53 protein-coding genes and 2 tRNA genes are annotated in these 53051 nt (G+C 34.2%); 1 reads left to right on the plus strand and 54 read right to left on the minus strand.

The window, feature by feature from the left end; genetic code table 11:
• Window positions 1–299 precede the first annotated feature (299 nt).
• The 45 genes from lysS to metG all read right to left on the minus strand — a co-directional run bounded on the left by lysS (window position 300) and on the right by metG (window position 44781).
• Entirely contained in the window at window positions 300–1781 is a 1482-nt protein-coding gene (gene lysS, locus COE53_RS09465) for a lysine--tRNA ligase (RefSeq protein WP_098947888.1), read from the minus strand.
• A gap of 131 nt (window positions 1782–1912) precedes the next feature.
• Window positions 1913–2911, minus strand: coding sequence for a tRNA dihydrouridine synthase DusB (gene dusB, locus COE53_RS09470; protein ID WP_069033979.1), 999 nt, complete (start codon window positions 2909–2911; stop codon window positions 1913–1915).
• 30 nt (window positions 2912–2941) lie between these two features.
• Window positions 2942–3142 (minus strand): helix-turn-helix domain-containing protein, encoded by a 201-nt coding sequence (locus tag COE53_RS09475; protein WP_056474403.1) that lies wholly within the window; start codon window positions 3140–3142, stop codon window positions 2942–2944.
• Window positions 3094–3591 carry a 2-amino-4-hydroxy-6-hydroxymethyldihydropteridine diphosphokinase gene (gene folK, locus COE53_RS09480; protein WP_091024811.1) on the minus strand — a complete coding sequence of 166 codons (498 nt, stop codon included), beginning with the start codon at window positions 3589–3591 and terminating at the stop codon, window positions 3094–3096. Before folK ends, COE53_RS09475 begins: the two co-directional genes overlap by 49 nt.
• The gene (gene folB / locus COE53_RS09485) at window positions 3588–3950 is read right to left on the minus strand and encodes a dihydroneopterin aldolase (RefSeq protein ID WP_069033977.1); all 363 of its coding nucleotides are present in this window, start codon (window positions 3948–3950) and stop codon (window positions 3588–3590) included. The genes folK and folB overlap by 4 nt, the downstream gene beginning before the upstream one ends.
• Window positions 3943–4716 carry a dihydropteroate synthase gene (gene folP / locus COE53_RS09490; RefSeq protein ID WP_084006901.1) on the minus strand — a complete coding sequence of 258 codons (774 nt, stop codon included), beginning with the start codon at window positions 4714–4716 and terminating at the stop codon, window positions 3943–3945. The genes folB and folP overlap by 8 nt, the downstream gene beginning before the upstream one ends.
• A 65-nt stretch (window positions 4717–4781) precedes the next feature.
• A complete protein-coding gene (pabC, locus tag COE53_RS09495) occupies window positions 4782–5654 on the minus strand; it encodes an aminodeoxychorismate lyase (protein ID WP_098947890.1) in 873 nt (290 codons plus the stop codon).
• On the minus strand, window positions 5651–6238 hold the full coding sequence (gene pabA, locus COE53_RS09500) for an aminodeoxychorismate/anthranilate synthase component II (RefSeq protein WP_069033974.1): 588 nt from the start codon (window positions 6236–6238) through the stop codon (window positions 5651–5653). Before pabA ends, pabC begins: the two co-directional genes overlap by 4 nt.
• The gene (locus COE53_RS09505; protein WP_069033973.1) at window positions 6235–7665 is read right to left on the minus strand and encodes an anthranilate synthase component I family protein; all 1431 of its coding nucleotides are present in this window, start codon (window positions 7663–7665) and stop codon (window positions 6235–6237) included. The genes pabA and COE53_RS09505 overlap by 4 nt, the downstream gene beginning before the upstream one ends.
• A 145-nt stretch (window positions 7666–7810) precedes the next feature.
• Window positions 7811–8731 carry a cysteine synthase A gene (gene cysK, locus COE53_RS09510; RefSeq protein ID WP_069033972.1) on the minus strand — a complete coding sequence of 307 codons (921 nt, stop codon included), beginning with the start codon at window positions 8729–8731 and terminating at the stop codon, window positions 7811–7813.
• Window positions 8732–8885: 154 nt separating this feature from the next.
• A complete protein-coding gene (gene hslO, locus COE53_RS09515; RefSeq protein ID WP_098947892.1) occupies window positions 8886–9761 on the minus strand; it encodes an Hsp33 family molecular chaperone HslO in 876 nt (291 codons plus the stop codon).
• A 13-nt stretch (window positions 9762–9774) separates the two neighbouring features.
• Complete coding sequence (locus COE53_RS09520; protein WP_056474433.1) at window positions 9775–10539, minus strand: type III pantothenate kinase; 765 nt, start codon at window positions 10537–10539, stop codon at window positions 9775–9777.
• Between the two features lie 257 nt (window positions 10540–10796).
• A complete protein-coding gene (gene ftsH / locus COE53_RS09525; RefSeq protein ID WP_069033970.1) occupies window positions 10797–12713 on the minus strand; it encodes an ATP-dependent zinc metalloprotease FtsH in 1917 nt (638 codons plus the stop codon).
• An 81-nt stretch (window positions 12714–12794) separates the two neighbouring features.
• Window positions 12795–13334 (minus strand): hypoxanthine phosphoribosyltransferase, encoded by a 540-nt coding sequence (hpt, locus tag COE53_RS09530; RefSeq protein WP_069033969.1) that lies wholly within the window; start codon window positions 13332–13334, stop codon window positions 12795–12797.
• Window positions 13335–13343: 9 nt separating this feature from the next.
• Window positions 13344–14732 (minus strand): tRNA lysidine(34) synthetase TilS, encoded by a 1389-nt coding sequence (gene tilS / locus COE53_RS09535; protein WP_069033968.1) that lies wholly within the window; start codon window positions 14730–14732, stop codon window positions 13344–13346.
• Window positions 14733–14803: 71 nt separating this feature from the next.
• Entirely contained in the window at window positions 14804–15925 is a 1122-nt protein-coding gene (locus tag COE53_RS09540; protein WP_069033967.1) for a protein kinase domain-containing protein, read from the minus strand.
• A complete protein-coding gene (locus COE53_RS09545; RefSeq protein WP_069033966.1) occupies window positions 15894–16628 on the minus strand; it encodes a VWA domain-containing protein in 735 nt (244 codons plus the stop codon). Before COE53_RS09545 ends, COE53_RS09540 begins: the two co-directional genes overlap by 32 nt.
• A gap of 79 nt (window positions 16629–16707) precedes the next feature.
• Window positions 16708–19182, minus strand: coding sequence for a stage II sporulation protein E (spoIIE, locus tag COE53_RS09550; RefSeq protein ID WP_069033965.1), 2475 nt, complete (start codon window positions 19180–19182; stop codon window positions 16708–16710).
• 330 nt (window positions 19183–19512) lie between these two features.
• A tRNA-Glu gene (locus COE53_RS09555) sits at window positions 19513–19584 on the minus strand.
• Window positions 19585–19595: 11 nt separating this feature from the next.
• Window positions 19596–19672 (minus strand) — tRNA-Met (locus tag COE53_RS09560).
• 154 nt (window positions 19673–19826) lie between these two features.
• Complete coding sequence (locus COE53_RS09565; protein ID WP_056474447.1) at window positions 19827–20297, minus strand: S1 domain-containing RNA-binding protein; 471 nt, start codon at window positions 20295–20297, stop codon at window positions 19827–19829.
• Between the two features lie 85 nt (window positions 20298–20382).
• The gene (locus COE53_RS09570) at window positions 20383–20760 is read right to left on the minus strand and encodes an FtsB family cell division protein (RefSeq protein WP_098947894.1); all 378 of its coding nucleotides are present in this window, start codon (window positions 20758–20760) and stop codon (window positions 20383–20385) included.
• Window positions 20761–21372 (minus strand): spore cortex biosynthesis protein YabQ, encoded by a 612-nt coding sequence (gene yabQ / locus COE53_RS09575; RefSeq protein ID WP_069033963.1) that lies wholly within the window; start codon window positions 21370–21372, stop codon window positions 20761–20763.
• Complete coding sequence (gene yabP / locus COE53_RS09580) at window positions 21369–21674, minus strand: sporulation protein YabP (RefSeq protein ID WP_056474457.1); 306 nt, start codon at window positions 21672–21674, stop codon at window positions 21369–21371. The genes yabQ and yabP overlap by 4 nt, the downstream gene beginning before the upstream one ends.
• Window positions 21675–21764: 90 nt before the next feature.
• Entirely contained in the window at window positions 21765–22034 is a 270-nt protein-coding gene (locus COE53_RS09585; RefSeq protein ID WP_056474461.1) for an RNA-binding S4 domain-containing protein, read from the minus strand.
• A gap of 34 nt (window positions 22035–22068) precedes the next feature.
• Window positions 22069–23523, minus strand: coding sequence for a bifunctional methyltransferase/pyrophosphohydrolase YabN (yabN, locus tag COE53_RS09590; RefSeq protein ID WP_098947896.1), 1455 nt, complete (start codon window positions 23521–23523; stop codon window positions 22069–22071).
• A gap of 18 nt (window positions 23524–23541) precedes the next feature.
• Window positions 23542–25131: a putative polysaccharide biosynthesis protein gene (locus COE53_RS09595; RefSeq protein WP_098947898.1), complete on the minus strand. Its 1590-nt coding sequence runs from the start codon at window positions 25129–25131 to the stop codon at window positions 23542–23544.
• 216 nt (window positions 25132–25347) lie between these two features.
• Complete coding sequence (spoVT, locus tag COE53_RS09600) at window positions 25348–25884, minus strand: stage V sporulation protein T (protein WP_069033960.1); 537 nt, start codon at window positions 25882–25884, stop codon at window positions 25348–25350.
• Between the two features lie 232 nt (window positions 25885–26116).
• Window positions 26117–29647, minus strand: coding sequence for a transcription-repair coupling factor (gene mfd, locus COE53_RS09605; RefSeq protein WP_098947900.1), 3531 nt, complete (start codon window positions 29645–29647; stop codon window positions 26117–26119).
• Between the two features lie 175 nt (window positions 29648–29822).
• On the minus strand, window positions 29823–30068 hold the full coding sequence (locus COE53_RS24475; protein ID WP_082459580.1) for an anti-sigma-F factor Fin: 246 nt from the start codon (window positions 30066–30068) through the stop codon (window positions 29823–29825).
• Window positions 30069–30145: 77 nt separating this feature from the next.
• The gene (pth, locus tag COE53_RS09615) at window positions 30146–30709 is read right to left on the minus strand and encodes an aminoacyl-tRNA hydrolase (protein ID WP_069033958.1); all 564 of its coding nucleotides are present in this window, start codon (window positions 30707–30709) and stop codon (window positions 30146–30148) included.
• A 103-nt stretch (window positions 30710–30812) separates the two neighbouring features.
• Window positions 30813–31766 carry a ribose-phosphate diphosphokinase gene (locus COE53_RS09620; protein WP_069033957.1) on the minus strand — a complete coding sequence of 318 codons (954 nt, stop codon included), beginning with the start codon at window positions 31764–31766 and terminating at the stop codon, window positions 30813–30815.
• Between the two features lie 44 nt (window positions 31767–31810).
• Window positions 31811–33169, minus strand: a complete 1359-nt coding sequence (gene glmU, locus COE53_RS09625) for a bifunctional UDP-N-acetylglucosamine diphosphorylase/glucosamine-1-phosphate N-acetyltransferase GlmU (protein WP_069033956.1) — start codon at window positions 33167–33169, stop codon at window positions 31811–31813.
• 141 nt (window positions 33170–33310) lie between these two features.
• On the minus strand, window positions 33311–33601 hold the full coding sequence (gene spoVG, locus COE53_RS09630) for a septation regulator SpoVG (RefSeq protein WP_056474486.1): 291 nt from the start codon (window positions 33599–33601) through the stop codon (window positions 33311–33313).
• Between the two features lie 845 nt (window positions 33602–34446).
• Window positions 34447–34818: a RidA family protein gene (locus COE53_RS09635; RefSeq protein WP_056474488.1), complete on the minus strand. Its 372-nt coding sequence runs from the start codon at window positions 34816–34818 to the stop codon at window positions 34447–34449.
• 51 nt (window positions 34819–34869) lie between these two features.
• Window positions 34870–35712 (minus strand): pur operon repressor, encoded by an 843-nt coding sequence (gene purR / locus COE53_RS09640; protein ID WP_056474490.1) that lies wholly within the window; start codon window positions 35710–35712, stop codon window positions 34870–34872.
• A 53-nt stretch (window positions 35713–35765) separates the two neighbouring features.
• Window positions 35766–36635 carry a 4-(cytidine 5'-diphospho)-2-C-methyl-D-erythritol kinase gene (ispE, locus tag COE53_RS09645; RefSeq protein WP_069033954.1) on the minus strand — a complete coding sequence of 290 codons (870 nt, stop codon included), beginning with the start codon at window positions 36633–36635 and terminating at the stop codon, window positions 35766–35768.
• A gap of 183 nt (window positions 36636–36818) precedes the next feature.
• Window positions 36819–36977 carry a small, acid-soluble spore protein, alpha/beta type gene (locus COE53_RS09650; RefSeq protein WP_069033981.1) on the minus strand — a complete coding sequence of 53 codons (159 nt, stop codon included), beginning with the start codon at window positions 36975–36977 and terminating at the stop codon, window positions 36819–36821.
• Between the two features lie 119 nt (window positions 36978–37096).
• Entirely contained in the window at window positions 37097–37366 is a 270-nt protein-coding gene (gene veg, locus COE53_RS09655) for a biofilm formation stimulator Veg (RefSeq protein ID WP_069033953.1), read from the minus strand.
• A 204-nt stretch (window positions 37367–37570) separates the two neighbouring features.
• Window positions 37571–38449, minus strand: a complete 879-nt coding sequence (gene yabG / locus COE53_RS09660; RefSeq protein WP_069033952.1) for a sporulation peptidase YabG — start codon at window positions 38447–38449, stop codon at window positions 37571–37573.
• A 189-nt stretch (window positions 38450–38638) separates the two neighbouring features.
• Entirely contained in the window at window positions 38639–39520 is an 882-nt protein-coding gene (gene rsmA / locus COE53_RS09665) for a 16S rRNA (adenine(1518)-N(6)/adenine(1519)-N(6))-dimethyltransferase RsmA (protein ID WP_069033951.1), read from the minus strand.
• Window positions 39520–40074, minus strand: a complete 555-nt coding sequence (rnmV, locus tag COE53_RS09670) for a ribonuclease M5 (protein ID WP_056474503.1) — start codon at window positions 40072–40074, stop codon at window positions 39520–39522. Before rnmV ends, rsmA begins: the two co-directional genes overlap by 1 nt.
• Before the next feature lie 140 nt (window positions 40075–40214).
• On the minus strand, window positions 40215–41423 hold the full coding sequence (locus COE53_RS09675) for a resuscitation-promoting factor (protein WP_069033949.1): 1209 nt from the start codon (window positions 41421–41423) through the stop codon (window positions 40215–40217).
• A 186-nt stretch (window positions 41424–41609) separates the two neighbouring features.
• A complete protein-coding gene (locus tag COE53_RS09680) occupies window positions 41610–42380 on the minus strand; it encodes a TatD family hydrolase (RefSeq protein WP_069033948.1) in 771 nt (256 codons plus the stop codon).
• Window positions 42381–42804: 424 nt separating this feature from the next.
• The gene (gene metG / locus COE53_RS09685) at window positions 42805–44781 is read right to left on the minus strand and encodes a methionine--tRNA ligase (protein WP_069033947.1); all 1977 of its coding nucleotides are present in this window, start codon (window positions 44779–44781) and stop codon (window positions 42805–42807) included.
• Between the two features lie 302 nt (window positions 44782–45083).
• On the opposite strand from metG, the gene COE53_RS09690 reads away from it, so the two are divergent.
• Window positions 45084–45368: a transition state genes transcriptional regulator AbrB gene (locus COE53_RS09690; protein ID WP_069033946.1), complete on the plus strand. Its 285-nt coding sequence runs from the start codon at window positions 45084–45086 to the stop codon at window positions 45366–45368.
• 106 nt (window positions 45369–45474) lie between these two features.
• On the opposite strand, the gene rsmI is transcribed toward COE53_RS09690, so the two are convergent.
• The 9 genes from rsmI to COE53_RS09735 all read right to left on the minus strand — a co-directional run bounded on the left by rsmI (window position 45475) and on the right by COE53_RS09735 (window position 52532).
• A complete protein-coding gene (rsmI, locus tag COE53_RS09695; RefSeq protein ID WP_091024816.1) occupies window positions 45475–46350 on the minus strand; it encodes a 16S rRNA (cytidine(1402)-2'-O)-methyltransferase in 876 nt (291 codons plus the stop codon).
• A complete protein-coding gene (locus COE53_RS09700) occupies window positions 46346–46612 on the minus strand; it encodes a GIY-YIG nuclease family protein (RefSeq protein WP_069033944.1) in 267 nt (88 codons plus the stop codon). The genes rsmI and COE53_RS09700 overlap by 5 nt, the downstream gene beginning before the upstream one ends.
• Window positions 46599–47339 carry a tRNA1(Val) (adenine(37)-N6)-methyltransferase gene (locus COE53_RS09705; protein WP_069033943.1) on the minus strand — a complete coding sequence of 247 codons (741 nt, stop codon included), beginning with the start codon at window positions 47337–47339 and terminating at the stop codon, window positions 46599–46601. Before COE53_RS09705 ends, COE53_RS09700 begins: the two co-directional genes overlap by 14 nt.
• A gap of 189 nt (window positions 47340–47528) precedes the next feature.
• On the minus strand, window positions 47529–47888 hold the full coding sequence (yabA, locus tag COE53_RS09710; RefSeq protein ID WP_069033942.1) for a DNA replication initiation control protein YabA: 360 nt from the start codon (window positions 47886–47888) through the stop codon (window positions 47529–47531).
• Window positions 47889–47900: 12 nt separating this feature from the next.
• Window positions 47901–48728, minus strand: coding sequence for a PSP1 domain-containing protein (locus tag COE53_RS09715; RefSeq protein WP_069033941.1), 828 nt, complete (start codon window positions 48726–48728; stop codon window positions 47901–47903).
• A gap of 3 nt (window positions 48729–48731) precedes the next feature.
• Window positions 48732–49727 (minus strand): DNA polymerase III subunit delta', encoded by a 996-nt coding sequence (holB, locus tag COE53_RS09720; protein WP_069033940.1) that lies wholly within the window; start codon window positions 49725–49727, stop codon window positions 48732–48734.
• Between the two features lie 211 nt (window positions 49728–49938).
• Window positions 49939–50571 (minus strand): dTMP kinase, encoded by a 633-nt coding sequence (gene tmk / locus COE53_RS09725; protein WP_069033939.1) that lies wholly within the window; start codon window positions 50569–50571, stop codon window positions 49939–49941.
• Window positions 50572–50583: 12 nt separating this feature from the next.
• Window positions 50584–52002, minus strand: a complete 1419-nt coding sequence (locus COE53_RS09730) for an aminotransferase class I/II-fold pyridoxal phosphate-dependent enzyme (RefSeq protein ID WP_069033938.1) — start codon at window positions 52000–52002, stop codon at window positions 50584–50586.
• Window positions 52003–52343: 341 nt separating this feature from the next.
• The gene (locus tag COE53_RS09735) at window positions 52344–52532 is read right to left on the minus strand and encodes a sigma factor G inhibitor Gin (protein WP_248267553.1); all 189 of its coding nucleotides are present in this window, start codon (window positions 52530–52532) and stop codon (window positions 52344–52346) included.
• Window positions 52533–53051: the final 519 nt, after the last annotated feature.

Below are 53051 nucleotides of genomic sequence, written 5' to 3' on the forward strand. Positions count from 1 at the left end.
GTTTAGTTTTCAAAGTTCACCTTGTCGCTCTGAAGCGACTTAAACATCTTAACATTTTCTATTGAATGTTGTCAATGTTTTTTCAAAAGTTTTTTTCGTTGTCATTTCGTATTAATGTGACAACGTTTAATAATATAACACCTATAAAAACAAAATACAATACCTAATTTTAAATTCTTTTTATTCAGATAGTTTCTACCAGATTCCAATAAATAAATGATGTCCTTATTCCTTTAAAAAGATACATCCAATCATAAAAAAACTGGCTAAAAGTATTCCTTTAGCCAGTTAGTTAAATCTTATTTATGTCTCATTAATGGGAACAATAGAACGTCACGGATTGAAGGAGAATTAGTTAACAACATAACTAATCGATCAATACCTATTCCAAGACCACCTGTTGGTGGCATACCATGTTCTAATGCTTCGATATAATCATCATCCATCATATGTGCTTCGTCATTACCAAGCTCACGTTCTTTAAGCTGTGCTTCAAAACGCTCTTTTTGGTCAATTGGATCATTTAACTCTGTAAATGCGTTAGCGTGTTCACGTGCCACGATAAATAACTCAAAACGATCAGTAAAACGTGGATCGTCAGCATTCTTTTTCGCAAGCGGTGAAATTTCTACAGGGTGACCATAAATAAATGTAGGTTGAATTAATGTTTCTTCAACTTTTTGTTCGAAGAATTCGTTAATAATATGACCAACAGACATATTCTCATTAACTTCAACATTATGTTCTTTAGCATATTGTCTTGCTTGCTCAACTGACATCTCTGGCCAGAAATCTACTCCACAAGCTTCTTTAATCGCATCTACCATGTGAAGTCTAGTCCATTTTGGCTCTAGGTTTACTGTGTACTCACCGTAAGGAATCGTAGTAGTACCTAAAACTTCTTTAGCGATATGAGCAATTAGATTTTCAGTAAGTTCCATAATATCAGCATAATCAGCATAAGCTTCATATAATTCAATCATCGTAAACTCTGGGTTATGACGAGTAGAAATACCTTCATTACGGAATACGCGACCAATTTCATAAACTTTTTCAAGTCCACCTACAATAAGTCGTTTTAAATGTAGCTCAATTGCAATGCGCATATATAATTCCATATCAAGCGCGTTATGATGAGTGATAAACGGTCTTGCTGAAGCTCCACCTGCAATAGCATGTAGCATAGGAGTTTCAACTTCTAAATAACCTTGGCTATCTAAATAACGTCTCATAGATTGGATAATTTTACTGCGAGCAATAAATGTTTGTCGGCTATCCATATTCATTAAATCTAAATATCTTTGACGGTAACGTTGTTCAACATCTTGTAAACCATGGAATTTATCAGGAAGTGGTAATAACGCTTTTGAAAGGAATGTATATTCTTTCACTTTAATAGATAATTCCCCTACATTCGTTTTAAATACCACACCAGTAACACCTACAATGTCACCTAAATCAGTAATATCAAAGATTTCATATTGTTCTTCGCCTACAGCATCTTTACGAACATAGATTTGAACATGTCCATTTAAATCTTGAACATGTGCAAACCCAGCTTTACCTTTACCACGTTTAGTCATTACTCGACCTGCAAATGAAACAACAATCGCTTTTTCTTCTAGTTCTTCTTTAGAAAACTGGTCAAATTGTGCTAATAAATCATTTGAAGAATGTGTGCGCACAAACTTTTTACCGAATGGATCGATACCTTTTCCTTCAAGTGTTTTTAATTTCTCCCTACGTATAAGGGCTTGATCATTTAATTCTTCGTGACTCATTTTCTCAACTCCACGTAATTATTCAAATATTTAAATACAATATGATTTTAATAGAAAAACTGCCAGTATTTCGATCTGGCAGTTTTGTTTACTATAACTTATTATATTTTGTCAAGCGAAACCTGTCAAACTTACAAAGCTTGAGTTGCTTTCATTTTTTCTTCTACTTCATTAACGTATGTTGTTAATACTTCAACCATTTGAGCACGAGTACTAACTTCGTTAATTTGATCTCGAACTAATGCAGTGCCTTTCAAACCTTTTAAATACCAAGCTGTATGTTTTCTCATTTCCATTACAGCTACATGTTCATTTTTTAGATCAATTAATCGGTCTAAATGCAATAAACATACATCAATTTTTTCACGAGCTTCTGGCTCAGGCATTAATACACCAGATTCTAAGTATTTAACTGTACGATAAATCATCCACGGATTTCCTAATGCAGCACGACCGATCATTACGCCATCACAGCCTGTTTCATCTAACATACGCTTAGCATCTTGAGGAGTCTCCACATCACCATTACCAATTACCGGTATAGAAACCTGATTTTTAACTTCTTTAATCCAGCTCCAATCAGATTTCCCTTCATACATTTGATAACGAGTTCGTCCATGGATCGCAACTGCTTTTCCACCCGCTGCTTCAACTGCTTTTGCATTATCTACTACATATATGTGATCGTCATCCCATCCAAGACGCATTTTAACTGTAACTGGTTTACTGACATTCTGTGCTACAGCATATACCATTTCATGAATTTTATTTGGGTCTAAAAGCCATTTAGCTCCTGCGTCTACTTTTGTAATCTTAGGAACAGGGCACCCCATATTAATATCAATAATATCTGCATTCGTATTTTCGTCAACGTACTTAGCAGCTTCAACTAATGTTGATTTTTCACCACCAAAAATTTGTAAGCTTAATGGCTTTTCACGTTCATCCATATAAAGCATATCTAATGTTCTTTTATTGTTGTGAAGAATAGCTTTATCACTTACCATCTCTGCACATACTAAACCTGCACCGAATTCTTTTACTGTCAAACGGAAAGCTGAGTTACATACTCCAGCCATCGGTGCTAATACGACGGGATTTTTCATCTCGATGTCACCAATTTTTAGCACATCCCATCCTCCTTCTATTACAATAAAACTTTATATTGATAATTCCTCTACACTTACTTTTAATTGTTTTGCACAATCATGCAAAAACTGTTCAGTTGGCATACGATTCCCTCGCTCAACTTCGCCTAACACCGAAACAGAAACTCCAAGGTTTTTTGCAAAGCCTTCTTGGGTAAAACCTTTTAATTTTCTAAAAGCCCTAATCCGTCTACCCCACTTTTCAGCTTCCATAATCGAACTCCTTTATCCTCTAAAAATTTAGTTTCAACCTTAATTGATTGGTTAATTTCTTTTAAGGGGATTAATACAAAGCTTCTTTCAAACATTCTCGGGTGCGGTATTCTTAGGTGCTCAACTTCTATATCTTCGTGATTATAGAGTAAAATGTCAAGGTCTATTGTTCTTGGACCCCAACGTAATTCCCTTTTTCTACCAAGGTTTTGTTCGATCCCTTGTGTAACATCAAGTAATTGAAGTGGTGTTAAATTGGTAGAAATTTTAATAACGAGATTTAAAAATGGATCTTGGTCTACGTATCCAACTGGGTCTGTTTCATAGATAGAAGAGATTTGTTCTACTTGAATATCTGGATGATTCACTAATTCCCTAATAGCCTTTGTAAGAAAACCTTCTCGGTCGCCTATATTCGTTCCTAAACTTAAATATGATTCATTTTTCATATGCGACCTCTTGTTATTTCAACCGCTACAAAATCATAATGTCCTGGTATTGGTGGATCTGGTTTTATGACTTTTACAGTACATTGTTGAATTAAATCATATGTATTTAATATTTGTTTAGCAATCCCTTCAGCCACTGATTCCACTAAGTCATACGACTGACCTTGAACTACTTCTTCGCATGTTTTAAATAAGTCTGCGTAACTTACTGAATACGCCAAATCATCTGTTTCTCCTGCTTTTTTTGTATCTAATTCGACAATTAAATCAACATTAAATCGTTGCCCTAATGTTTTCTCCTCTTTAAATACACCATGGTATCCATAAAATCTCATACCTGTTACATATATTTTATCCATTATTTACTCCAATCTTTAACATAGCATCCATCATTTTAGCCATACGGGAAATCGCTAACACGTCATGTACTCGTACAATTTCGCAGCCTTTCGTAATACCTAAACAGACTGTAGCCCCTGTACCTTCCATTCGCTCATGTACTTCAGTACCAAGAACCTCCCCTATAAACCTTTTTCTAGAAGTACCAAGTAACACTGGATAGTCCAGTGCTTTAATCTGCTCCATTTGGTTTAACACTTCCAAATTCTGCCCAGCTGATTTTGCAAAACCAACACCCGGATCCAAAATAATCATTTCATCCTTTACACCTGCACGTTTTGCAATATTAATACTTTCAACTAAATCACAGACAAGATCACTCATTAAACTATAATAGTTTTCATCTGTTCGATTGTGCATTAAACAAATTGGAACATTGTACGCAGCAGCCACTTCAGCAATTTTAGGGTCTTTCTTTGCTCCCCAAACATCATTAATGATTGTAGCTCCTGCTTCAACAGCTTGTTTTGCCACTTCAGATTTATATGTATCAATGGAAATTGGGACATCAATTTCTTTAGATAGTGCTTTAATAATCGGAACAACTCTTCTTAACTCTTCGTCTTCATCAACTATGGCAGCTCCAGGTCTTGTCGATTCCCCACCTATATCAATAATTTTTGCTCCATCAGCAATTAACTTCTTTGCATGTTGTATCGCTAATTCAATTTCATTGTATCGACCACCATCAGAAAATGAGTCTGGGGTTACGTTTAAAATCCCCATTACTATTGTTTCATCCTGAATAGGTAATGCGTAATTTCCACAAATCAAAGGTTTTGTTGCTCTTCTCACACTTGTTCACTTCTTTCCATTTCATTCATGCTTAATAAGGATTGTCGGTGAATTCTATAATCCTTTTGCAAATCCTTTATTACGCTACTTTCACTAACATTAAAGCTCCGCTCGCCAATTACTGTAACGGGAATAATTTCTTGGATTGAATTTGAAATAAATATTTCATCCGCTTTTAACAGCTCTTGCTCTGTGTAGAAACCCTCTTCAACTGTAATCCCTTTTAATTTTGCCCAATGAATCACGAACTGTCTCGTTATCCCATTCAAGATTCCCGTATCAACGTGTGGTGTATATAATCGATTTTGATTAATAAAGAAGAGATTTGAAACGATACCTTCTGAAAGAAACCCATCTTTGTTTAAAAAGATTCCTTCTATACTTGGTAAGTTACCGATCTCTTTTTTCCCGATAATATTATTTAAATAATGATGAGACTTTAATCGTTCTTTTCCTTCAGGAGAGTTTCGAGGGGTATTAAGTATTACCCCTTCTTTCTCTAAGATATTACTTTCATGCATAGGTTTAATGAAAATAATGGTATTTGGATTCGAATACTGCCCAGTGTATAAACCTATTTCACCTACACCTGCTGAAACATTCAAACGTATATACGCATCTTGCAACCCATTTAATTCAATTAACTTATTTAAAATCGTTTGTATTTCCTCATCTAGCAAATTCCACTCGATATTCAGGTTCAATAACGACTTTCTTAAACGCATTAAATGATCAAATAATAAAAATGGATGCCCATTATAGATCCGAAATGTTTCAAATACTCCTAAGCCATATAAAAAGCCATGATCAAATGGAGATATTTTCACTTCATGATCGTTCAAGAATTCTCCATTAAAATATAGTTTCATACTGTACTCCTAGATGGTTTATATGCTTGTAAAAAGTTTCTAAGCATTTCTTTACCGAATTGTGACATAATCGATTCCGGATGAAATTGCACTCCTTCAATCGGTAATGTCTTATGTTTTAAAGCCATAATTTCTCCCTCATTCGTCCAAGCTGTAATTTCAAGCTCCTCAGGGAAAGTTTCTTTTTTAACAATTAAAGAGTGATATCGTGTAACATCAATTGGTGATGGTAGATCATTAAATAATCCTAAACCTTCATGTGTAATTGCAGATGTTTTTCCGTGCATTAAGCGTTCTGCACGTATTACGTCACCTCCAAACACTTGAGCGATTGATTGGTGTCCTAAGCATACGCCTAAAATTGGGATTTTCCCAGCAAAGTGTTCAATTGCTTTTAAACTGATTCCTGCTTCGTTTGGTGTACAAGGACCTGGTGAAATCATCAAATAAGATGGGGCTAATGCTTCGATTTCTTCTAAAGTAATTTCATCATTTCGTTTAACAATTAACTCTTCACCTAATTCGCCTAAATATTGAACTAGATTATAGGTAAATGAATCATAATTATCAATCATTAATATCATTTTACATTCCCACCCAACTGTGCTTTTTCTTCACTTACTTTCTTAGCTGTCCATAAAGCTTGAGCTTTCTTAAGGCTTTCTAAATACTCATGTTTTGGATTAGAATCAATAACAATGCCAGCACCGGCTTGTACAAATGCTTGCTGGTCTTTTGTAATCATTGTTCGAATCGTAATGTTTAACTCCATATCTCCAGTGAAGCTAATCCATCCAACAGAACCTGTATAAATGCCACGCTTGGTCGGCTCTAGTTCTTCAATAATTTCCATCGTACGGATTTTTGGAGCTCCTGTTATTGTTCCCCCGGGAAATACTGCTTTTAACAAGTCAAATGAATCTTTACCCTTTTGTAGCTCACCTCTAACATTTGAAACAAGGTGCATTACATGTGAATACTTTTCGATCACTAATAGTTCGTCCACTTCAACAGTTCCATATTCGCATACTCTTCCTAAATCATTGCGCTCTAGATCAACTAACATAATATGCTCAGCTTGTTCTTTTTCATTTGAACGTAGTTCTTCCATCAATTGTTGTTCTTCTTCAACTGTTTTACCACGTGACCTCGTACCTGCTATTGGTCTTGTCCAAACTTCTTGATCACGTTTTGCTACTAACAGTTCTGGTGAGCAACTAACAATTTGAAACTCGTCAAAATCTAAATAGGACATATATGGTGATGGATTTATTTCTCTAAGCTGCTCATATATATACAGTGGATCTGTTACAAGCGTCTCAGATTGTAGCACGGATAAATTCACCTGGAATACATCCCCCGCACTGATATATTCTTTAACATTACCAACAGCATCTGTAAATTTTTGTTCAGACATATAAATTGTTTTTTCAATCTCCTCGGTAGAAGTTCTTCTAGATAAATCGATTTGCTCTATTTCACTAATGAAGAACTCTTCTAAAGAGTCTATTCGTTCTTGTGCCTTATCAGCATTATTCATTTCATCTATTACAATAAAATATAATTGATTTTCTTGATGGTCAAAAACAACCACTTCATGGAAGATTAATAAATAAACATCTGGAATATTGTAAACATCCTCAGCCATCTTTGGTAGGTCTTCGATATAATGGTTACAGTCATATGTGAAATAACCGATTGCTCCACACTGAAATGGTGGTAGGTCATCTCTTTTTTCCGCTGTGTATTTAGTTAGATATTCCTTTGCTAAATCTATTGGATTTCCTACATATTCTACTATTTCGGAGCATCCTTCAATTCCTACTTCGACCGTTAATTTATTATCCTTCCCATATAACTTTGCAACTGGATTAGATGCCATAATTGAATATCTTCCGTCACGACCACTTTCAAGAAGTACGGCATTCTTTTTCTCTTTTGCCGTTTCTACAAAGTATTTAAAGAAAGGTGTAGTATAATTGATAACTTTTGAAAAGATTTCATAATTCATGTGAATATCCCCCTCTGATAGCGCTTCTTTTTTCATTTTACACAAAAAGTAAGAAGTATACATCAAAGCATTTTATGGAAAAACAAAAAACCCCTCTGCAGCTAGCAAAGGGGTTTTAAATTTATCATTTAATCAACCAAAAAAATTACTCAAATTGGAATAATGCTGTACTTAAATAACGCTCTCCATTACTTGGAATGATCGCAAGTACTTTCTTACCTTTTCCAAGTTTTTTTGCAACTTGTAATGCAGCACTAATCGCAGCACCAGAAGAGATACCTACAAGTATACCTTCTTCTTTTGCTACTTTTCTAGCTGTTTCCATTGCATCATCATTTTTGATTTGTACGATTTCATCATAAATATCCGTGTTCAATGTTTCAGGTATAAAACCTGCTCCAATGCCTTGGATTTTATGCGGACCTGGTTTACCACCTGATAAAACTGGAGAGTCTTCAGGTTCAACTGCGACAATATTAATGCCAGGGTAAGCTTCTCTTAAAACAGCTCCTGCACCAGAGATTGTTCCTCCTGTACCTACTCCTGAAATAAATGCGTCAAGTTGGTCTCCCATTTGTTCAACAATTTCAGGACCAGTTGTTAAACGGTGAACTTCAGGATTTGCAATATTATTAAACTGTTGTGGAACGAAATATCCGTTTTCTTTTGCTAATTCATCAGCTTTACGAATTGCTCCTCCCATTCCTTCAGGACCTGGAGTTAGAACTAATTCTGCGCCATATGCACGTAATAAGTTTCGTCTCTCAATACTCATTGTTTCTGGCATTACTAGAATTGATTTATAGCCTTTAGCAGCAGCTACCATTGCTAATCCAATACCAGTATTTCCACTAGTTGGTTCAATAATTGTATCACCTGGTTTTATTAAACCTTTTTTCTCCGAATCCTCGATCATCGCAAGTGCAATACGATCTTTAACACTGCTACCAGGATTCATAAACTCTAGTTTTAAGTAAATTTCCGCGCTGTCCTCGTCTACTAATCTGTTAAGTTTTACAATTGGAGTTCTACCGATTAATTCGTAAACTGAATTTGCAACTTTCATTTCATCCACTCCTAATTCCAAGTATATTGACCTGTTTAATATACATTATGTAAAAAACAAAAGAATCTGTCAATTACTTTCTCCTATACATAACTTGTATGAAATTCATAATAAATTATGAAAAGAAAGCTCGACAAATTCCTTCAATTTTCACCTACAATTTGTTAATTAACTCTTTTAATTGTTCATCAGAATAATGATAAGGTTGATTACAGAAATGACATGTTACTTCTGCTTCTCCATCCTCTTCTAAGATTAATTCCAATTCTTGTTTACCAATACTTAAAAGAGCACCCTCAATTCTCTCTCTTGAGCATTGACATTGGAATTTTACATCCATCGTTTCTAAAACTTTAACTTCTTCTTTACCTAACACTTCATATAAAATTTCTTCTGGAGTCAGGCCTTCTTCAATTAGTTTAGAAACTGGTTTAATCGTTTTTAAACGATTTTCAATTTGTGTAATACATTCTTCACTAGCGCCAGGTAAGATTTGAATAATAAATCCTCCACTTGCTAAAATCGAATGATCTGGGTTTACTAACACACCGACACCTACAGATGAAGGTGTTTGTTCAGATACAGCAAAATAGTAAGTAAAGTCTTCACCAAGTTCACCTGATACAATAGGTACTGAGCCTGTGAAAGGTTCTCTCATACCAATATCTTTAACAACTGAGATTGTACCTACAGTACCAACAGCTTTTGCTACATCAATTTTTCCATGTTTGTTAAGTTCAGTTTGTACATGTGGATTTTGTACATATCCTCGTACTTCACCTTTTGCATTACTATCGACTAAAATATGGCCAATTGGGCCATTACCTTCAACCTTTAAAGTTAATTTCTCTTCGCCTTTTAACATAGCACCCATCATTGTAGCAGCTGTGAGTGTACGACCTAATGCAGCAGAAGCGTTTGACCAAGTGTCATGACGTTCTTGAGCTTCTTTTACAATATTTGTTGATCTAACGGTATATGCACGGACTTCACCGTTAAAAGCTAATGCTTTTACTAAATAATCTTTCATGATGTACCCCTTTTTAAGAATTTCGTTTATAAATTAAATGTAGACCCTTTAGTGTTAAATATGGATCCATGACATCAATGATATCCGATTCCTTAGATATTAATGATGCAAGTCCACCAGTTGCTATAACAGTAGGTTCTACCTTTGCTTGAGCTTTCATTCGTTTTACAATACCTTCAACTTGACCTACATAACCATATAGGATTCCAACCTGCATTGCTTCTACAGTTGTACGACCAACAATATTAGAAGGTCTTGAAAGCTCTATGCGAGGCAACTTTGAGGCCTTTGTATAGAGTGCCTCTGTTGAAATATTGATACCTGGAGCAATTGCTCCACCGATATAATTTTTATTTTCATCTATATAACAATATGTAGTAGCTGTTCCGAAATCTACAATTATCAGCGGGCTTCCGTATTGTGCAATTCCAGCAACCGCATTAACAATTCGGTCTGCGCCAACTTCTTTCGGATTATCATATTTTATGTTTAAACCTGTTTTTATACCAGGACCAACGATTAGTGGCTTTTGTTTAAAGTATTTTGTTGCCATTCTTTCCAGTGAGAACATAATCGGTGGGACAACTGATGAAATAATGACTGCATGAAACTCATCAAACCCAATACCTGCATATTCAAGTAATGAACCAATGACCATACCGTACTCATCTTCTGTTTTATAACGATTCGTCTCAATTCTCCAATGATGTATTAACTCATCTTCTTGGTAAACACCTAAAACAGTATTTGTATTTCCTACATCGATTACAAACAACATATAATCCACCGTCTCTCCATTTCAAAAATAAAACTTTTATTTTATATTTTTTGTCTCAAGTACATTTTTTAATCACTATAAAAATAATGATAACACAAGTTGATAGTAGTTTAAAAATAGATGCTTTCTACTGTGGTCATGGGTTCCTATTGGTTTGTTAAAACGCTTCAATGAAACGATATCCCCGTGGTCGTGGTCAACTTTACTTTTCACCAATAAACAAAAGAAAGAGTGTCTAGAAAGACACTCTTAATTTTTTATTCAGTGATTTTAGGCTCAGTTGGTTCATCATTCTTTTTAGAAATGTTGACTTTAACCTCATCTTTTGAAGATGGAGATGTAGGAAGTGTACCTTGTTCCCAAAGACTCTTAATTCCTTTTGCATCTAAAGTTTCCACTTCTAATAATGTGTTAGCAAGCAAGTCTAATTTATCGCGATGCGTCTTAATAATATCAGTTGCTTTTGCATAACAGTCTTTAATGATTGTTTGAATCTCAACGTCGATTTCATAAGCAATTTTATCACTATAATTTTGTTCATTATTAAAGTCTCTACCAAGGAATACATTTCCTCCTTGAGATTGACCAAATTGCAATGGACCTAGTTTATCGCTCATACCGAACTCAGTAACCATACGACGAGCAATACCAGTTGCACGTTGGAAGTCATTATGAGCTCCTGTACTTACTTCACCAAATACCACTTCTTCTGCAACACGTCCACCAAGTAGACCTGTAATTTTATCAAGTAATTCTGGTTTTGTCATAAAGTAACGATCTTCTTTTGGAAGCATTACTGCATAACCACCAGCTTGACCACGAGGTACAATTGTTACTTTATGAACCATTTCAGCCTCGTCTAACACTTGGCCAATAACCGTATGTCCAGCTTCATGGAATGCAACAATTTTTCGCTCTTTTTCAGATATAACTTTATTTTTCTTAGCAGGTCCCGCAATTACACGGTCAGTTGCTTCGTCAATATCAAGCATATCAATTTTCTTTTTATCACGACGAGCCGCAACTAATGCCGCTTCGTTTAATAAGTTTTCTAAATCTGCACCAGAGAAACCAGGAGTTCTTTGAGCAATAGCTTTTAAGTCTACCTCTGGTGACAATGGTTTATTTCTTGAATGAACTTTTAATACCGCTTCACGTCCTATTACATCTGGACGGTCTACTGTAATCTGTCTATCAAATCGACCTGGACGTAATAACGCTGGGTCAAGAACATCTGCACGGTTTGTTGCAGCGATGATGATAATACCTTCGTTAGCACCAAAACCATCCATTTCAACAAGTAACTGGTTTAATGTTTGTTCACGCTCATCGTGACCTCCACCTAATCCAGCACCACGCTGACGACCTACAGCATCGATTTCATCAATAAATATGATACAAGGAGCGTTTTTCTTCGCATTTTCAAATAAATCACGAACACGAGAAGCACCGACCCCTACAAACATTTCAACGAAATCAGAACCACTGATTGAGAAGAATGGAACTCCAGCTTCTCCTGCAACAGCTCTTGCTAATAATGTTTTACCTGTTCCTGGAGGTCCTACTAATAGTACCCCTTTAGGAATTCTTGCACCTAATTCAGAAAACTTACGAGGATCCTTCAAGAACTCTACAACTTCAACAAGCTCTTGCTTCTCTTCATCTGCACCTGCAACATCTTTAAATCGTACTTTCTTTTTCTCGTCATTATAAAGACGAGCTTTGCTCTTCCCAAAGTTCATAACACGGCTTCCGCCACCTTGTGCTTGATTCATTAAGAAGAAGAAAAGAATGAAAATAATAACAAATGGAATGAGTGAAGTGAAAATTTGCACCCATGCACTTGTTGTTTCAGCTGGATTCCAATTAGCCTTTATTTTATAGTCAGCAACTGCTTTGTTAACTATTTTTGTCGTTTCGTCACTAATTGGTACTTGAGTTTGGAAAGATTCGCCTTTTTTTACATCTGTAAAATGACCTCTTACTATGTACACTCCATTTTTAGGTTGGATAGATGTTAAGCTGCTAACATCTCCTTTTTGTAACTTAGTATAAAATGTATCGTAACTTACTTTCTTAACTTGAGATTCTGGCCCATTGAAATATGTAACAACACCAATCACAACTAAGAAGATTAATATGTAAAAGACTGTATTACGGAAAATTCGATTCAATTCCAAACCTCCTCTCTTTCAATTTAATTACTTTATATAGTAGCATAGTTATACCATGTAAACAAACGAATAAAACTTGACTTATTTCGTGTATACTTCAGGCTTTAAAACGCCAACATACGGCAGATTTCGATAACGTTCAATATAATCTAAACCATATCCTACTACGAAAGCATCTGGTACTTCGAAACCAACTAAATCAGCCTCAATACTTGCTTTACGTCCGCTTGGCTTATCTAATAATGTAACGATTTTAACTGTATTAGCTTTGCGATGTTTAAATAGTTCAACTAAATAATTTAATGTTAGACCACTATCAATAATATCTTCTAGAATGATTACATCTCTTCCTTCTACAGAAGTATTTAAATCTTTTACAATTTTTACTTCACCAGAAGAAACTGTACTATGTCCATAACTAGAAACATCCATAAAATCAATTTCGATATATGTATCAATATGCTTGATAAGGTCAGACATGAACGGAAGAGCTCCTTTTAAAACACCCACTACTAGTGGAAAGCGGTCTTTGTACTCTTCAGTTAGTACTGCACCTAATTCTACTACTTTTTGTTGAATTGCCTCTTCACTTACTAATACTTGTTGAATGTCTTGTTTCATTTTTTCCTCCTAGAAACTCTTAGAAACCACCTGTATTGCAATGAGTGACTCATCTGTCGAAAAATTTCTTTCAAATGCAGATTTCTTTACGAAAGGTACCCATAATATATTATTTTGACTATCCGTAATTATTGGCCATTCATCACGTAATGATTGTTTCATTTTTTCATCAATAAATATATCTTTTAACTTTTTTGACCCATTCATACCCTTTAATGACATTCGATCACCATTCTTTCGATTCCGAACAATGAGTGGAAAAGAAACATCCTTGACAGAACAAATAAATGTGTCATTTTTTTGTTCAAAATATTGATTGTTTAATTCAACTTTAATTGAAAAACCATTTGGTAGATCGTATTCGCCAGGCTCATTAATAGAAATAGTATAATCCTTCACATTCATTTGTTCGAATGTAAAGATGCATTCATTATATGAGCGTGTGACAAAAAGTCCTCCTGGTAAATGCTGCTCCCACGTAGATTTTTCATTTCGTAATAAAGTCAGAATTGAATTAAGATGCCCTTGTGTCAAGCCTTTAGGGATATATAGGTAGACATAATCTAATATTAGTTGAATACATCTTCTTTGTAAAGATATAGGCACATTTAAAAACTGTTTAACGTCAATAGTGACTGCTTGCTTTTCTTTATTTTTTATAACTGTATTCATCGCGTCTTCAGTTAATTCCATTAAATATAGATCATCTTCCAATTGCTGTCTACTAAACTGCTGGAATCTTTTATGTGCAGTTGGATTTTCTTCAAATATAAAAGGTAGAATATGATGTCTAAATCGATTTCTAGTGTAAACATCTTTATCATTACTTGGATCTTTTCGAGGGATAATACTTTGTTCGTGACAATATGTAGTTAATGCTTGTTTTCTTAAATCTAAAAATGGACGAATAATTTCGCCTGTACTAAAAGATCTCTTTTCCCTAATGCCAGCGTAACCGACCTGCGAGCTACCTCTTACTAAACGCATCAAAATCGTTTCAACTTGGTCCTCTCCATGATGACCTAACGCTAAATAATTCGCTTCATATTTCTTCATCGTTTCGTCAAAAAAACGATATCGACATTCCCTTGCCGCCAATTGACTACTTAAACCCGTTTCCTCGATATACTGATTCACATTTATGCTTTTACCTTCATATTGTACGTTATTTTGGAGGCACCAGTTCTTAACGTATTCTAAATCATCTAAAGATTCTTGCCCTCTAAACATATGATCTACATGTGCGATAATAATCGAGAACTCATATTCTTCTCTAATAGATAAAAAAGAATGAGCTAACGCCATTGAGTCTGGACCTCCAGAAACACCGATCACAATTACACTATTTCTAATAATATTGTTTTGTTTTATAAATTCCTTTAATTGATTAATTACCATTTAACTATACTCCTAATGAAAGTAAAATTCATATCTATATGTTACCATTCACACACTTGGAGTACTATAATTTACAGCTGATAATAAAAATATAATGCATAAGCCAAGCCCATTAACAAGAGAATGGTCGATGTTTCAAACCAGTGAATTCTTTTTTTCTTTTGCTTCACTTGGATGTTGTTCCCTGCTCTTGTCTGTGTTGATTGGTTAGGTTTTTGATTCTGACTAGTTGAATTTCTAGGTTGATTTGTAGGCTGGCTATGTTTTTTTGATTGTGTTGATTGATTAGCAGTCTGACTTTGCTTTTTCGATTGCCTTGTTTGATTCATCGTTTGTGCTGTAGTAACTTGATCCTTTTTACTATTCTTCTTTTTTGTAGCATTTATCTTTTGTTCATACATTAATAGAGCTTGTTTCATAGCACTTGCATTAGTATACTCCCCTTTTAATCCCTTCATTAGAAATTCTTTATATGGCTTAAGGGTTTGTGTTTGGGTTATTACTTGTTCAATTTGATTTATTCCCAACCCGTTTTTTAAAAACTGCTTTTTACAATGCAAGTGGATAAAAATCATCGTAACAGCAAATAAGTCATAGGAAATTTCTGCTTTTCTAGAACCTAAGCCCCAGTAACCACGATCAAAGAACTCCGTAAACTCTTTAACTGCACGTCCAATTTGAGTAACTCCTCCAAAATCGATCCATTGGATTTTATTTGGTTCTTTCGTAACTAGTAGATTATCTGTTTTTAAATCTCCAAAAATAAAGCCTTTATGGTGCAATTTATCTAACAATGATAAAACTTGTATGATAAAAATACTACTCCATTCCATTCCATTTCTTTCAATAAAGTTTGGTAAACTTACACCATTTACATATTCCATAACATAGTAATAGCAGCATTCATTTGTCCCTGGATTTATATAGTCATCTACATCGATAAAAGAAGGCCCAAGGATTGAATCCTGGACCTGTGTGATTTTTTTTAAAACATTTACTTCGTTCGTGATATTAGTAGAATCTTTACTCAGCTTAATAGCAACATCTCCAGTTTTTCCAGAAGCTAGATAAACTGTTCCATTTGCTCCATTTCCAAGTAAACTCTTAATTTCGTAATTGTTTTTATTCCACTTTCCAGTAATGAGAGTCCCAGGCGCTAAATTAATCTGCCCATTCAATTGATTGTTCATCATCACCATTATTACCTCTATTGTAGTTTTGTTCGTTAAAATAGTTTAAAGCCTCACGTAGAGCAGGACCGGTTGGCGTCATACCGCCCATTGTTAACTTAGGAAAAATAGTGTTTAATTTTTCTAACTTAGGCGTCCAATCTAGTAATTTATCTACATCGTCATGTTTCCCGGGAAATATAAATAATGAGTAGGCATTTTCTCCTGTTCTTGAGTTTAAACTAATTTGTAAATCAAATAATGATTCCTTAACGGTTTCTAGTTTGTCTTTCATACTAGCACTCGTATCTACTAAAATAATAACTTCTAAACCTACAGTTTCACCGATATCCTCTACAACCTCATAAACCTCTTCTCGCTTTGAAGGAGGAAGTGATTCTATTGAATTGCTATCACCTAAAATTTGCTTAAGTTCTTTATTAACAAATCCTTGAATTGTTTGTGTCATTGCTTTTCTTGTAACCATTTGGACAGTTTGAGAAAGTTGCTTTGTGTAAACGACTTGACTAATCCCTCCACCTGCTCTAGCAATTTCCTCGATTTCCTTTAAACCGTCACCACTTTGTACATTTTCATCTAAAATTCCAATTACATTTACTGTAATACCGTATTCTTGTGCCAAACTTGAAACAGCTAACGGATCTTCACCATGGTTTGAATAACCATCAGTTATTAATAGAATTTGTTTTAACTTTCCCTTATACATACAAAATCCCCTCCGCGTAAAAGTTGTTACCATTTTGTCCAATTACGGGAGGGGATAAACCTTTATTTAATTTATTTTACTAAGCCATCGCACTATACGATGAGATAGATGACCACTCTGGCAAGTTTCGTTTAACAACAGCAACCACAACTGTCATATCATCATTAATATCGCCTGTATTCGAACGAATAACTTCCTCTAGTAACAATTCAGCTACTGATTGTGGATCATCCGTTTCAAATTCACTTATTTTACGTTTCATCCACATTTCGTAATTCTCTACATGTTTAGGACCTTCAAAAATACCATCACTCATCATAATTAATAGGTCTCCAGCTTTTAACTGCTCACTCACGACTTCTACATCAAACTCATCAATTATCCCAATTGGTAAATTACTGCCTTCAATTTTAATAACTTGCTTCCCTCGTTTAACAAAGCTTGGCGATGAACCAATTTTTAAGAATTTTGCTGAAGCATCGTGTAAATCGACCATCGCTAGATCCAGTGTAGCAAAGACCTCTTCAGTAGTACGTAATGATAGAATCGAATTAATTGATTTAATAGCGACAGTTTCTTCAATACCTGAATTTAATATTTTTTGAAGTAGTTTTAGTGTTTCATTACTTTCAATATGAGCTCGCTCACCATTTCCCATTCCATCACTAATCGCAATAGCGTGTTTTCCTGCTCCAACATCCATTATTTTAAATGCATCACCCGAAATAAAGCCTCCACCTTTAGCTGCAGTCGCAACTCCAGTTTCAATAACAAACGCCTTATCTGATCCAAATGTAACTAAGTAATTACCTCCATTTGGTATTGTCGCTGCCTCTTCTTTTAATACGACAATCGTTTCTTTTAAAATATCTGATAGAATCGGCGCAATTAATTTTTGGCATTCACCATACTCATTTTCAAACGGAATCAATATATCTATATCAATATTACCTTGCTCTAAGTTATAAATTTCTACTTGGCTAACGTCAATTCCAAAGTTTAATAAAGCTTGTAGGATTTGGTCTTCTTGTAATTGATGATTTTCTTTCTCTCGTTGAATCTCTTTTGCAAAATCGACCATTACTTTTGAAACTCCGCGTAATTGCTCTGCCACTAATCTTCTACTTTCTTGAACTTGTTTTTTAAGTCTTTGATTTGCACGGAAGTAGAAAACCTCTTGCTTCATTAAATCTGCCATTTTTGAAGAACGTTGGCAGTATTTCTCCCACTCTCTCATAAATTGGCCATTCTTAATGAGCTGATCCTTTTCAACTAAATGCATCATATTTTCCATGTATTGATATGTTCGGTCACCATTGTTTGACCAGCAATGATCCTTTTTCATACAACTATTACAGCACTTATTTGAAATACTACAAATAAACAGTTCTTCATCAGTTAATTCGTCCTCAATATGTGCAAACTGGCTAGGCTGTGAAAAACTTGCAGATAATGCTTCAAACACGTTTGAAAATTGAGTAATTCGATTAGCTGTCAAATCTCTTATTTTACGCAAATATTGTTGTTGATCTGTAGAGTGTTCTTCTGTTCCTGGTACTAGTTTAGCTAATTGTTTTAGTAGGAAAGATGGTGTTATTAAGAATAAGACAATCGCTATTACTGATTCAATAATTGAAAAAATAATATCTGATTGTTTCTCAGCATAAAAGCTGATGAGGCATGTCCCAATTAATAGGCCAGCTGCCGCACCTAATCTTTTTCCCTCTTTAAGGAGGCCACCGAGTAATCCAGAGAATGCTAATAAGCTCATTTGATATAGGCTCGAAACACTCGCTAAACTTAGGATAAGGCCCGTTACAACCCCTACTGTACAACCTACCGTTCCTCCGGCTACGAAGGCAAATAGTAAGACGATGTATCTAGTAACAATATGCTGAATAGATAAATCTTGAATATACCAATCAGTCGTCCCCGTCACAACTGAAGCTAAAAGAATAACTAAACATACGATTTCTTCAACACCTAAAAGCTGTTTTCTTTTAGGAATCGCGAGTAGTGGTACACTTTGGAAAAAGATCATCGTTAAAATAAAACTTAATCCCGCTTCAACTGATGCCATCAAAACATCATACATCAGAACTTCTTGTTGAAAAGCATAAGTAATTAATAGATGACTAATAAATACTGATAAAAAAACTTGAAAAGGTACTAAACCTATATAATGTCGTTTAACTCTAGCGAAGAAGATATTAAGGATGAAAAATAGGATAATTGTGGCAAACGCATAACTAACCGTTTCAATCGACACAGTTAACGAGCCGATCATAAGAGCAACAAAAGCGATTCCTGTACGCTCACGTTTCATCATATAAACTGAGGCAAAAAACGGTAATACAAACGGGAGAATATGTGATAGGATCAACGCTCGTCCTAATAAAAATCCCGTTAGAAAGATTAGTAACCCCCAATCAAAGAATGCTCTCTCTAATTTTGATTTAATTGATTTAGAAGATTGCCGAAATACTGATTGAAATCCATTAGTAGGGACCAAGCTTGCTGAAGAATTAGAAGACCCTCTTTGCAGTTTCGTCATATTTCCACCTCATCCGAATTGGTTTATTGAACATATTTTAACTTGTCCAATTGAAGGAATATGTCAAAATGACAAAGGCAAATAAAAGTTTTCTTCGACGGAAAAAGCTTTTACGTGCAACTGTTTTACAAAATATGAGAAAAGCTTGCAGCATAATTTCTCTAATAGGGTAAAAGAAACGCATTTATTAAATTTTATGTCAATCGAAATTCAGAATAAAGGGAAAAAGTTTGGAAAGAAGAGTGGTTTTAAGAGACGGGGACGCATGTTCCAGAAAAAGAAAAAAACGCCTAGCCTCTTATATAGAGACCAAACGTTTTTGTTGTTGTATGACCCGTACGGGATTCGAACCCGTGTTACCGCCGTGAAAGGGCGGTGTCTTAACCACTTGACCAACGGGCCGTTAAAGGGAATGGTAGCGGCGGAGGGAGTCGAACCCACGACCTCACGGGTATGAACCGTACGCTCTAGCCAGCTGAGCTACACCGCCATTATCTTTAAACGACAAGATTTATATTATCATGGTACCAATTAACCGTCAACAGTTTTTTTAAATCTTATTTTATTATTTTTTCCATACAAAAACGCACCCATTAAAGAGTGCGTGTTCTATATACCTATTTATGTCCTGACAAGGTAGGAAATTAGCCTCGACGAGCTCCACGGCCACCACGTTTAGATTCTGTGTTGCGTTTTAATGAAGCTAGACGGTCTTCACTGTCTTTTAAAAATTTACTCATTTTTTGATCAAATGTTTCTTTAACCGGACGTTGATCCGAACGGTTTTGATTTTTGCCACGGTTTCCACCACCGCCGCCTCCATATGAAGGTCTGCTTTGACGAGGTCTTTGCTCACGCTCTCCCTCTTTTACTGGTGGACGTTCTTTCGCTTTTTTGATTGAAAGACCGATTTTACCGTCTTTTTCAACATTGATTACTTTTACTTCTACTTCATCGCCAACTTTTAAATGTTCGTTAATATCTTTAACATAGTTGTCAGCTACTTCACTAATGTGAACAAGTCCAGTTACTCCTTCTGGTAACTCTACAAAAGCACCAAAATTTGTAATCCCTGTAACTTTCCCACTAACTTTGCTGCCTACCTCAATTGACATAAAAAAAATGCTCCTCCTTAAAAATGTTTAACTGGATTTACTATATTATATAAAATTATAAAAACAAGTGTCAATGAAACGATAATTACTTGATATTAGGAAAAATTATTTCTCCCTTTTTAGAAAAAAATAAGTTTTTTCTAGCTAACTCAATAATATATTGATCATCGTTCAATTGGTCAATCATGCGCTTCGAATCCTTTACCGTACTCTTTGTTTTCTTTAAATCAACTTCTGCTAGTTTTAATTGTTCTACTTTAGATGAATACACATGTTGTTGTGTTACATAATGTGATTGTAATAAAAAGAATAGGGGGACAGCTAAAAAGCAAAATAATGAAATTCGCATTAAAAACTTTTTAAAACTTCTTCTCCTAGGCTTAACACCATGTTCCTCAACTAAAGTAATATTTTGTTTATCTTGAACTTGACTAGTTAAATCCAATTTTCTCGCATGTTCCACCTATTTCTTCCTCCTATCTAAAAGGTCCTTTACTTTTTTAATAGTAGTAAGGAAGATATTCTTGAATTTTCCGAAAACTCCTTTAAATTGTATTAAATAGTTTTTGACTCGTTTTGGCACAAAAAACCAACATACTCTGCCGAAAAATAAAAGAATTGATAGTACAACGTTGTAAACTAAACGGATTAGTCGAATAAGGAGTCCATAAATAAACAAAAGAATGATAATTATTACCTGAATAATCCACTTTATAGGTTTTACAATAAATATTACGATTAACTTTAATATAATGCGATAAATGCTAATAACCAACTGAATAACAAGCTCTAATATTTTTTTATAAATAGTTCTAAAAAGACTTTGATATGCAGCATAACCACATAGTAAAGCTAATAGTAAATAAAACCTAAGTGCACCTTCATTAACTAAGTATAATACATAAAAAACTAGTAGTGCTTGAAAAACCCAAAATAATATATCAGTTGCAAATACAATCAATCGATTACGAGTACCTCGATATAAAAAACGATGGTATGTATCTAGCGCCATACCAAGATAAGCACCCATACCGACCATCGCTATCATAGAGTAGAACTGAACGTTTAAGCTCATTTAAATAGCTTGCTAAAGATTCCTTTAGCTTTCCCCGAGTTGTATTCGTCAATATAACAAAGTTCATTAATCTTTCCCTTAATTGCTACATGACCCTTTTCTACATCGAGGTTTTTCATTTGTAAATTATGACCTTTAATATGCAAAAAGCCTAAAGCTGTTTCTAATAGGAACTCTTCACTATCAAAGCTCTCAACCTGTTTTACTCCAGTAATTTCAAGGTATCTTCTACTTTTTAAAGATAAATCCTGCTCGATTATTTGGCTTGTATTTTTCGCATTTAACTCATACGGATTATTCATACTAGTCCCTCCATTTACATAAACTGTACCTCTTGTAAATCGATTCCTAATACAGTGTTATTTGTACAAGTATATGAAGGGACAACTTTTTTAGAACAAGCTATCTGACAGTTTTTCCTCACTAATGATTGTATACATTGCATCTGCTTCTTCTTTTCGAACGGTCTCTTTAAGTAAATTAATTTTTGCTGTAACAATTTTTTGTCCGAATCGAATTTTTAATTCGTCATTTACTTTTACTTCTGTAGATGCTTTCGCAACTGTTCCATTAATCGTTATTCTTCCTTGATCAGCTACTTCTTTCGCAAGTGTACGACGCTTAATAATTCTCGATACTTTTAAAAATTTATCAAGTCTCATAATTTATTCTCCTCAATTCTCATTCAATTAGACATTATTCGTATTTTTTAGCTTCATTCCAAATCTCATCCATTTCTTCAAGAGATACATCAGAAAATGTCTTATTTATTTCACGAAGTCTTGATTCAATATATTGAAAACGTTTTGTAAATTTCATATTAGTTTTTAAAATAGCTTCTTCAGGATTTACATCAATAAAACGCGCTAAATTAACAATACTAAATAACAAATCACCAAGTTCTGCTTCAACTTTAGTCTGATCATTCAATTTGATGGCATCAAGAACTTCAGTTAACTCCTCGTTAACTTTATCTACCACTGGCGGTAGTTCCTTCCAGTCAAACCCTACTTTCGCAGCCTTACTTTGAAGTTTCTCTGCTTTTAATATTCCTGAAAGATCCTTTGGTATGCCTGAAAGAACAGACTCAACGACATGCCCCTTTTCAGCTTGTTTTAATGCTTGCCAATTTTTTAATACGTCTTCCTCATCATTCACATGAACTGTTGAAAATACATGCGGGTGACGATAGATTAGTTTGCTTACTAATCCTTGAATTACATCTTGTATTGAGAAGTAACCTTCATCTTCTCCGATTTTGGCGTGTAACATGACTTGAAGTAATACATCTCCAAGTTCTTCAATAATATGATCGTCATCTTCTTCATCGATTGCTTCAAGTAGCTCATAAGCCTCTTCTAGTAAGTACTTCTTTAATGATTCATGTGTTTGCTTTTGATCCCACGGACATCCATTAGGGCCTCTTAAAGTAGCTATGACAGAACGAAGTGTTTCAAATTGATGATACAGATCCTCTTCATTTTTAACTGGAGGTACATAAACACTTGTCAAATTATTAATTGATGTATCGCGATCTAATTCAAACAATGGCACCCTTCTTATTTGCTCATTTGAACTACCCGCTGCCGTAACGATTACGACTTCATAATCATCGGGAAGCTGTTCCATTAACTTTAATTTCGCATGTGAGGCAATCATTTGATCGTAAACCTGGCAGATGATTAAATGCTGTCTAAACGTAATCGACTCCGCCTCTAAATCCGTTGCATCAACAAACTGGAAGCCTTCGATTGGATCAATTTTCAAACTAGTAAACATCGCATCTAAGAAGCTTTGTCCACCTTTGATGTCAAGCTGGATATTTCCTTTATCTGCAAGCGCTATTAGTAGCTGAACAGTTTTTTCCGCTACAAGAGGATGACCTGGTACCGCATATGTAATTGAACCTTCTTCAGAAGCTTTCACCAGTAGTTGAACAATTTCTTGATATACTTCTTCAAAACGATCATGTTTTTCATAAATTTCATCGAATGATTGAAACGTTAGTCCTTCTGTTTCTAATTCACTTATAACAGGGTGGTCTTTTGTACGTAAATAAAGATTGTCAGTTTTTTGTAACTCTTTATAGATACCAAATGGAAGCTGATTAAGGTCACCTGCTCCTAAACCTAAAACTTTAATCTTGTTCATTTTGATCCTCCTGTTCTTTTAAGAAAGCCATTTCTTTAATTTTTCACTTTTAACGATTGAGCTTAGTTCTTCTACTGTAAATAACTTAATTTTTATTAAGACAACCGCGAATGCGATTGCACCTACAACCGCTGAAGTTAGTGCCTCAACTAACATTCTTAAACGAAGTGGGTTAATAAACATTGCATATCTTTCAAAAACATATTCATAACCATATACACAACCATACATAATGGCTACAGATACAGTTAATTTCACAATAAACTTAAAATCAAAAAATGTTACTTTTGACAATTTATATATATAAGCTAAATTTAAAATCGTAACAATAATTAAAGCAGATACCGTTGAATAAGCTGCTCCCTTAGATCCGATTTGCTCCATTAAAATAACATTTCCAATAAATTTAACACATCCTCCAGCAATTACATTTAAAGCTGGAATTAAACTTTTACCTAATCCTTGTGCGATTGAAGATGTCGTAATCGATACTCCAGCAAAGAAGATCGATATACATAAAACAGTTAGGACATCCGTTCCTAGATCATTTCGATATAGCATTATATTAGTCGGATGGATAATTGAAATTAAACCAATTGTGGCTGCTGCTCCGACTACAATACTAACTCTAATGGCACCTGAAATTCGATTATTAATAGAATGATGTTCTTTACGAACTAATTCACTCGATAAATACGGAATTAGGGCTAGAGAAAACGATGAAGCAATGACAGAGCCTAATTGAATTAGTGGAAATCCACGATCATAAATACCCTTTACTAGTTTAGCACCTTCAACATGATATCCATATTGTACTAATAACGGATAAAAAGAGAGTGAATCGATAAACTGAATGAATACGAGTACTAAACTACTTAAGCTTAGTAGGATACCTTGATACAAAATTGTTTTTAATTCTAAGCGATAGGTTTTAAGTAAACCAAATGATGGTATCGTCAAACCAGATCCTCGAAAAGAAACCCAATAAAAGAAGTACAGTATCGCTGCTATACTACCAAGTATTGAACCTGAAACAGCCCCTGCACCTACAATATAAAGATTGTCGGTCGTTTGCATTAAATAAAGTGACAGCACTAATATCGTAATAACTCGAATTAATTGCTCAATCACCTGACTGACTGAAGTTGGCCCCATGTCCCCTAAACCTTGATAATATCCTCGAAATGCTGAAGTGATTGGGACAAATAAAAATCCAACACTAACAACACGAATTAACATCGCTAGATGATCATCTCGCATAAACTTCGCTATACTATTACTTCCTATGTATAAAGTAAAGAAACAAAGTATACCTATGACGAACAACATCATAAATGTTGCATAAACCAAATCTTTAGCCCCTTTATCATCTTTTTTCGCCAATCTTTCAGCCACATAAGATGATAAAACCAAAGGAAAGCCATATGTAGAAAATGCTAAAGCAATTGCGTAGACAGGATATACCTGTTGGTAAATATAGTAACCTAAATCGCCGGCAATATTTTGATAAGGAATTTTATAAAACGCACTTAGTACTTTCGATAATAATGATGCTATTGTTATGAACAAAGCCCCTTGTAGGGCTGCTTTTTGCTTAGCTTTTTGCAAAAGGATAACAACTCCTTTGTTAGACGGTTCACCCTTTAATGTATTACATTAATAGGTCTTATGTAAAGAGTTGCCAAAAGAAAAAACTCCCTTTTCCAATTTTAGCAAGTAATGGTTATCTTTAAATGTGGATCCGGTAGTTTATATCAAGGGAAAAAACAAAGGCCAGTTAAGGTAATATTCCTTTACTGGCCTTTGTTTTACTTCATAATATGATCATTGCTCCATTTGTCTAGCTAAGAAGTTAGTAGCAGTATCGATTGCTTTCTTTTCAACTTCAGAAATTGTTTTATCTTTCGAAAAGATAACAACAGCTCCAATTGGATCCCCGCTTGCGATGATTGCTCCTACTGCATAGGATTGATATTTTTCAATTACACTTTCGATAAATGAAGCTTCCCCAGGCTCGCTAACTACTTTTGAGTTACGCTCTGCCATAGTTTTTTCGATAATATCACCAATGTTTTTGTTTAAGTATTCTTTTTTGGAAGCCCCCGCAACTGCTACAACTGAATCTCGGTCACTTATAATAACAGTATGTCCAAGTGTGTCGTATAGTGCATCAGCATATTCCTTCGCAAAATCACTTAATTCACTAATTGGCGAATATTTCTTTAAAATGACTTCTCCATCTCGGTCCACAAATATTTCTAATGGATCACCTTCACGAATCCGTAAAGTTCTCCTAATTTCTTTTGGTATTACTACTCGACCTAAATCGTCAATTCGACGAACAATACCTGTTGCTTTCATACTTGTAAAGCGCCTCCTCACTTACTTGCATGTCTACGTTGATGAAAGATATCCGAGTGACAATGAGGTAAGGTCACCCTTAATTAATGATAGTATCCTACACAACGAAAGTTCTATACAAAATAAGTGAGATTTTTTAACACCTTTACTAAAAATATAGTACTGTAAGCACTTTTTGGTAACTTTTAATTACTTTATCGCCTAATTAAAGCAACCATTCGTATTACAATCCTTAAGCATTTACACTCTCTTTTTTCACGTTTTTTAATCCAGTAATTAAACCTTCTAGCGTAGTAAGCCAGTCAGCTGGATTTTTTCCTTTTACGTCTAGCGTTACTTTTAATTTCGATCCATCCATACCTAAACCAATGCCTCTACCGAATGAATTACATAGTTGGAATAATTTACCACCATCAATATTAGCACTTGCCTTCTCAGAGAAATAAACACTTACTTCTGATTTAACTTGTTTAATCAGTTCAATCTTCTCTGCAATAGCTAAAAGTTTAATATGAGCAACCTGACATAGGTAACCTACTTCTAACGGGAAATCGCCAAAACGATCCATTAATTCATCTTGTAAATCATTTAACTCTTCAAACGTTTCAACACGTCTAAATTGCTTGTACATCTCAATTTTTTGCTTACTATCTTGAATATACGTGTCAGGTAAATAAGCATCGACTTCAATGTCAATTTCAATTGTAATTATATCCTCTTTCTTAACCCCTCTACGCTGTTCGATTGCATCTTTTAACATTTGAGAATATAAATCGAAACCGACCGAATCTATAAATCCATGTTGTTGTGCTCCAAGTAAATTTCCTGCACCTCGTATCGACAAGTCACGCATTGCTATTTTGAAACCTGAACCTAGTTCTGTAAATTCTTTAATTGCTTGCAGGCGCTTCTCGGCTACCTCAGTCAGTACTTTATCCTGTTTATATGTGAAGTAAGCATATGCCACTCTATTCGAACGTCCTACACGCCCTCTTAATTGATAAAGCGTTGATAGACCCATTCGATCTGCATCATATACAATCAATGTATTAACATTTGGAATATCCACACCTGTTTCAATAATCGTCGTACTTACTAATACGTCATATTGGCCATCTAAAAAGGCATACATAACTGATTCTAGTTCCCCTTCATTCATTCGACCATGTGCTACAGCTACTTTTGCATCTGGTACAAGCATCGAAATCTGTTCAGCCATACGTTCAATATCTTCTACTCGATTATATAAGAAATAGATTTGTCCATCTCGAGCAAGCTCTCTTTCAATCGCTTCTCTCACTAATGCAGCGTTATATTCAACTACATATGTTTGAACTGGAAAACGATTTTCTGGTGGCGTTTCAATAACTGATAAATCTCTTACTCCTAGCATTGACATATGCAATGTACGAGGGATTGGCGTTGCAGTTAAGGTTAATACATCTATATTTGCTTTTAGTTGTTTTATTTTTTCTTTATGCGATACACCAAATCTTTGCTCTTCATCAATAATTAAAAGTCCTAAATCTTTATATAGAATATCCTTCGATAATAGGCGGTGGGTTCCAACTACTATATCGACAGAGCCCTCTTTTAAGCCTTTCATCGTTTCAAGTTGCTGTTTGCGAGAGCGGAAACGATTTAACAAACCGATATTAATTGGGTGATCTTGAAACCTTTCTCTTAATGTTTCGAAATGCTGCTGTGCCAAAATTGTAGTAGGCACTAAAATAGCAACTTGCTTTCCTTCCACAATTGCTTTAAAAGCCGCTCGAATAGCTACTTCAGTTTTTCCGTATCCTACGTCACCACAAAGCAGTCGATCCATTGGACGTTCTCTTTCCATATCCTTTTTAATTTCATGAATTGATCTAAGTTGATCGTCAGTTTCCTGATAAGGAAATGAAGATTCGAATTCTTGCTGTTCCAGGCCATCAGGTGAAAAAGCATAGCCTTTTGATGCTTCGCGTTCTGCATAAAGCTTAATTAAATCATCTGCTATATCCTGAACTGAGCCTTCAACCTTCTTCTTAACCTTTTTCCAATCAGTACCACCAAGTTTATAAATCTTTGGTTCCTTACCTTCAGATCCAACATACTTTTGCACTTGATCAATTTGTTCAATCGGTACGAATAATTTGTCGTCGCCATGATATCGAATATGTATATAATCTTTATGAATACCATTAATCTCTAATGTTTCAATTCCCAAAAACTTACCAATACCATGATTTACATGAACAACATAATCTCCAACTTTTAATTCTGAGTAATTTTTTATTCGTTCTGCATTTGATAATTTTGTATTAATTCTTTTTTTCTTCTTAGCTTTTTTCGTGAATAACTCACGCTCTGTTATTAGAACAAATTTTTCTAAAGGAAGTTCGAATCCAGAACGAAGATCACCTTTCATGATATATACTTCACCATTTTTTATTTGTTCTAAAGAAGAGACAATTTTACCTTCAATTCTGTAATCTTCTAATATATTTTCAATTTTATTTGTTCTTTCGTCACTTTCGCCGAGCATAACGATTGTATAGTTATTTTTCTTCCAGCGATCTAATTCATTTTTCAACAGATTCATTTGTCCATGAAACTCTTGCATCGATTTACATTGAATCGAAACTACTTGTTCAGGATGCGTATGAGGTACTCTTCTAGGGAACAGACTCGTATGAATTTGTTGGCGCTTTCTCGAATGCAGTAATTCAAAAAAGTCATGTGAAAAACTTACTCCATGCAATGCATTTCCTTCAGCTAGTAAAGACGTATACCACTCTGCTTCATCTTTTTTAAGCTGCTCTACGATTTCATGAACCCTCGAAATCTCATCAATAACGACAACAGTTTCCTTAGGAACATAATCTAGTAAACTAAATTGGTTTTCATAGATTAGACCAAAGTATTTGTATATTTGATCAATCAATTGCCCTTGCTTTAGTTGCTCAAGGTCATAGGTTACCTTTTCAACCAATAACTCTTTTACTTGTTGATCACTTATTTTTGATAGAGTTGTTTTAAAAGCTTGTTCAATTAGTTGAACGCCTAATTGCAAATCAGCCTTGGAAATAATCCTTTCCGTCGCTGGGCCAATATGGACACTCTCATATTTTGTTATAGATCTTTGGGAATCAGGAGAAAACGAACGGATTGAGTCGATTTCTGTATCAAAGAGTTCAATTCGAATAGGATCTTCATACGTAAGTGGATAAATATCAAGAATTCCTCCGCGTACGCTAAACTCTCCTTTACTTTCGACCATCCCAACACGTTCATAGCCCATTTGGACAAACTTTGAAATCAAATTAGTTAAGTCGATTTCTTCACCAATTTCAAAATTAATTTGATAGTTAGACCATAATTCTGGAGATGGCAAAAAGCCAATTAACCCTGAAACAGGTGTAACTACTACAGACGGCTTTTTTGACATCAAACTATTTAATGCGATAAGTCTTTGGGATCTAAGCTCTGGACTTGATACTGCAATCTCTGAAGCAATCAATTCATTTGCAGGATATAAAAATACTTTATCTTCCCCAACTACCGATTTTAGGTCTTCCGATACTTTTTGAGCTTGGAGAAGATTATTTGTAACGATTAGCTGCGTTTGTCCAGTTTCTTTAAAAACAGCTCCAGCAAGCAATGTCTTCGCAGACCCCGTTAAGTTTGTAACCAATTGTTCTCTTAGACCATTTTTTAGGCCATTTATTACTTTCTTAATATCTTTATACTGGTTAAATTGTTCAATTAAACCAATCACGAAGTCAATCTCCCCTAACAGTCAATCTAAGTAACAATAATCTTAGTTGAAGTTTATATTTATAGTTTTTTTAATTTGCTCCATTTTAAGTTTCATTTGTATAGATACACACACTTCATCTTAACAGAGTCTAGAAAAAAACAGAAAAACGCCTCAGTTATAAACCAAAGGCAATTTAATTTATGAAATTCTTATATTCATGGTAATGTGGAAACTCAGATAGAGTCATTTCGCAATCCTCACACACAATATAAATTACTTGATTAGGAGATTGAATAAAATTTACAAAATCGCTTAGTTCTTCATCGAAAGAATGACAATACGAAGACGAAACTTGTAACAACTGTTGTTTTTCAATACTACCCATTTGTTTACTACAATACCGACACTGACAATCTAATAATTCCATTACTTCCTCCATACTACATAAAATTCATATATACAGTATGGATTGTACTAACTATACTTATTCAATGTGAAAGCTTAAATTCCTGTTTTTTATTTTTTATTATATTGATTCATTACATCCACGAAAGAATGCTTTAAAAAATATTCACATGCATCTGCAGCTCTTTTTACACCATCAACTACTTCTGCAATTTCTTCTTCAAAAAAGTTTGATAATACATGATTTACGACACTCATCCCATTTGATGGACGATCTACACCAATTCGAACTCGTTGGAATTCTTGTGTTCCTAAATGCTGAATTAATGACTTTATACCATTATGCCCCCCAGCACTTCCTTTTGTACGCAGACGTAGCTTTCCCGTTGGAATATCCATTTCATCATATAGAACGACAAGATCTTCTAGATCAATATTAAAATAATCCATAAATGGTCTTACACATTCACCTGACAAGTTCATATATGTTAAAGGCTTTAACAAGAAAACTTTTTCTCCGTTCACAATTCCTGAAGTATAAATACCATTAAATTTTTGTTGGGTTAAAGAAAAGCCCCATCGGTGAGCTAATTCATCGATCGCAATGAACCCAATATTATGTCGCGTTCTTTCATACTCTCTACCTGGGTTGCCTAATCCTACAAACAGCTTCATTTATTATCCTCCATTCTAATTCACTTGGTTATATTACGAAAAGACGTAACCACTTCTGGTTACGTCCTCTTATAAGTTTCAAAGCAAAGATGTAATTTTTATATTAATCAAATAAAGTACTTACTGATTGCTCTTCATATACACGGATAATCGCTTCACCTAATAGGCCAGCAACTGATAATTCAACAAGTTTATCAGTCTTTTTATCTTCAGTAAGACAAATTGAATTTGTTACAACTAATTCTTTAATACAAGAGTTTTCGATACGATCAATTGCCGGTCCAGACAATACAGGGTGTGTACAACATGCATATACTTCTTTTGCACCATGCTCTACTAATGCATTAGCAGCAAGTGTAATTGTACCCGCTGTATCAATAATATCATCAATTAAGATAGCCGTTTTACCATCAATATTACCGATGATGTTCATAACTTCAGCAACATTTGGTTTTGGACGACGTTTATCAATGATAGCAATAGGAGCTTTTAGACGATCTGCCATTTTACGAGCTCTTGTTACTCCACCGTGGTCAGGAGAAACAATTACGATATCTTCAAGCTGTTTTTTTCTAAAGTAATCTGAAAGGATAGGTACACCTAATAAGTGATCAATCGGAATATCAAAGAATCCTTGAATTTGTGGAGCATGTAAATCAAGTGTAATCACTCGAGTTGATCCCGCAGTTTCAAGTAGATTTGCAACTAACTTTGATGTAATCGGCTCACGTGAACGAGCTTTACGATCTTGACGAGCGTAACCGTAGTAAGGAATTACAATGTTAATTGTTTTTGCTGATGCACGTTTTAAAGCATCAATCATAATTAATAATTCCATAATACTTTCGTTTACAGGGAAACTTGTTGATTGAATGATAAATACATCACAACCACGGATACTTTCCTCAATGTTAATTTGCACTTCTCCATCGCTAAAACGAGAAACCGAACATTTACCAAGCTCTACACCAATGTGTTTTGCAATTTCTTCAGCTAATTTAGGATTCGAGTTTAGAGTAAATACTTTTAAATGCTTGTCTGGATAATGATTAGGCATGTTTCGTGTACCCTCCGCTTTTTTTCTTTTCTTTTTATCTATAATTAATTTTTATAGTAACCTTCTTTGTTCACTTGTCTTGCTCTTGCAATTGCTAGTGAATCTTCTGGAACTTCATCAGTAATCGTAGAACCAGCTGCAATGTATGAACCTTTTTTCACAGTTACAGGTGCAATTAAATTTGAATTACAACCAACAAAGACATTGTCCTCAATCGTTGTTTTAAACTTATTTTTACCATCATAGTTCACAGTGATTGAGCCACAACCAAGATTAACACCTTGACCAATTTCCGCGTCACCAATATAGCTTAAATGAGATGCTTTACTTCCGTTACCAAAAGTAACTTTCTTAGTTTCAACAAAATTTCCAATTCGAACTTCATCACCTAATGTTGATGCCGGACGAATGTGAGCAAATGGTCCAACTGTAGTTGAATGACCGATATTACTTTCATGTACAACTGATTGTTTAATAACTGTATCATTACCAATTTCACTATCGATAATTTCAGTATTTGGGCCAATTGTACTACCCGCTCCAATTATACTATTTCCATAGATCATTGTACCAGGGTAAATAATTGTATCCGAACCAATTTTTGCATCTGCAGAGATATATGTGCTAGCCGAATCGATAATCGTTACACCATTCAACATATGCTTTTTGTTTATATTTTTGCGCATGATTGATTCTGCAATAGATAATGCATAACGATCATTTACACCTAATGTTTCATCGAAATTTGCTGTTTTATATGCAGCTACTATTTCGCCTTTTGCTTTTAGTATCTCAATAACATCTGGTAAGTAGTACTCACCTTGAGCGTTATTATTGTTTACTTCATTTAATGCTTCAAATAATGCTTTATTATCAAAGCAATATGTACCTGTATTGATTTCTTGAACTGTTAGCTCTTCTGGACTTGCATCCTTATGCTCAACAATTTTTAATACAGACCCATTTTCGCCCCTAATTATTCTACCATAACCAGTTGAATCCTCAAGATGAGCTGTTAAAATTGTAGCTTTTGCTTGTAATCTTTCATGCTCATCGAATAAGGCTTGAATTGTCTCTGGCGAAATTAATGGTGTGTCACCACAGATTACTAAAGTAGTTCCTTTTTTATCCTTTAACATTGGCGCTGCTTGAATAACAGCATGTGCAGTACCTAATTGCTCAGCTTGTAGAGCATACTCACTATGATCACCTATTTGTGTTTTAACTAATTCCGCTCCGTGACCTACAACAGTTACAATATTTTGTACACCAACTGACAATACGTGGTCTACAACATGTTGAACCATAGGTTTCCCACAAACAGGGTGAAGTACTTTATATAATTTTGATTTCATTCTAGTACCTTTTCCTGCAGCTAGAACAATCGCATATTTATTTGACATAGTCATCCTCCATCAATCTAAATACCTATACCTGGTAGCTCAAAATGCTAATTTTAATATTTTTCCACAAAATACATCCATTTTATTATACCATAAAAAAAGAACCCATTATACATTAATGGGTTCTTTTTGGTCATATTTTTAAGAAGCACCTGCTTCTTCAAAGTCTTCTTCTAACTCACCTACACGGTGATATTCAGCTAATACAGAATCTTGTATTTTGCTACGAGTTGAAGAGTTAATCGGATGAGCGATATCACGGAACTCTCCATCCGGAGTACGTTTACTTGGCATTGCTACAAATAAACCGTTATTACCATCGATTACGCGAATATCATGAACAACAAATTCATGATCTAATGTAATTGATGCGATAGCTCTCATACGACCCTCCGTGTTTACGCGGCGTAGTCTTACGTCTGTCACTTCCATCTAGTTCACCACCTTTATCAACTTAAACCATAATTAGTAAGTTTCAACAATTATCAATAATTTCCTTCTTTTTGGAAAATTTTTTATTTAAATTATTTAATTTTTACAAATGTTTACTAAATTAATGTCCTTAACTTATTTATCGGATTATTTTAATTGAATTTTAATGAATATAAAAAAACTTGAAAATAATTTCAAGTTTTTTCACGCTGTTGGAAAACATCCTTGTCATAAAATTACCAAATTAAAGGCGTAGAGTGATGTTGATTTCCACTACGGGGTGCTCGCTTTCCATGGGGCGAGTCCCGAGCCTCCTCGGCTAGCCTGCGGGGTCTCGGGCTTCCCGCTTATCCCATAGGAGTCGATCACCCCTTCGTTCCAATCAACTTAGTCATCAAAAAAAGTTTTTAATAAAAATCGAATCAAATAGTCCTTTGCTTAGCGTATACTAACAGTCGTTTATTAATCAGTTTATTGGTCAATCAATATTAAATATTTTATTAAACTATCAATTGAACTTTTTTATAGAAATTAACTATTAAATATTTTTAACTTCTCAAGAATAAACAATTACTATAGTTTGTTGATATTAAGTGACTCTCAATCCGTTATATTTGAGACCTTTAGAAGAATAGGTATTCAAAGGAGAAAACAAGAAATTTGCAAGTAAGCCAAGTTTCATTATAGAAAAGGATAAAAATAGAGAAATTATATTAAAGCCCATCATAATACCCAAAAAATTCACAAATACATAAATTTCACTTATTTTTCTATTTATGAAAATATTGACTAAGTAATACTTCTACACAATAAAAAAAACCTGAAAATAATTTCAGGTTTTGGTCTTATATAACTGCGATACATTCGATTTCTACTAATACGTCTTTAGGTAGTCTTGCAACTTCGACACAGCTTCTTGCGGGTTTGTGTCCATTGAAAAACTCTTCATAAATTGCATTAAAATCAACAAAAGTTGTTAAATCTTTTAAAAATACAGTTGTTTTAATTACTTTTGATAAATCTGTTCCAGCTTCTTCTAGAACAGCCTTAAGGTTCGCAAACACTTGTTTTGTTTGTTCCTCAATACCACCTTCTACAATATTTCCTTCTACAGTTAATGGAATTTGTCCAGAAGTGTATAATAATCCATTAGCGATTATTGCTTGAGAATATGGTCCAATTGCTTTTGGTGCATGATCAGTATGAATTAATTGCATTATGTATCTTCCCCTTCTTCATTATATACAATTAGCTTATCTATTTAACGATTATAAGCTTTCCGTTTTAATAAATGATTCTTCTTGAAAATTGCCTCTTTCAACTCGAATAAGCTGTTCTCTTTCATTTACCTCAGATAACTTTACAAGTGATATATAATCTTCAACTAATCTTTCTTCAATATTTACTGCCTCGACTAATACACCGATTCCTGCAACATTTGCTTGAAACTCCTTAAGCAAATTTTTCATACCAGTAACCGTTCCACCAGCTTTCATGAAATCATCAATAATTAAAACATTAGAACCTGCCTCGATGCTTCTTTTTGCTAATGACATTGTTTGTATACGTTTTGAAGAACCAGATACGTAATTAATACTTACTGTTGATCCTTCCGTAACCTTGTTATCTTGACGAACAATTACAACAGGTACATTTAAAAAGTTTGCAACAGCATACGCTAAAGGAATTCCTTTTGTAGCAATTGTCATAACGATATCTATTTTTTGATTACTGAATATAGATGCAAACATACGGCCTACACTATTAACATAGTTAGGATTGCTTAATATATCAGTCATGTATAAGTAACCACCGGGCAACACTCGGTCCGGTTTTTGAAGTAGATCACATAATTCTTCAATCACTGTATTTACTTCTTGATTACTTATACTAGGAATATACTTTACTCCACCAGCTGCTCCTGGCACAGTTAAAAGTGTCCCAATTCCTTGCTGTTCGAACGTCTGCTTTATAATACCTAAATCTTCACTTACTGATGATTTAGCAGACGCATATAAATCAGCAAAAAAAGTTAATGATACTAATTGTTGTGGATGATGCAACAAATAGTGTGTCATACCTACAAGACGAGAGCTTCTTCTAATTTTCATGCAGCACCTCAAATCACGAATATTTTATAAAAATTTTATAATAATATTCGTTTTTAATCAAGTTTTTCCCTTTCACCTAACATCCGAACGGCGTATACTTGATCGCAGAAACCTTTTAATCCGTTATAAACACGATTCATCCTAGAATCATGGCGAACTAATCCGAATACTGTAGGACCACTTCCGCTCATTAAAACCGCATCTGCACCAAAACGCTTCATTTGATCCTTAATCATTGCAACCTCAGGGTGTAATTGCAGTGTAACTGTTTCTAATACATTTCCTAATGACTGACAAATATCGTCGTAATTTTTATTCGAAATGGCATTAACCATACGATCTACATCAGGATGTTGAATATTATCTAATTTAAGCTTTTGATAAACAGTTGCTGTTGAAACTCCCTGTGTTGGTTTTGCTAAAATAACCCAACAAGGTGGTGGTGTATCGATATGTTCAATTTTTTCTCCACGACCTGTAGCTATTGCTGTTCCGCCGTAAACACAAAATGATACATCCGACCCGATTTTAGACCCAATTACCGCTAATTCATCTAACGAACAATTTAAATTCCAAAGCTTATTCAGACCTCTTAGTACTGCCGCTGCATCTGAACTACCTCCTGCTAAACCAGCAGCAACAGGAATATTTTTTGTAATAAAAATATGTGCGCCTAATTTAACTCCGAACATTTCTTTCAGTAGCATCGCAGCTTGATAAGCTAAATTGCGTTGATCATCAGGCACGTAACGATTATGTGATGTAACGACAATTTTATCTTCCTGAATAAGCTCTAATTCAATTCGATCGGCTAAATCGATCGTTGTCATAATCATTTTTACATCATGATAACCGTCGCCTCTCTTCCCTACGACGTCTAATGAAAGATTTATTTTCGCAGGAGCCTTCACCATTAATTTCACTATTCTCACCTTCTTATGAACACTTACTTTTTTGCTATTGTATCATAATTAACTCATAAGAAAAATGTACCCCAATGAAAGTGAGCTAGATCAGTAAATTTTCTTTAGGAAGATTCACAAAAACCGAAGCATTTAGCTTCGGTTTGATGTGTAGACAAAATCGCTTGTCGAAGTGAAGATTGTTTATTGTTGCTTATTAGATAATTGTAACTCAGCTAATTCGATTGCCCTTTTAACCATGTTGCCGGCATCCTTCGCTCGAATGCCTCCCCAGCCTTCTTTTTGAACGACGTCGTAGAAACCAAGATCTTTTGCAAGTTCCTCTTTAAAGCTCTGTGACATTATACCTCTTTTTCTTCTACCCAAAAAAAGCAACCCCCTTTTTCCACTTCGACATTGTTAGTATGTGTAAATCTGTTTAATTTCATGAATAATAAAAAGAAAAGGGACAGTAGAAAATTCTACTGCCCATTCGCCATCAGTCCACTTGTATGGTCATCACAGAAAAACAATTCAACTGTTTCTGTTAAAATATCTGCATAACTAAAAGATAAGCGTTCAAATGCGTTCTCTTCTTGATCTAATTGTACCACGAATATGGATGGATATGTTTCTGCTAATACACCGGAACGTTCTACAGTCTTTCTACGTCCGCTGTTTGCTTTCAATGTAAGTCGTTGTCCAACATGACTATCTAAAGTATCCTTTATTTCAGATAATTTTTTTGCCATTTCATACCACCTCACTATGACAAGTATACCATCTTATGTAAACTAAGTCAAAAAAGATAAAATTATACCAACGATACAGGTTACCTGTCAATATTTTTTTGCAACACCCGATTATTATTTGTGAAAATCAGAAAATTTATGTATGAGAATAAAAAAAAGATTTTCTACATACGAGTTCTCTCGCTAATGTAGAAAATCTTTTCCTTACTCCTCTTCCATCGATTGGAAAGGTAGCCCTGTTCTTAAAATTCCTTTTGTTTCTACTCCGCCTAGTCCCTTTTCACCTGTAATTGTATTACGAACTACTTCATAAACATTTACTCGATCCATAAATGATGTGAAGCTTATCTTTCCAACAACATAAACGGGATCTAATGCATGTATGTTTACCCTAGTTGGTGAGCTTGCAAAGTTTGCTCCTGCGCGTATAATCGCTTCAAAGTGAGATTGACATGCCCCAGCAAAAATTACAAGGTGATCTAAAGACGGAACCTTTTTTCGCGCTTCTTTTACGGCATCGACAAAATATCTTGAATGTCTGTAAGCTTCTATATCAGTAACGACCCCTTTTGCCTTTGTGTATGCATCATGACCAGTTATAACGAGTATATCGGGACGATAATGATCTAAGTAATAACCAATTTTTGTTGGTAATTCTGTTTCCTTACAATAGATTCCCTCAACGGGGACACCCATCTTATTATACATTTCAAGACATTTTTTTAAATAAATTGGATCTCCATCGATGTGAAGTACCCGACCTGGTATTTGAAAAAGATTTACATCTGTTCTATATCCATTTGTTGCTTGAAATCTTCTTTTTTCTTTTTGCTCCAAGGCTTCTCTTTTAAATAGTTTGTAGTTTTCCTCAATTTGAACAGATGATCTTTTACCTTTTTCTCGATACTCTGATTCAATGATTACTCGCAGGTCAGATAAAGGCGCATCAGCAATTAAACGAAAATCGTCACCATATAAAACAGCAATGACTTCATCCCCGATTTGTTTTACCTCCACTACTCGAAAAACTAGGTCATATTTATAAGATGCTCTTTCTACTATATCCCCTACATTAATATTCACATGCCTTCCCCTCCAAAATTGCTTAAGTACACTACGAGTTCGCTCTCTTTTTTTAGATTATGTATGGACAAAAAAAAGGGTGAAAAGAAGGTTTATTGAACTTTTGTAGGGCAACAGAACTAAAATAAAGTAGCAAAAAAAAAGATGATTACAAACTAGTTGGTAAACTAGCTTATAATCATCTCTTTGTTATTTTACTTTTACTTGTTTATATAGACTATTACTTAATGTTGCAAATTCTTGAATTGATAAAGTTTCTCCTCTTCTTGTTCCCTCAATACCTGCCTCTAGAAGACAAGCTTCAAGTATTGCTTTATCCTTTTTAAGATGAGAAAAGTTATTTAATAAATTATTATTTAATGTTTTTCGTCTTTGAGCAAAGCTCGCTCTAACTACTTCAAAAAAGAATGATTCATCAATTACCTCTGCTGCTGGTTCTTCACGTTTTACTAGCTTTATAACAGCAGAATCAACATTTGGCTGTGGCATAAAGACTGTTCTAGGTACAGTCATAACAGTTGAAGCATGTGTATAAAACTGTATTGCGATTGATAGTGAACCATAATCCTTTGTTCCCGGCTTAGCGGAGATACGGTCAGCCACTTCTTTTTGTAACATACAAACAATGCCTCTGATTGGTAAACCTTCTGTTAATAGCTTCATGATAATTGGTGTCGTTACATAATAAGGCAAGTTAGCGACTACCATTATATCTAACTCATTCGGCAAATACTCATTAATCGCTTTTTCAACATCTGCCTTTAATACGTCTTCATTAACGATTTGTATATTATCATATGGTGAAAGTGTATCTTCTAAGATTGGGATTAGTCTATTATCAATTTCAAAAGCTAATACTTTCTTAGCACGCTTAGCAATTTGCTCAGTTAATGCTCCAATTCCCGGTCCAATTTCAATTGCACAACTTTCTTCAGTTAAATCTGCATAACTTACAATGTTTTCTAGTATATTTGTATCAATTAAGAAATTTTGACCAAAGCTTTTTTTAAAGAAGAAATCGTACTTGGCTAATATTTCTTTCGTTCGACTAGGTGTCGCGATATCCTTCATTATTTTTCCTCCATTAAAACTTTTTTTACTGCTTGCCCAAATTCATCTTTTGAGATTTGAAACATTTGCAGTCTTTTCTCTAGTTGCTTACCGTTTGTATAACCTATATTAAGAATTTTACCAAGTTTATCTCGTCTTTCACTTGAAGAGGGATGTCCAATTAATCCGGCATCTATTAAATCTTCCTTTGTAATTTCAGATTCAACTTCGATAAATTCCTGCTTAACATGAATTAAAGCATTTCGAATAGATTCTCTAGTAGCATGCTCGATTCCTAATCCTTTTTTACCTGAACGAACAGCTTCTTCCTTTGGTAAAAACGCATGCTTACATCCTGGTACATGTTCTTTAATAATCGAGCGAATACGTTGTCCAGGATAATCAGGATCTGTAAATACGATAACTCCTCGAGTCTCCTGAGCATGCTTTATTAATTTTAAAGTATCCTTATTTATAGCAGAACCACTTGTTTCAATTGTATCTGCATCCACAGCTCTTTTAATTGCCGCCGTATCATCTTTACCTTCAACAACAATGATTTCTTTAATTTTCATTTGTTCCTCCAACCAATACAAGTATATGTAATCATACCATAAGGATAATAAAACTTCATACTCTCTTAAAAGTAGTATAAAAAAAAGCAGAAGGACTTATCCTTCTACTTTCATTCAAACAACGATCTATTTTAAAAATATTAACTAATAATACGAATTTTTACAGTACGACGCCCAAAATCAAAACAATCGTCTTTTGTAGGCATTAGAATATCGATTCTTCTACCTTTAATTGCTCCACCTGTATCACCAGCAATAGCAACACCATATCCTTCAACCCAAACTTTAGATCCTAAAGGAATCACTTTTGGATCAACTGCAATCAGTTTTGTGTTAGGATTTTTACGAACATTAATACCTAAAGCTGTTACACCAGACATCCCAGCATCGTAAGGTGAATATGCAGTTGCTTCAACGTACATTTCTTTTACCTTACTACTTGATTTTGGAGCACTAGATTTTACTAATGCACTTGATGTTGGTACAGACTTTGTTCCAACTGCAACTACTCGATCAACTGGTTCTTTTAAAATAGTTTCATCTACTAGCGTTTTAGAAACTACCTTACCATTTTCTTTAATCAATTCAAAGTTACGTTTAACAAGCCCTTTTACACCTTCTGAAATGACCGAAGATTCATCCTTATACATAGAAGAATCTTTTTGCTCTTTTTCTTTAAAATCTACAGGCTCTTCCACCACATCGTTGACTTTTTCGACACGGATAACTCGAACTGTATCATTTTGTTTGATCATTTCGCCGGCACCTGGTTCAACTCGGTCAAATTCGTTTAATGTAATGTTCTGCTTTTCTAAAAAGTCAGCGACAGTAGTCGAAGTTGCAAATACTTTTTTAGAAACTCCTCCGTCATTTAATACCATAGGGAATGCTTTTTCGTAAGATACCTTACCATTTTCCTCTAACGGTGTTGACAGTGCAGGCATTATAACATCATCAGGATTGATCTTAATATTTTGTTCCTTTAATAATTCCTTTACCGTTTGAGCAGTTGTCATAATGACTTTTTCCTGCCCATCGATCGTAAGTTTAACAGGTTTCGCTAAATGAACTGTAATATCCATATCATCTGATATTTTCGTTTTGGCTGACGGATATATTTCATCTGCATTCGTAATATTAATATTTTGTTCTTTTAATAATTCAGCCACAGTATTTGCATGTGTTTGAATAACCTGTTCCTTCCCGTCTACCTCAAGAGTTACTTGTTCTTTAAGTCCCTCATATGCTCCTGTACCTACTGATCCAGTGAAAACTAAAGCTCCTGCAAGTTGTACTGCTAGTTTTTTACTACTCCCAAGTCTAGAAAGTAACCTATTCGCGTCTATCACGATTTTACTCCTCCTTTTCGCCTGAGAAAAAAGATTGACTAGCTCCAAACCTATTAACTAGTGCTTCTACTCTACTGAATGTATGTTTACTAGATTTAGAAGTAGAAGAGTTTTCTTTCGACAAATTCTTCAACTCTTCATACGTGAACTGTGACGAATATTATGTATTCGTACTAGTTCATGATATCATTTGTTAATCTGAAAAATATTACACGCATTTTCGAAAGTTCGTTTTTGAACTTCCTCAACTGATATGTTTTTTAAACGTGCAATTTCATCAGCAACAAGTGATACATAGCTAGGTTCGTTTCTTTTTCCTCTATACGGATGTGGTGTTAAGTATGGACAATCCGTTTCGATTAATAGATTTTCTAACGGAATCTCTGTCGCAACTTCTTTTGGTTTTTTTGCATTCTTAAATGTAACTGGTCCTCCTAATGAAATATAGAAGTTCATTTTAATACATTCTTTTGCAGTTTCCACACTTCCGCCGAAGCAGTGCATGATGCCACCTACTTCAGATGCATTTTCTTCTTTTAAAATGGTTACAATGTCTTCTGTTGCGTCTCGATTGTGAATGACAATCGGTAGTCCGCATTCTTTCGCTAATTGAATTTGTTTGCGAAATACTTCTTTTTGGATTTCCTTTGGAGATTTATCCCAGTAGTAATCTAATCCAGTTTCACCAATTGCTACTACTTTAGGATGTTTTGATAATTCCTTAATCCATTCAAAATCTTCATCAGTTGCGTCAATTGCATCAACTGGATGCCAGCCAATAGCTGCATAAAGAAAATCATACTTCTCAATTAATTCCATAGCTTTCGTAATTGTTGGTCGATCAAAGCCAACAACTACTTGATGAACAACTCCTGCTTCAAGAGCTCTACTTATTACTTCTTCAAGGTCTTCTTTGTATTGATCTGCATTTAAATGTACATGTGTATCAAAAAGCATTTTTACTTCCCCTTTGCTCATCTGAGATTTAGTCTAGCATACCGTAAAATTTCTTACCTAACGCACAGTTAACAATTCCGTTACAAAAAGAAACAGTCAAAATTAAGCAATTTCTAATTAATTTTTAAAGATGTTTTAAATTAATTCCATGTTATATCAAGACTTTCTTGTTTTTTGAAACAAAATTCTGATAATATTTTTAGTTTACTATTGTAATCAATCTGTAATATTTTCTTCATATAGTGACATTTTTTAACAATAACTTGTTAATACCTGCCATAAATCAACAATTTATTATCATTTTTGTGATTCTTATGATATTTTTACAATTTTCTGCACAATACAACAATTATTTCAGTAAAATAAATCAAAAAAGAAAAGTATTTCATGTTAGTTTTTACACGAAATACTTTTCTTAGTAACTTTATTTAATAATAGTACCGTTTGGTAATGATTGATCAATTGTTGCTAGTGATAGTTTACCTTCAATACTTCCTGCAAGGATCATCCCTTCGGATAATTCCCCTCTAAGCTTTACAGGTTTTAAATTCGTTACGCAGATCACTTTTCTACCAATTAAGTCTTCTGGTTTATAGTATTCCGCTATACCTGATACAACTTGTCTTGATTCATTTCCTAAATCTAATTGAAGTTTTAGAAGTTTTTTTGCTCCTTTTACTGCACCAGCTTCTTTTACTTCAGCTACCTTTAGTTGAACTTTAAAGAAATCATCAATTGTAATTTCAGGAACAGTTTCTTCGACTTTCTCTTCTACCACTGGTTTTACAGTACTTTGCATTTGTTCTTTAATATATGCAACTTCAACCTCTGTCTCTAAACGTGGGAAAATCGGTTCACCCTTTTGTACTCTCGTATCCTCTTGGATTGCTCCAAACTTATTTAGGCTATCCCATGAAAGAATCTTTTCATCAACGAGTCCTAACTGATTGAAAATTTTTGCTGGCGTCTGAGTTAAGAAAGGTTTTAATAAAATCCCCACTTGACGTAAAGATTCAGCTAAATGCGCCATTACCGATGCTAGTTCTTGTACACGGCTTTCGTCCTTAGCAAGTACCCACGGCTGTGTCTCATCAATATATTTGTTTGTACGACTAACGAACTGCCAAATATTTGTTAATGCAACTGAAAATTCCATATTTTCCATTGCTGCTTCCACAGTTTCCTTCGTGTTCTTTGCCATTTGTTGAAGGTTTTCATCAAAATCTGTTACTGTGCCGTTAACTGCAGGAATATTACCATCAAAGTATTTTTGGATCATTGCAATTGTTCGATTTAATAAATTTCCTAGATCATTTGCTAAATCAAAATTAATACGGTCAACGAATCCTTCTGGCGTAAAAATACCATCTGATCCAAAAGGAACTTCACGTAATAAATAGTATCTCAGAGCATCTAAACCATATCGTTCGATTAATACTACTGGATCTACAACATTTCCTTTTGATTTACTCATCTTGCCGTCTTTCATTAATAACCATCCGTGAGCAAAGACCTTTTTAGGTAATGGTAAGTCTAATGCCATTAACATAATCGGCCAATAAATCGTGTGGAAACGTACAATTTCTTTACCAACTAAATGAACATTCGCTGGCCAATATTTTTTATAGTTTTCTTCATTATCTGAACCATAACCTAAAGCCGTAATATAGTTAGATAAAGCGTCAATCCAAACATAAATTACATGTTTAGCATTGCCAGGTACCTTTACACCCCAGTCGAATGAAGTACGTGAGACAGCTAGATCCTCTAAGCCTGGTTTAATGAAATTGTTAATCATTTCATTTTTTCTTGATTCAGGTTGAATAAATTCTGGGTTTTCTTCATAATACTTCAGTAATCGGTCAGCATATTTACTCATTTTAAAGAAATATGACTCTTCTTTAACTAGCTCTACTGGATGGCCGCTGTCAGGACTTTTTCCACCAATAATTTTTCCTTCTTCATTATATAGAGGATCAACAATTTGTGTTTCAGTATAATATGTTTCATCCGGTACTGAATACCAACCCTCATACTCGTCCAAATAAATATCACCTTGATCAAGTAATTGCTTGAAAATCTTTTCAACAATTTCTTTATGTCTATTTTCTGTTGTACGGATAAAGTCATCATATGAAATATCTAATTTTGTCCATAATTCCTTAATTCCTACAACAATATCATCTAAGTATTTTTGAGGCGAGACATTTAATTCCTCAGCTTTACGTTGAATTTTTTGACCATGTTCATCTGTACCCGTTAAATAAAAAACATCAAAACCTTGAAGTCTTTTATATCTAGCCATTGCATCCCCAGCAACAGTCGTATAAGCATGACCTATATGTAATTTTCCGCTCGGATAATATATTGGGGTTGTAATATAAAAAGTTTTATTACTCATTGACCAAAAATCCTCCTTCAAAAATTCTAAATATTGACACTAAATTATTCGCATGATTTTGCATTTCATTATAAAATGAAAAATGAGTTATCTGCATATCCCCATCTACTATTACAACTTCATACTTATTTTATAAGTTAAATTTTACACAATAGTAACATCTATTTCTATTATTTCTCGTAAATATACATACATTTTCTCTTTAATTAACCCATATTGGCATAGTAACACTATGTATCTCTGTTTTTTGGACTACATAGCACATTTATTTTCATAAAAACTTTATACTAGGAGGATTAATTATGAAATCTACAGGAATTGTCCGTAAGGTAGACGAGCTTGGCCGTGTAGTCATTCCAATTGAACTTAGAAGAACACTAAATATCACTGAAAGAGACACACTTGAAATATTTGTTCAGGATGATCGAATTATCCTAAAAAAGTATGAACCAAATATGACTTGTATGATGACGGGAGAAATTTCTCAAAATAATCTTGAGGTTGCTGATGGCAAAATTGTTTTAAGTAAAAAAGGCGCAGAGCTTCTAAAATTCGAGATTGAACAATTTATAGCTGATAATAATTAAATTGAAGAGGCTGCCTATTTTAATTGCATTCTCTAAATAAAAGCAAGTAAAAAATGAATAGAGAATAACAAATAAAAAGACAGCCTAACTTCATTTTTAATCCTTATTAAATTTCGTGATATTCCGCATAGACGTCCCTTTTATTTAATGAACGATCCTTCGCAACAAGTTTTATTGCATCTTTACTTTTTTCATTTTTTTCATTTATGTACCAATCGACATGTTGGTTAATTGATAGTTCCTGCCACCAACACTCCTCATTGTTTTTCACATCTTCTTCAGATGCCCCTTCTAAAACAACTACAAACTCTCCACGTACTTCTTCATTCGTTGCCCAGTCTATTGCATCACTAACTGTCCCACGTAAAAACTCTTCGAACTTCTTTGTTAATTCTCTACAAAGTACAATTTGTCTGTCACCTAATACTTCAAGAATAACGTGTAACGTTTCTTTTAAACGGTGTGGAGACTCATATAAAATGACTGTACTACGTTGTCCCTTTAACGGTTCTAATTGCTTCTTCTTATCTTTCTTTTGACGTGACAAGAATCCTATGTATAAAAACGAATCAGTAGGCAGTCCAGATGATATTAAAGATGTTAAGGCAGCATTTGCACCTGGCAAAGGAACGACAGAAATACCTTCTTCTAAACAAAGTTTTACAAGCTCATAACCTGGGTCATTTATACATGGCATTCCTGCATCACTTACTAATCCAACTTTTAATCCTCGTTTCAAGTCTTCTACAAGCTTTAATCCTGCTTTTTCTTTATTATGCTCATGATAACTCACTAATGGCGTTTGTATTTCGAAGTGATTACACAGCTTTTTCGTGTTACGAGTATCCTCCGCCGCAATATAATCTACTTCTTTTAGTATTCGTACCGCTCTAAACGTCATATCTTCTAAGTTACCAATAGGGGTTGGTATTAAATAAAGACAGCCTAATTCCTCATTTAAGAAGCTCTTTTGACTTTTAATCATTACCAGTTCCTCCTCTCATATATCGTTCTTTGTTTTCTCTTGATAATTGCTTAAAAGCGTATTCCGCTTGCATCGCTTCTCTTTTGGTTGGGTACTCCTCAAAAAATATACAATTTACAGGTGTCCTACCCCTTGTATATTTTGCACCCTTTCCATCGTTGTGTTGTTTTACTCTACGTTCAATATTTGTTGTATATCCTGCATAGAAAGTTGTATCTGAACATTCTAGCACGTATAAATAGTGTTTATGATCTTCCATATAGAATTTCCTTTAACTCAGCCGTATACTCGTTATTTTCCTCATATACGTAGATAGGAGGCAAAATTTTAAGGTCAGCCTTCCCACCTTTAATACCTTCAATTAGAAGTGTATTTGCTTCCTTACCCATTTTTGGATAAACAAACTGAATTCTTTTCGGCTCAATACCATGTTTGCGCATTGTTGTAACAATATCCAACATACGCCCTGGACGATGAACCATCGCCAATTTTCCACCATGCTTTAAAAGTTGTTTACTTGCATTGATTACTTCTTCTAAATTCGTTTTAATCTCATGTCTCGCTATTGCATAATGCTCATTCATATTCTGTTCAGAAGTGGGAATATCTTGAAAGTATGGTGGATTACACGTAACAACATCTACAAATTCTCTACCTATTTTATCTGGTGCATTTTTTAAATCGTCATGAATCATTGATATTTTTTCATCTAACTTGTTGTATTCAACGCTTCTTTTAGCCATATCATACAGTCGCTCTTGTATTTCTACACCGAATATATTTGCTTTAGATCTTCGGTGAAGCATCAATGGAATAACTCCATTTCCAGAGCATAAATCAACAATTGTACCTTTTTGGATCGGGACATATGTAAAATTGGATAAAAGAACTGCATCTAATGAAAATGAAAAAACGGATGGACTTTGAATAATCCTCATATCATCGGTTAATAAGTAATCTAAGCGTTCGTCACCTTTAAGCATAATTAGTTCCTTTCAAATTCATACCAATATTATCTTTTAGCATTGCCTAATTGTATAACAATTAACTAGCAATGCATAAAAAGAAGCTATTCCATTTGGAACCTGCGCGCTTTACCTTTTTAAACAGCTTATTTAAAAGCTGTTTTCTAAAAAGGTAATCGCTCGCTTCTTCCGGAATAGCCTACCATTACTTTACTTTTTATCAAAGAAGGATAAACAAAACAGACAGTCCTCACCATGACGTACGCTTCCATAATGTAGATTACAAATATGGAAACCTTCTTGGTACAATCTTGCTAAATTATCATAGCCTTCCCCAAGATCCTTATCCTTTTGTACCTTTTTCTTCTTTGAGTCTTTTATTTGTTCTTTTTCTTCTATACGTTTATTTAGACCTAATCTTTCTCGTAAGTGATCATTCTCAATTTTCGTATAGTGATTTTCTTCTAGTAGCTCAGCGATATATTGTTTTAAATCACTAAGCTGTGTTGATAAATCTTGAATTTGTTCTTCCATATTGGAAAGAGATAAGAATATATTCTTCTTGTCCAATCTTACCACCTCTTAATCTGTGGTTTGTATTGACACGACTCCCTCGTGAATTAAATCATCTAGGGTATACTCCACAACGCGTTCTTTTTTGATCAATTCTACCTGAATAACTCGTTCTAAGATGTTCAATCCTATTACTCTTCCAGGACCTTCTGCTGTCTTGATGATATCCTCTAAGTCTGGAAGTTGTTCTTTTGCAGCCTCATACTCGTCATTTTCATATTTTAAGCAGCACATTAATCGGCCACAAAGTCCTGAAATTTTCGCCGGGTTAAGAGAAAGGTTTTGATCTTTAGCCATTTTAATGGATACTGGTTCAAAATCACCTAAGAACGTTGAACAACATAACATTCTACCGCAAGGCCCAATCCCACCGAGCATTTTAGCTTCATCACGTACTCCTATTTGTCTTAATTCTATTCGAGTACGGAATACTGCAGCTAAATCCTTTACTAATTCCCTAAAGTCTATTCTACCATCTGCTGTAAAATAAAAGATGACTTTATTTCGGTCAAATGTATATTCGACATCAACTAATTTCATATCTAGTTCATGTTGCATAACTTTACTAGAACAAACTTCATAAGCTTCTTTAGCTGATTGTTTATTCTCTTCAACAATCATACGATCATGCTCATCAGCTAATCGCATGACTTTTTTTAACGGAAGGACTACGTCATTTTCTCCGACCTTTTTATTCGGTACAACTACTTTTCCAAATTCAATCCCTCTCACCGTCTCAACGATGACAAAAGTATCTTTAGGGATTGCTAATCCATTTGGGTCGAAATAATAGATTTTACCAGCTTTTTTAAAACGTACTCCGACTACTTCGTACACAATCTACAATCCCTCCTGTAGCTCTATTATCATTTGCTCTAAAACCATTAACATATTTGCGTTTGATGTTAATCGCTTTTTAGCAAAAAGGATGATTTCTAAACAAGTGGTTACTTTCTCTAATGAAATACGATTTAATGCTTGTCTCATTAATGGTTCTTCATTTTTAAAAACAACATTTTGATCTTGCTCAGCATATATATATAGCATATCTTTAAAGGCTAATACAAGCATATCAAGCATCATTTGTAACTGTTCCTTCGTATCAAAATGACGAGAAACATTTTGTTGTATGACTAGAAGACTATCTTTTTTTGTTGTTAATAATGCTTCATATAATTCTATCACTAAATCTCTAGCTTGTGCAAACCATTCTTCTTCAGCAATTTGAAGTGCAACTGCCTCACTATTTGTTAATCTTGCTAATAATGGTACTAAGTTTGATTGGAGCTCTATATTAACTAGATGTTCTTCAAAGTATTTTGTTGGTAATGGATTAAAATGGATTGATTGACAGCGAGATTGTATCGTTGGCAAAATTTGTTGTACTTGTTCAGTTAATAAAAATGCAGTTGTAATCGAGACCGGTTCTTCCAAAAATTTCAATAAAGAATTAGCTGCATTTGTCGTCATTCGATCAGCATGGTCTATTATATAAATTTTTCGATTCGATTCAACAGCTGTTTTAGAGAATTCTTCTTGTAATTGTTGAATTTGATGTTTCTTTATTGAGGCTTCTTCCGGCTCAATTACATAAACATTTGGGTGATTACCCGAATCGACACGCTTACAATTACGACAAGTTCCACAAGGTGTAGCGCCACTTACATTCTCACATAGTAATACTTTTGTGTAGTATAATGCAAGTTCGCGTTTACCAGTTCCTCTTGGGCCTTCAAATAAGTAAGCATGAGCTACCCTGTTCTTAATTACTGCATTTTTTAACATTTTTGTGGCAACTGGTTGACGCTCGCTTAGTTTCTCCCAAGATGTTTTCATGTTTACACCTACTCATATCTATAAATTAATCAATGATATTTTTAAATTGGATCGTTTTTTTTTAATCGTTTTACCAATTACTTCAGGCTAACTTTTAGCCTACAATTTTCTATTGATGCAAGTAATTTTTAGTTAAGTTCCGAATAGATTCCTACTTCTATTATACCAGTTCCGTCATGTTATTGTTCATGTAATCAAGTTTTGTATATAATTAAATTTCTTCTATTTTTTCTAAAATCACTTTCAATGTATCATTAAATACTTGAGCGACCTCGTTTGATGCATCAATTCGTTTAAAGCGCCATGGCTCTCTCTTCATAATTTCGGCATATCCACTTTGAACTTTTAAATGAAAATCTAGTTCTTCTAAATCAAGTCGATTGATTTCTCTCTCATCTGCTTGGTGAACTCTATTTAACCCAACTTTAGGGTCTAACTCAAAGTAAATTGTTAAATCGGGCATTAATCCATCGATTGCAAATTGATTGATATTATAAATTTCATCTATTCCAATCCCTCTACCGACACCTTGATATGCAAGCGAGCTATCTACAAATCGATCACACAACACAATTTTTCCTTCTGCCAATGCAGGGATTACTTTCTCTGCTAAATGCTGTCTCCTTGCTGCAGCATAAAGTAGCGCCTCCGTACGCTTGTCCATTTCAATATTCTCTGTGTCTAATATAATATTTCTTATACTTTCAGCGATCCGTATCCCACCTGGTTCTCGAGTGGATATAAAATTTACACTTCTTTTACGAAGTTCTTCTGATATCATATTTATAATTGTTGTTTTCCCTGCACCCTCTGGTCCTTCGAATGTTATGAATAAAGATTTCAAGTGTGTTTCCTCCTAAATCAATACTTCAATTTGTAAATTTTTATCTTCAATCAAATTTTGAATCGTCATTCCATATTGATATACATCATGAATATAATCAACATGCTTAGTAGTAACTAGTTCACCCTTTAGTAAAATAGGAATTCCTGGTGGATAAGGCACTATATTTTCTGCAGAGATTTCTCCTACCGAATCTGCCAAATCTTTTACCAACTTCCTCTTTTTCTTTAAGTCAGCGTAACTATGTAAAACTGTACTCGTGAAGTTAGGTATATTAAGCTTAGGTTGTTTATTTTCAATATAAGTCATAGATTCAGTTGCTTTTTTTATACGATTAACAAGGTCATTAAAATCCATTCTTTCATCTAGCGGAAGGATGAACAGCACATGTCCCCAATCTGATAGTTCAGAATAGACTCCCTCATTTTCAAATATTTCCTGTAATTGCTTACCGGTATGACCTTTTTTACTTTTTACGATTACTTTTAGTAAATCTTGTGTATAGTTTATTCGACTTGATGTAACAGTTTGTATACTAGATAAATCATTAACTTCTTTAATAAATTCGGCAATTTTCTTTTGAAGTATTTTCACCTTATCGTGAGAAAATGTTTCGACAAAACTCCTTGCGTAATCTAAGGAAGCCATAATTGGATAAGAGGGACTGCTGCTTTGTAGCATTCTCAGCATTTCTCTTACTTTATCTTTGCAAACAAATTTTGATTTTATATGTAAATAAGAACCCATTGTCATTGCAGGCAAAGTTTTATGCGCTGATTGTATGACAATATCGGCACCCATAGAGAGTGCATCATTTGGAAAGGGATCCCCGATTATAAAATGTGTTCCATGAGCCTCATCCACGATTGTTGGGATCTCCATACTATGAGCGAACTCAATTATATTTTTTAAATTCTGAGACATTCCATAGTAATTAGGATTGGTTAAAATGATTGCTTTTGCTTTCGGATAATTTTTTATTACATTTATAGATTCCTCACTGTTTACCCCAAGTGGCTGTCCTAACTCTTCATCAATATCTAATGGTAAGAATATAGGTCTTGCTCCAGCAAGTAAAAGACCATGAAAAATTGACTTATGACAATTGAGTTGTACTAATACTTCGTCATTTTCACCACATAACGCTAAAATTGCAGCTAGGTTACCCACAGTTGAGCCATTTACTAAAAAGAAACTTTCTTCTGCTTTGTATACGTTCGCTAACAATTTTTGAGCCTCACTAATCACCTCTGAAGGGTAATGTAAGTCATCTAAGCCATTTAATTCTGTCACATCATAATTTAATATATTTGGTAATCCTAATTCATTTATAAAATTGTGCTTTCCATTTTTATGACCTGGAACATGTAGAGATATTGTTTCTTGATTTACAAACTGTTTCAGTGCATTTAGTAATGGCATTTTATTCATCAATAACTCTTCCTTTAATTTACGCAATTTATTTGTATGTATCGTTATACTAGTATATTTTTTAGTTAGGTTTTAATTTAACCATTCCAAACATACTTTTCAACATTTTAATACAACTACCTAATTCAAAATCCAATATTTTATAGACAATATAAAAACCGATTATATTTACAAGTTCTCTCCATTACTTAAAGGTCCAGTCACATTAAGGAGTGACAAAACAGTAATAAATTATGGCAGAGGTACCTGTATATAAAATCGGTCCTTCACTTTATATCTTATTTTAACTTACAAAAACTTATTAGACTACTACTATTAGTCTATTACGCTTATGCTAATCTCTAATTCGCAATTTCTTCTTTCACCGTACTAATACATCTTAACTTCTCTACAAAGGAATTGTATATAGGTGCGTCTGTTTCAGTTTTTACGATTTTCTTTTCACACTCTTCACATACAAATGCTTCTATAATATGAATGCCATGTTCCTTTTTCTCTTCACAAACTATACATTTTGATAAACCATTCACCTTTATTCCTCCTCTAAGTGTTTTTCCAGTGTAATTTACGATTGATTAAACAATTTCGTTTATTATTTAGTTTTGCAAATTAAAAACTTTTTATACAATTTAAGGCCTATTTTTTTGTAATATATGAAAATAGTTCTAATTTTGTGCTCTCTATTTTAAATATTTTTTTCTAACATGATACTACTTTCCTGCTTTGATCTTATTTTTGTTCCTTCTAACTACTAAAAAAGGACTACAAAAATTTGTAGTCTCTGACTCTAATTACTCGCCAAACGCTTGTTTTCTTGATTACTTCGCCTGCCTGTGCTGTGCTCTATATATAAGTAAACCCAGTACCTCAAAAGAACTGCTACTTAAAGCAAATGCCTTTAAGTGAAGTACTAGTGAAATTAGCTTTGATTAAATACATTGGTCAAGTTTTAAATTATTTAACTTTGGTTCTTTAATTTTTTTATTTACATACACAAAAAAACATCAGCCTAATAGCTGATGTTTTTCTTTACCAGGCGACGTTCTACT

Origin of the sequence: Bacillus sp. AFS029533 (assembly GCF_002585125.1) — a bacterium.
Lineage (GTDB): Bacteria > Bacillota > Bacilli > Bacillales > Bacillaceae_G > Gottfriedia > Gottfriedia luciferensis_B.

Excerpts from the sequence above, each read along its gene's own strand:
- veg (WP_069033953.1), bottom strand. The coding sequence starts at position 37,366 with ATGGCAAAAAAATTATCTGAAATAAAGGATACTTTAGATAGTCATGTT.
- tilS (WP_069033968.1), bottom strand. The coding sequence starts at position 14,732 with ATGGTAATTAATCAATTAAAGGAATTTATAAAACAAAACAATATTATT.
- folK (WP_091024811.1), bottom strand. The coding sequence starts at position 3,591 with ATGAAAAATGAATCATATTTAAGTTTAGGAACGAATATAGGCGACCGA.
- COE53_RS09540 (WP_069033967.1), bottom strand. The coding sequence starts at position 15,925 with ATGATGAACAATCAATTGAATGGGCAGATTAATTTAGCGCCTGGGACT.
- rnmV (WP_056474503.1), bottom strand. The coding sequence starts at position 40,074 with ATGAAAATTAAAGAAATCATTGTTGTTGAAGGTAAAGATGATACGGCG.
- metG (WP_069033947.1), bottom strand. The coding sequence starts at position 44,781 with ATGAGTAATAAAACTTTTTATATTACAACCCCAATATATTATCCGAGC.
- COE53_RS09690 (WP_069033946.1), top strand. The coding sequence starts at position 45,084 with ATGAAATCTACAGGAATTGTCCGTAAGGTAGACGAGCTTGGCCGTGTA.
- COE53_RS09635 (WP_056474488.1), bottom strand. The coding sequence starts at position 34,818 with ATGCAATTAATTCATACTGATCATGCACCAAAAGCAATTGGACCATAT.
- hslO (WP_098947892.1), bottom strand. The coding sequence starts at position 9,761 with ATGAAAGATTATTTAGTAAAAGCATTAGCTTTTAACGGTGAAGTCCGT.
- folB (WP_069033977.1), bottom strand. The coding sequence starts at position 3,950 with ATGGATAAAATATATGTAACAGGTATGAGATTTTATGGATACCATGGT.
- COE53_RS09565 (WP_056474447.1), bottom strand. The coding sequence starts at position 20,297 with ATGTCAATTGAGGTAGGCAGCAAAGTTAGTGGGAAAGTTACAGGGATT.
- COE53_RS09650 (WP_069033981.1), bottom strand. The coding sequence starts at position 36,977 with ATGTCACAGAGCTTTAAAGAGGAACTTGCAAAAGATCTTGGTTTCTAC.
- COE53_RS09545 (WP_069033966.1), bottom strand. The coding sequence starts at position 16,628 with ATGTATAAGGGAAAGTTAAAACAAATTCTATTAATAACTGATGGTTAT.
- COE53_RS09585 (WP_056474461.1), bottom strand. The coding sequence starts at position 22,034 with ATGAGACTTGATAAATTTTTAAAAGTATCGAGAATTATTAAGCGTCGT.
- yabQ (WP_069033963.1), bottom strand. The coding sequence starts at position 21,372 with ATGAGCTTAAACGTTCAGTTCTACTCTATGATAGCGATGGTCGGTATG.
- COE53_RS09680 (WP_069033948.1), bottom strand. The coding sequence starts at position 42,380 with ATGCTTTTTGATACACATGTACATTTAAATGCAGATCAATACAAAGAA.
- COE53_RS09730 (WP_069033938.1), bottom strand. The coding sequence starts at position 52,002 with ATGAATAAAATGCCATTACTAAATGCACTGAAACAGTTTGTAAATCAA.
- purR (WP_056474490.1), bottom strand. The coding sequence starts at position 35,712 with ATGAAAATTAGAAGAAGCTCTCGTCTTGTAGGTATGACACACTATTTG.
- yabN (WP_098947896.1), bottom strand. The coding sequence starts at position 23,523 with ATGAACAAGATTAAAGTTTTAGGTTTAGGAGCAGGTGACCTTAATCAG.
- yabP (WP_056474457.1), bottom strand. The coding sequence starts at position 21,674 with ATGAATAATCCGTATGAGTTAAATGCGAAAAATACAAGCCAAATAATC.
- hpt (WP_069033969.1), bottom strand. The coding sequence starts at position 13,334 with ATGAAACAAGACATTCAACAAGTATTAGTAAGTGAAGAGGCAATTCAA.
- folP (WP_084006901.1), bottom strand. The coding sequence starts at position 4,716 with ATGGGGATTTTAAACGTAACCCCAGACTCATTTTCTGATGGTGGTCGA.
- pth (WP_069033958.1), bottom strand. The coding sequence starts at position 30,709 with ATGAAGCTGTTTGTAGGATTAGGCAACCCAGGTAGAGAGTATGAAAGA.
- spoIIE (WP_069033965.1), bottom strand. The coding sequence starts at position 19,182 with ATGACGAAACTGCAAAGAGGGTCTTCTAATTCTTCAGCAAGCTTGGTC.
- cysK (WP_069033972.1), bottom strand. The coding sequence starts at position 8,731 with ATGAAAGTTGCAAATTCAGTTTACGAATTAATCGGTAGAACTCCAATT.
- pabC (WP_098947890.1), bottom strand. The coding sequence starts at position 5,654 with ATGAAACTATATTTTAATGGAGAATTCTTGAACGATCATGAAGTGAAA.
- rsmA (WP_069033951.1), bottom strand. The coding sequence starts at position 39,520 with ATGAAGGATATCGCGACACCTAGTCGAACGAAAGAAATATTAGCCAAG.
- COE53_RS09700 (WP_069033944.1), bottom strand. The coding sequence starts at position 46,612 with ATGGAAGATCATAAACACTATTTATACGTGCTAGAATGTTCAGATACA.
- COE53_RS24475 (WP_082459580.1), bottom strand. The coding sequence starts at position 30,068 with ATGGAGGAAGTAATGGAATTATTAGATTGTCAGTGTCGGTATTGTAGT.
- pabA (WP_069033974.1), bottom strand. The coding sequence starts at position 6,238 with ATGATATTAATGATTGATAATTATGATTCATTTACCTATAATCTAGTT.
- spoVT (WP_069033960.1), bottom strand. The coding sequence starts at position 25,884 with ATGAAAGCAACAGGTATTGTTCGTCGAATTGACGATTTAGGTCGAGTA.
- spoVG (WP_056474486.1), bottom strand. The coding sequence starts at position 33,601 with ATGGAAGTGACAGACGTAAGACTACGCCGCGTAAACACGGAGGGTCGT.
- COE53_RS09475 (WP_056474403.1), bottom strand. The coding sequence starts at position 3,142 with ATGGAAGCTGAAAAGTGGGGTAGACGGATTAGGGCTTTTAGAAAATTA.
- COE53_RS09505 (WP_069033973.1), bottom strand. The coding sequence starts at position 7,665 with ATGAATTATGAAATCTTTTCAAAAGTTATCAATTATACTACACCTTTC.
- lysS (WP_098947888.1), bottom strand. The coding sequence starts at position 1,781 with ATGAGTCACGAAGAATTAAATGATCAAGCCCTTATACGTAGGGAGAAA.
- COE53_RS09620 (WP_069033957.1), bottom strand. The coding sequence starts at position 31,766 with ATGCCTAATCATTATCCAGACAAGCATTTAAAAGTATTTACTCTAAAC.
- holB (WP_069033940.1), bottom strand. The coding sequence starts at position 49,727 with ATGAAAACATCTTGGGAGAAACTAAGCGAGCGTCAACCAGTTGCCACA.
- COE53_RS09520 (WP_056474433.1), bottom strand. The coding sequence starts at position 10,539 with ATGTTGTTTGTAATCGATGTAGGAAATACAAATACTGTTTTAGGTGTT.
- glmU (WP_069033956.1), bottom strand. The coding sequence starts at position 33,169 with ATGTCAAATAAATATGCGATTGTTCTAGCTGCAGGAAAAGGTACTAGA.